Origin of the sequence: Streptomyces sp. NPDC006332 (assembly GCF_040612855.1) — a bacterium.
GTDB lineage: Bacteria > Actinomycetota > Actinomycetes > Streptomycetales > Streptomycetaceae > Streptomyces.
In genome coordinates this window covers 1-50,020 of the sequence record NZ_JBEXRA010000061.1, presented here as the reverse complement: position 1 = coordinate 50,020, position 50,020 = coordinate 1, and the positions used below count along the sequence as shown (strand labels likewise).

The 50,020-nt window shown below is 72.1% G+C and carries 47 protein-coding genes; 29 read left to right on the top strand and 18 right to left on the bottom strand.

Translation table 11 applies throughout. The features are described 5' to 3' along the window. Positions 1-197: 197 nt before the first annotated feature. The 8 genes from ABZ027_RS36610 to ABZ027_RS36575 all read left to right on the top strand — a co-directional run bounded on the left by ABZ027_RS36610 (position 198) and on the right by ABZ027_RS36575 (position 9,333). The gene (locus tag ABZ027_RS36610) at positions 198-608 is read left to right on the top strand and encodes an STAS domain-containing protein (RefSeq protein ID WP_356776145.1); all 411 of its coding nucleotides are present in this window, start codon (positions 198-200) and stop codon (positions 606-608) included. A gap of 187 nt (positions 609-795) precedes the next feature. Then, complete coding sequence (locus ABZ027_RS36605) at positions 796-1,695, top strand: STAS domain-containing protein (RefSeq protein ID WP_356776143.1); 900 nt, start codon at positions 796-798, stop codon at positions 1,693-1,695. Beyond that, positions 1,692-2,111, top strand: coding sequence for an STAS domain-containing protein (locus tag ABZ027_RS36600; RefSeq protein WP_356776141.1), 420 nt, complete (start codon positions 1,692-1,694; stop codon positions 2,109-2,111). Before ABZ027_RS36605 ends, ABZ027_RS36600 begins: the two co-directional genes overlap by 4 nt. Next, positions 2,111-2,548 (top strand): anti-sigma regulatory factor, encoded by a 438-nt coding sequence (locus tag ABZ027_RS36595; protein ID WP_356776155.1) that lies wholly within the window; start codon positions 2,111-2,113, stop codon positions 2,546-2,548. The genes ABZ027_RS36600 and ABZ027_RS36595 overlap by 1 nt, the downstream gene beginning before the upstream one ends. Then, positions 2,548-3,594 carry an ATP-binding SpoIIE family protein phosphatase gene (locus ABZ027_RS36590; RefSeq protein WP_356776139.1) on the top strand — a complete coding sequence of 349 codons (1,047 nt, stop codon included), beginning with the start codon at positions 2,548-2,550 and terminating at the stop codon, positions 3,592-3,594. Before ABZ027_RS36595 ends, ABZ027_RS36590 begins: the two co-directional genes overlap by 1 nt. Further along, positions 3,591-5,309 carry a SpoIIE family protein phosphatase gene (locus ABZ027_RS36585; protein WP_356776137.1) on the top strand — a complete coding sequence of 573 codons (1,719 nt, stop codon included), beginning with the start codon at positions 3,591-3,593 and terminating at the stop codon, positions 5,307-5,309. The genes ABZ027_RS36590 and ABZ027_RS36585 overlap by 4 nt, the downstream gene beginning before the upstream one ends. Positions 5,310-5,543: 234 nt before the next feature. After that, entirely contained in the window at positions 5,544-6,920 is a 1,377-nt protein-coding gene (locus ABZ027_RS36580; protein WP_356776135.1) for an NAD(P)/FAD-dependent oxidoreductase, read from the top strand. A gap of 166 nt (positions 6,921-7,086) precedes the next feature. Then, positions 7,087-9,333: an FUSC family protein gene (locus ABZ027_RS36575; protein WP_356776133.1), complete on the top strand. Its 2,247-nt coding sequence runs from the start codon at positions 7,087-7,089 to the stop codon at positions 9,331-9,333. A 48-nt stretch (positions 9,334-9,381) separates the two neighbouring features. Here ABZ027_RS36575 and ABZ027_RS36570 read toward each other — a convergent pair whose 3' ends face one another. From ABZ027_RS36570 to ABZ027_RS36550, 5 genes are all read right to left on the bottom strand, one after another. Further along, positions 9,382-9,813 carry a hypothetical protein gene (locus tag ABZ027_RS36570; protein WP_356776131.1) on the bottom strand — a complete coding sequence of 144 codons (432 nt, stop codon included), beginning with the start codon at positions 9,811-9,813 and terminating at the stop codon, positions 9,382-9,384. A 29-nt stretch (positions 9,814-9,842) separates the two neighbouring features. Continuing rightward, positions 9,843-10,676 carry a DUF1206 domain-containing protein gene (locus ABZ027_RS36565; RefSeq protein WP_356776129.1) on the bottom strand — a complete coding sequence of 278 codons (834 nt, stop codon included), beginning with the start codon at positions 10,674-10,676 and terminating at the stop codon, positions 9,843-9,845. Between the two features lie 267 nt (positions 10,677-10,943). Beyond that, positions 10,944-11,168, bottom strand: a complete 225-nt coding sequence (locus ABZ027_RS36560; RefSeq protein ID WP_356776127.1) for a DUF5133 domain-containing protein — start codon at positions 11,166-11,168, stop codon at positions 10,944-10,946. A 20-nt stretch (positions 11,169-11,188) separates the two neighbouring features. Further along, positions 11,189-12,046, bottom strand: coding sequence for a SigB/SigF/SigG family RNA polymerase sigma factor (locus ABZ027_RS36555; RefSeq protein ID WP_356776125.1), 858 nt, complete (start codon positions 12,044-12,046; stop codon positions 11,189-11,191). Between the two features lie 192 nt (positions 12,047-12,238). Continuing rightward, positions 12,239-12,682, bottom strand: a complete 444-nt coding sequence (locus ABZ027_RS36550; RefSeq protein ID WP_356776123.1) for an ATP-binding protein — start codon at positions 12,680-12,682, stop codon at positions 12,239-12,241. A gap of 239 nt (positions 12,683-12,921) precedes the next feature. Between ABZ027_RS36550 and ABZ027_RS36545 the strand changes: the two genes are divergently transcribed. The 3 genes from ABZ027_RS36545 to ABZ027_RS36535 all read left to right on the top strand — a co-directional run bounded on the left by ABZ027_RS36545 (position 12,922) and on the right by ABZ027_RS36535 (position 15,448). Continuing rightward, positions 12,922-13,143, top strand: coding sequence for a hypothetical protein (locus ABZ027_RS36545; RefSeq protein ID WP_356776121.1), 222 nt, complete (start codon positions 12,922-12,924; stop codon positions 13,141-13,143). A gap of 61 nt (positions 13,144-13,204) precedes the next feature. After that, entirely contained in the window at positions 13,205-14,683 is a 1,479-nt protein-coding gene (locus ABZ027_RS36540) for an ornithine decarboxylase (protein WP_356776119.1), read from the top strand. 309 nt (positions 14,684-14,992) lie between these two features. After that, on the top strand, positions 14,993-15,448 hold the full coding sequence (locus ABZ027_RS36535) for a cyclic nucleotide-binding domain-containing protein (RefSeq protein ID WP_356776117.1): 456 nt from the start codon (positions 14,993-14,995) through the stop codon (positions 15,446-15,448). A 53-nt stretch (positions 15,449-15,501) separates the two neighbouring features. Here the strand turns inward: ABZ027_RS36535 and ABZ027_RS36530 are convergent, their stop codons facing one another. Both ABZ027_RS36530 and ABZ027_RS36525 read right to left on the bottom strand, forming a co-directional pair. Beyond that, complete coding sequence (locus tag ABZ027_RS36530) at positions 15,502-16,803, bottom strand: MFS transporter (protein ID WP_356776115.1); 1,302 nt, start codon at positions 16,801-16,803, stop codon at positions 15,502-15,504. A gap of 127 nt (positions 16,804-16,930) precedes the next feature. After that, positions 16,931-17,545: a LysE/ArgO family amino acid transporter gene (locus tag ABZ027_RS36525; RefSeq protein WP_356776113.1), complete on the bottom strand. Its 615-nt coding sequence runs from the start codon at positions 17,543-17,545 to the stop codon at positions 16,931-16,933. A gap of 69 nt (positions 17,546-17,614) precedes the next feature. On the opposite strand from ABZ027_RS36525, the gene ABZ027_RS36520 reads away from it, so the two are divergent. Further along, on the top strand, positions 17,615-18,514 hold the full coding sequence (locus ABZ027_RS36520; RefSeq protein ID WP_356776153.1) for a LysR family transcriptional regulator ArgP: 900 nt from the start codon (positions 17,615-17,617) through the stop codon (positions 18,512-18,514). A 107-nt stretch (positions 18,515-18,621) separates the two neighbouring features. Here ABZ027_RS36520 and ABZ027_RS36515 read toward each other — a convergent pair whose 3' ends face one another. Next, positions 18,622-19,389, bottom strand: a complete 768-nt coding sequence (locus ABZ027_RS36515; protein ID WP_356776151.1) for a TetR/AcrR family transcriptional regulator — start codon at positions 19,387-19,389, stop codon at positions 18,622-18,624. Between the two features lie 151 nt (positions 19,390-19,540). Here ABZ027_RS36515 and ABZ027_RS36510 point away from each other — a divergent pair, with 151 nt between their 5' ends. Together ABZ027_RS36510 and ABZ027_RS36505 are read left to right on the top strand one after the other, a co-directional pair. Further along, complete coding sequence (locus ABZ027_RS36510; RefSeq protein WP_356776111.1) at positions 19,541-20,761, top strand: saccharopine dehydrogenase C-terminal domain-containing protein; 1,221 nt, start codon at positions 19,541-19,543, stop codon at positions 20,759-20,761. A gap of 126 nt (positions 20,762-20,887) precedes the next feature. Beyond that, positions 20,888-21,139 (top strand): WhiB family transcriptional regulator, encoded by a 252-nt coding sequence (locus tag ABZ027_RS36505; RefSeq protein ID WP_356776109.1) that lies wholly within the window; start codon positions 20,888-20,890, stop codon positions 21,137-21,139. Between the two features lie 59 nt (positions 21,140-21,198). Here the strand turns inward: ABZ027_RS36505 and ABZ027_RS36500 are convergent, their stop codons facing one another. The 5 genes from ABZ027_RS36500 to ABZ027_RS36480 all read right to left on the bottom strand — a co-directional run bounded on the left by ABZ027_RS36500 (position 21,199) and on the right by ABZ027_RS36480 (position 26,531). Beyond that, entirely contained in the window at positions 21,199-21,648 is a 450-nt protein-coding gene (locus ABZ027_RS36500; RefSeq protein WP_356776107.1) for a DUF6098 family protein, read from the bottom strand. A 72-nt stretch (positions 21,649-21,720) separates the two neighbouring features. Continuing rightward, the gene (locus tag ABZ027_RS36495; protein ID WP_356776105.1) at positions 21,721-23,541 is read right to left on the bottom strand and encodes a HAMP domain-containing sensor histidine kinase; all 1,821 of its coding nucleotides are present in this window, start codon (positions 23,539-23,541) and stop codon (positions 21,721-21,723) included. Next, positions 23,538-24,236: a response regulator transcription factor gene (locus tag ABZ027_RS36490; RefSeq protein WP_356776102.1), complete on the bottom strand. Its 699-nt coding sequence runs from the start codon at positions 24,234-24,236 to the stop codon at positions 23,538-23,540. The genes ABZ027_RS36495 and ABZ027_RS36490 overlap by 4 nt, the downstream gene beginning before the upstream one ends. Positions 24,237-24,299: 63 nt before the next feature. After that, on the bottom strand, positions 24,300-25,061 hold the full coding sequence (locus ABZ027_RS36485) for a L,D-transpeptidase family protein (RefSeq protein ID WP_356776100.1): 762 nt from the start codon (positions 25,059-25,061) through the stop codon (positions 24,300-24,302). A gap of 57 nt (positions 25,062-25,118) precedes the next feature. Then, the gene (locus ABZ027_RS36480) at positions 25,119-26,531 is read right to left on the bottom strand and encodes a M1 family metallopeptidase (RefSeq protein WP_356776098.1); all 1,413 of its coding nucleotides are present in this window, start codon (positions 26,529-26,531) and stop codon (positions 25,119-25,121) included. 158 nt (positions 26,532-26,689) lie between these two features. Here ABZ027_RS36480 and ABZ027_RS36475 point away from each other — a divergent pair, with 158 nt between their 5' ends. Next, the gene (locus ABZ027_RS36475) at positions 26,690-27,040 is read left to right on the top strand and encodes a DUF488 family protein (RefSeq protein ID WP_356776096.1); all 351 of its coding nucleotides are present in this window, start codon (positions 26,690-26,692) and stop codon (positions 27,038-27,040) included. A 19-nt stretch (positions 27,041-27,059) separates the two neighbouring features. On the opposite strand, the gene ABZ027_RS36470 is transcribed toward ABZ027_RS36475, so the two are convergent. Both ABZ027_RS36470 and ABZ027_RS36465 read right to left on the bottom strand, forming a co-directional pair. Continuing rightward, complete coding sequence (locus ABZ027_RS36470) at positions 27,060-28,733, bottom strand: FAD-binding dehydrogenase (RefSeq protein WP_356776149.1); 1,674 nt, start codon at positions 28,731-28,733, stop codon at positions 27,060-27,062. A gap of 82 nt (positions 28,734-28,815) precedes the next feature. After that, on the bottom strand, positions 28,816-29,442 hold the full coding sequence (locus ABZ027_RS36465; RefSeq protein WP_356776094.1) for a TetR/AcrR family transcriptional regulator: 627 nt from the start codon (positions 29,440-29,442) through the stop codon (positions 28,816-28,818). 142 nt (positions 29,443-29,584) lie between these two features. Here ABZ027_RS36465 and ABZ027_RS36460 point away from each other — a divergent pair, with 142 nt between their 5' ends. The 3 genes from ABZ027_RS36460 (at position 29,585) to ABZ027_RS36450 (ending at position 32,551) form a co-directional block, all read left to right on the top strand. After that, positions 29,585-30,211, top strand: coding sequence for an alpha-ketoglutarate-dependent dioxygenase AlkB (locus ABZ027_RS36460; RefSeq protein ID WP_356776092.1), 627 nt, complete (start codon positions 29,585-29,587; stop codon positions 30,209-30,211). A 148-nt stretch (positions 30,212-30,359) separates the two neighbouring features. Continuing rightward, on the top strand, positions 30,360-31,106 hold the full coding sequence (locus tag ABZ027_RS36455) for an MBL fold metallo-hydrolase (RefSeq protein WP_356776147.1): 747 nt from the start codon (positions 30,360-30,362) through the stop codon (positions 31,104-31,106). A gap of 206 nt (positions 31,107-31,312) precedes the next feature. Continuing rightward, complete coding sequence (locus tag ABZ027_RS36450) at positions 31,313-32,551, top strand: DUF4032 domain-containing protein (protein ID WP_356776090.1); 1,239 nt, start codon at positions 31,313-31,315, stop codon at positions 32,549-32,551. A gap of 1 nt (position 32,552) precedes the next feature. On the opposite strand, the gene ABZ027_RS36445 is transcribed toward ABZ027_RS36450, so the two are convergent. Then, a complete protein-coding gene (locus tag ABZ027_RS36445; protein WP_356776088.1) occupies positions 32,553-33,425 on the bottom strand; it encodes a universal stress protein in 873 nt (290 codons plus the stop codon). 64 nt (positions 33,426-33,489) lie between these two features. Between ABZ027_RS36445 and ABZ027_RS36440 the strand changes: the two genes are divergently transcribed. The 5 genes from ABZ027_RS36440 to ABZ027_RS36420 all read left to right on the top strand — a co-directional run bounded on the left by ABZ027_RS36440 (position 33,490) and on the right by ABZ027_RS36420 (position 40,573). Then, positions 33,490-33,843: a VOC family protein gene (locus ABZ027_RS36440; RefSeq protein ID WP_356776086.1), complete on the top strand. Its 354-nt coding sequence runs from the start codon at positions 33,490-33,492 to the stop codon at positions 33,841-33,843. A 165-nt stretch (positions 33,844-34,008) separates the two neighbouring features. After that, entirely contained in the window at positions 34,009-35,685 is a 1,677-nt protein-coding gene (locus ABZ027_RS36435; protein WP_356776084.1) for an FAD-dependent oxidoreductase, read from the top strand. After that, the gene (locus ABZ027_RS36430; protein WP_356776082.1) at positions 35,682-37,142 is read left to right on the top strand and encodes an ATP-binding protein; all 1,461 of its coding nucleotides are present in this window, start codon (positions 35,682-35,684) and stop codon (positions 37,140-37,142) included. The genes ABZ027_RS36435 and ABZ027_RS36430 overlap by 4 nt, the downstream gene beginning before the upstream one ends. Then, positions 37,139-37,501, top strand: coding sequence for a UBP-type zinc finger domain-containing protein (locus tag ABZ027_RS36425; RefSeq protein ID WP_356776080.1), 363 nt, complete (start codon positions 37,139-37,141; stop codon positions 37,499-37,501). The genes ABZ027_RS36430 and ABZ027_RS36425 overlap by 4 nt, the downstream gene beginning before the upstream one ends. A gap of 99 nt (positions 37,502-37,600) precedes the next feature. Further along, positions 37,601-40,573, top strand: coding sequence for an AAA family ATPase (locus ABZ027_RS36420; protein WP_356776078.1), 2,973 nt, complete (start codon positions 37,601-37,603; stop codon positions 40,571-40,573). Positions 40,574-40,603: 30 nt separating this feature from the next. Here ABZ027_RS36420 and ABZ027_RS36415 read toward each other — a convergent pair whose 3' ends face one another. Next, positions 40,604-41,842, bottom strand: a complete 1,239-nt coding sequence (locus ABZ027_RS36415) for an SGNH/GDSL hydrolase family protein (RefSeq protein WP_356776076.1) — start codon at positions 41,840-41,842, stop codon at positions 40,604-40,606. A gap of 275 nt (positions 41,843-42,117) precedes the next feature. Here ABZ027_RS36415 and ABZ027_RS36410 point away from each other — a divergent pair, with 275 nt between their 5' ends. From ABZ027_RS36410 to ABZ027_RS36400, 3 genes are all read left to right on the top strand, one after another. After that, entirely contained in the window at positions 42,118-43,224 is a 1,107-nt protein-coding gene (locus ABZ027_RS36410; protein ID WP_356776074.1) for a tetratricopeptide repeat protein, read from the top strand. Continuing rightward, the gene (locus ABZ027_RS36405; RefSeq protein ID WP_356776072.1) at positions 43,221-44,246 is read left to right on the top strand and encodes a polyprenyl synthetase family protein; all 1,026 of its coding nucleotides are present in this window, start codon (positions 43,221-43,223) and stop codon (positions 44,244-44,246) included. Before ABZ027_RS36410 ends, ABZ027_RS36405 begins: the two co-directional genes overlap by 4 nt. 186 nt (positions 44,247-44,432) lie before the next feature. Then, on the top strand, positions 44,433-46,076 hold the full coding sequence (locus ABZ027_RS36400) for a serine/threonine-protein kinase (protein ID WP_356776070.1): 1,644 nt from the start codon (positions 44,433-44,435) through the stop codon (positions 46,074-46,076). On the opposite strand, the gene ABZ027_RS36395 is transcribed toward ABZ027_RS36400, so the two are convergent. Next, positions 46,068-47,513 carry a serine hydrolase domain-containing protein gene (locus tag ABZ027_RS36395; protein WP_356776068.1) on the bottom strand — a complete coding sequence of 482 codons (1,446 nt, stop codon included), beginning with the start codon at positions 47,511-47,513 and terminating at the stop codon, positions 46,068-46,070. The genes ABZ027_RS36400 and ABZ027_RS36395 overlap by 9 nt on opposite strands. Before the next feature lie 120 nt (positions 47,514-47,633). Between ABZ027_RS36395 and ABZ027_RS36390 the strand changes: the two genes are divergently transcribed. The 3 genes from ABZ027_RS36390 to ABZ027_RS36380 form a co-directional block, all read left to right on the top strand. Beyond that, positions 47,634-48,605, top strand: coding sequence for an LLM class F420-dependent oxidoreductase (locus ABZ027_RS36390; protein ID WP_356776066.1), 972 nt, complete (start codon positions 47,634-47,636; stop codon positions 48,603-48,605). A 91-nt stretch (positions 48,606-48,696) separates the two neighbouring features. Continuing rightward, positions 48,697-49,728 carry a hypothetical protein gene (locus tag ABZ027_RS36385; protein WP_356776064.1) on the top strand — a complete coding sequence of 344 codons (1,032 nt, stop codon included), beginning with the start codon at positions 48,697-48,699 and terminating at the stop codon, positions 49,726-49,728. A gap of 62 nt (positions 49,729-49,790) precedes the next feature. After that, positions 49,791-50,020 (top strand): SsgA family sporulation/cell division regulator (locus tag ABZ027_RS36380; protein ID WP_356776062.1); only part of this gene is annotated, 230 nt, incomplete at its 3' end.

Sequence of the window (50,020 nt, the reverse complement as noted above, 5' to 3'; positions counted from 1 at the left end):
GGAAGACGACGACGGACTGCGAAGGGCAGAGGATGAGACGCGGCACTCGCGGAACGCGGTGCGGGCCTGTGGACGGGGCCTGGCGCCACCCGCCCGACCGTTGAGAGTTTGATCACGGGACACCGTCGGAATCGGTGTGCATCGAAGCCGCTCACCGGGGTAACCGCCCCTGGCCGTAAGCATTTGTGGAGGTACTCGTGTCCATTGCCCAGAACCCCCTGTCCGTCGAGGTCACCCTGCCCCGGGAGGACGTCGCCCTGATCACGGTCGAGGGCTACTTGGACGTAGACACCGCGACGGAGTTCCAGCATCACCTGGCCAACCAACTCCACCACGGCCGACGGCACTTCCTGCTCGACCTGTCGTCCGTCCCGTTCATGGACTCGTCCGGCATGAACATCATCCTGCGGGTCTACCAGGAGGCCCGCGACATACCGGGGAGTGTGCACATCATCTCCCCCACTCCGGCGGTGCGCCGGATCCTGGACCTGACCGGCGTGAGCATCACGGTTCCGGTGTCCGAGAGCCTCGACGAGGCGCTCGCCCGGGCCGACGCCTACCAGCCGGAGGGGGACGGGCATATCGAGCAGAACGAACGACAGGCCTGATCCGAAGGGCAGTCCAGGAGCCTTCGACACGCCGGACACCTCACCTGTCCGCTGACGCGGGGACGAGGTGTCGTACGAGGTGGGGGCATGGTTACAGTGGTCGACCGGCAGGGTCACCACGCCGTCTCGTACCTCCAGCGGGTTCGGTGCGACGACACGACGACGAGGACTCCGAGGAGCAATACAGGTGCCGGAGCACGAAACGGTAGGACAGTACGGATCGCCGTCGCGGGAGGTCGCGGACTTCCTGCGTCGCCGTACCGAGCAGATCGCCCAGCGGTGGGCCGACGAACCCCTTTTCCGGACGGTGTTCACCGTCTCGCGGGACGAGGCGGTGGAAGCGGGCAGGATCGTCCTCGAGGCGCTCGCCCAGGTCGCCGACACGGAACAGGTGCACGACCCCGACGCCGCGGGATTCACCGTGGTGCGCGAGCAGTTGTCACGGATGGGCGCGGCCCGCTCACGGGCCGGTTTCACCACCACGCAGGTGTCCAACGACGTGAACGCGCTGCGTCCGCCGGTCGAGACCCTGTTGCTCGCCGACCTCACCGAGAACCGGGCCGACCGGGTCCGGGAGTGCACCACCGCGCTGACCGTGCTGATGGGCACCCTGCGGCTGGTGGTGCTGGAGACCGCGCTCAGCGAGGGGCAGGCCCTGATCGAGCGGCAGCAACTGCAGCTGATGGAGGTGGCCACGCCGGTCATCAAGCTGTGGGACGGCATCGTGGCCGTGCCGCTGATCGGCACCCTCGACAGTGCCCGCAGCCAGGTGGTGATGGAGACGCTGCTGGAGGCCATCGTCGACCAGCACGCCCGGTTCGCGATCCTCGACATCACCGGTGTGCCCACCGTCGACTCGCTGGTGGCCCAGCACCTGATGAAGACGGTCGCGGCCGCCCGGCTGATGGGCGCGGAATGCGTGGTCTCCGGGATCCGTCCGGCGATCGCGCAGACCATGGTCCACCTGGGCCTGGACCTGGGCAACGTGATCACCCGGGCCAGCCTGGCCGACGCCCTGGCGTACACCCTGCACAAGCTCGGCTCCGACATCGTCAGCGCGACGCCCGGCGGTGCGGTTTCCCAGTGAGCCACGACTTCTCCCGCCCCGTCACGGGGCATGTGCCGGTCCTCCGGCTCGGTGACATCCTCCTGGTCACCCTCCAGGGGGATCTGTACGACAGCGCGGCGCAGCAGTTGCAGCAGGACATCGGCGAGACCATCGTCGGCACCGGGGTGACCGGGGTGGTCATCGACATCTCCGGGGTGGAGATCGTCGACTCCTTCCTCGGGCGGGTGCTGGCCGAGATCGCGGCGAACGCCCGGCTGCTGGCCGCGCGGACCGTGATCGCCGGTATGCGCCCGGCGGTGGCGATCACTCTGGTGGAGCTGGGACTGACCCTGCCCGGGCTGCGCACCGCGCTCACCACCGAGGCGGCGATGGAGCTCCTCGCTGGGCTTGACCCCCACACCCGCTCCGGCGGTCCGCGCCGGGAGCACCGGTGATGCACACGGCCGCGGGCGTCGAGGCCTGCCTGCCGATCCGTTCGGACATGGATCTGGTGTGGGTGCGGCAGCATGTGCGGCAGGCGGCCGGCCTGCTGGGCTTCAGTCTGGTGGAGCAGACCAAGGTGGTCACCGCGGCCAGTGAACTGGCCCGCAACACCCTGGTGCACGGCGGGGGCGGACAGCTGGAGACCGCCGCGGTCACCAGCGGGCGGGGCCGCGGACTGCGGCTGACCTTCGCCGACGAGGGACCGGGCATCCCGGACCTGGACCGGGCGCTGAGCGACGGCTACACCTCCGGCGGCGGTCTGGGGATGGGACTGGGCGGGGCACGGCGGCTGGTGCACGAGTTCGCCGTCGACAGCACTCCGGGGGTCGGCACCAAGGTGACGGTGATCTCCTGGGCGTCGGTGCCGCGGCCGCGCGAGGAGTACTGATGTCGCTGGTGTGGGACATCCCGGTGCACGACTCGACGCGGGTGCGTGACGTGCGGGTGGCCGCGGAACGTGCGGCCGTGCGGGCGGGGCTCGACGAGCCTCGTACGGCCGCCACCGCGCTGGTGGCGACCGAACTGGCGACCAACCTGCTCAAGCACGCCGGGGGCGGGCAGGTCCTCATCGACTTGGTGGACCCGCCGCTTCCCGAGGCCGGCGCCCCGATGATGGTGCAGATCGCCGCGATCGACCACGGACAGGGCATCGCCGATGTCCGCGACGCCCTGCGCGACGGTTATTCGACGGCGCGTTCCCTGGGCGCCGGGCTCGGCACGTGCCGCCGCATAGCGGACGACTTCGGCCTGTACAGCGTGCCGGGACGGGGCACGGTGGCGCTGGCCCGGGTCGGCGTCCGCGCGAACGGGGCAGCGCCGGCCGCACCGGTACGGGTCGGCGGCGTGAACGTCCCCTTCGGCGGGGCGGAGTGCTCGGGCGACGCCTGGGCGTGGGCCCGCTCGGGCGGCCTGCTGACCCTGATGATGGCCGACGGACTGGGACACGGTCCCGAGGCGGCCTGGGCGTCGACGGCCGCGACGCGGGCCCTGCACACCTCGGCCCACCTTCCGCCCGCCGAGGCGCTGGTCAACCTGGACTCGGCGCTGCGCGGCACCAGGGGGGCGGCCGTCGCGGTCGCCCAGATCGACACCGGCGCGGGGGTGCTGCGGTTCGCCGGCGTCGGCAACATCGGGGCGCGGCTGCGTGAGGGCGGCACCTGGCGTTCGCTGCTGTCCCGGCCCGGCATCGTGGGCGTCCACCGGCATGCCACGCTGCGTGAGGACCGTATTCCGTGGGCGCCCGACCGGCTGCTGATCCTGCACAGCGACGGTCTGCCCAGCCGCTGGACGCCCCCGTCCGACCCGGACCTGCTGGCGGCCGACCCCGCCGTCGTGGCCGCGGTGACCCTACGTGACGCGAGCAGTTCCGCCCGGCCGGTGCGGGACGACACCGCCGTGGCGGTGCTGGCTCCGACCCCGTCGGAGGAGCCATGACGTCCAGTCTGCAGATCACGACCGCCGTCGACGCGGCCCAGGCCCGGATCGCCACCGCCCGGCTGGCCGCCGCGCACGGAGTGTCCGCTCTCGAGCGCACCCGGCTGACCAGCGCGCTCAGCGCCCATCTGCGGCAGTGCCTCACCAAGGGCGGCACCTGGTGGCTGACCCTGGACGTCACCGCCGCGCCCGGCGAGGACGGGCTGCTGCACGCGCTGGTGACCTCGGCCGACGTCACGGGTGCCACCGCCGCGCAGCCTCCGTGGCGGACGACGGTCCGCTGCCCGGAGGCCACGGACGGGGCCGGGGCCGCCGCGGTCGCCGACGACCCCGCCGTCCTGGCGGAGGCCCTGCTCGGCGCCGACGAGGACACCGCGCTGGTGCTGGAGAAACTCACCGAGCAGGAGGACCTGGTCACCTTCCACCGGGAGGAACTGCACCAGACCAACCAGGGCGTGCTCGCTCTGCACGCCGAACTGGACGCCGCGGGGCGTGCCCAGCGGGAGGCCTTCGCCGCCGAACGCAAGGCACGCACCGAGGCGGAGAGCGCCCGGCGCCGGCTGACGTTCCTGGCGGACGCCAGCGCGGTGCTGACGGCGTCCCTCAACCATGACGAGATCGTGCGCCGGCTGCCCGACCTGCTGGTGCCCGAGTACGCCCGCAGCGTCGACGTCTGGCTGTTCGACAGCGACGGTGACCGGCACCGGCCCACCCCGCATCCGGCAGCAGCCGTGCGCGCCGCCCGCACCGGGCGCCCCCAGTACGCCGCCGCCCACCCGGGAGGCCTGCCGGGCGTCGACGACCAGCCTCCGTCGGCGCTGGACCCCACCCGGCCCCTGCTGTGCGTCCCGCTGCCGACGCGCCGCGCGCCGCTGGGCGTACTGATCCTTTCCCCGCCGGGCGAGAGCTGGGACCCGGACGACGCCGTGATGCTGATCGAGCTCACCAGACGGGCCAGCATCGCCATCGACAACGCCCGCCGTTTCGAGCACAACCGGGACATCGCCGAGACCCTGCAGCGCGCCCTGCTCACGGACCTGCCGACCACGTCGGGCCTCAGCCTGGCCGCCCGCTACCTTCCGGCCACGCACGGACTCAACATCGGCGGCGACTGGTACGACGCCTTCCGGCAACCCGACGGCAGCCTGATCACCGTCATCGGCGACGTCACCGGGCACGGTCTGCACGCGGCCGTGATGATGAGCCAGCTGCGTACCGCGCTGCGCGCCTACGCCGTGGACGGCGGCAGCCCCGGCCAGTTGCTGACCCGGCTGCACACGTTCCTGCACCATCTGCAGCCCGACCTGTACGCCACCGCGGTCATCGCCCGCTTCCGGCCCGGCGATCCCACCCTGACCTGGGCGGCGGCGGGCCATCCGCCGCCGGTGCTGCGTACCCCCGACGGGCAGGTGCACACGCTGGACGCCAAACCGGGCGCGATGCTCGGCATCCCGTTGCGGCAGGTGATCGCCGACCACACCGCGCCGCTGGTGCCCGGTTCCACGCTGGCGTTGTACACCGACGGCCTGGTGGAGCGGCGCGCGCAGGGCATAGACCCGGGTATCGAGCGGTTGGCGGAGGCGCTCGGGACGTTCCGCTCCGAGGAGCTGGACGCGGACCTGGAGGGCGCTGCGGACCGGATCCTCACCCCGCTGCTGAGCGACTCCGAGCGCGACGACGACGTGTGTCTGCTGCTCTGTCACCTGGCCGCCTGAGATTCCTGCGGTTCGGATCCTCAGCGTCTCGTCCGCGAAATTCTCTCCTCTTCTTTCCCTCCCGCCCCGATGCGCTTCGGCGGCCGGGCGGGCATGGTGGTGATCGACGCGTACGGCTGCCCGCCGCGGCCCGGCGGGACGGTCGGCATCCGGTTGGATCAATGAGGTGCGAAGCAGCGATCCACGGGCAGGCGAATGGCGTTCGAGGCAGACCGCCTGGAGCCGCAGAAAGGGATGAACACCGTGACACGACCCAGGATCCTGGTGGTTGGAGCAGGTTTCGCCGGTGTGGAGTGCGTTCGCCGTCTGGAACGCAAACTCTCCCCCGACGAGGCCGACGTCACGCTCGTGACGCCGTTCGCCTACCAGCTGTACCTTCCGCTGCTGCCCCAGGTCGCCTCCGGCGTGCTGACGCCGCAGTCGATCGCCGTCTCGCTGCGCCGCAGCAAGAAGTACCGCACCCGGATCATTCCGGGCGGCGCGATCGGTGTGGACCTCAAGTCGAAGGTCTGCGTCATACGGACCATCACCGACCGGATCATCGACGAGCCGTACGACTACATCGTGCTGGCCCCCGGCAGCATCACCCGCACCTTCGACATCCCCGGCCTCACCGATCACGCGTTCGGCATGAAGACCCTCGCCGAGGCCGCGTACGTCCGCGACCACGTCATCTCCCAGCTCGACCTGGCCGACGCCAGCCAGGACCCGGCGGAGCGGGCCTCCCGGCTGCAGTTCGTGGTGGTCGGCGGCGGCTACGCGGGCACCGAGACCGCGGCCTGCCTGCAGCGTCTGACGCACGCCGCCGTCAAGCGCTACCCCCGCCTGGACCCGGGGCTGATCAAGTGGCACCTGATCGACATCGCCCCGAAGCTGATGCCGGAACTGGGCGACAAGCTCGGCAGCAGCGCGCAGGAGATCCTGCGCAGGCGCGGCATCGAGGTCTCGCTGGGGACCTCCATCGCGAAGGCGGGCCCGGAGGAGGTCACCTTCACCGACGGGCGGGTGATCCCCACCCGCACCCTCATCTGGACCGCCGGTGTGGTCGCCAGTCCCCTCATCGCCACCCTCGGCGCGGAGACCGTGCGGGGACGGCTCGCGGTCACCGCCAGCATGAACCTGTCGGGGCACGACGGGGTGTTCGCGCTCGGCGACGCCGCCGCGGTGCCCGACGAGGCCAAAGTTGAGGACGGCGCGGTGTGCCCGCCGACCGCACAGCACGCGATGCGGCAGGGCAAGCACGTCGCCGACAACGTCATCGCGGCCCTGCGCGACCAGCCGCTCCGCCCGTACGTCCACAAGGACCTCGGTCTGGTCGTCGACCTCGGCGGCAAGGACGCCGTGTCCAAGCCGCTCGGCATCGAGCTGCGCGGCGTGCCCGCGCAGGCGGTGGCGCGCGGCTACCACTGGCAGGCGCTGCGGACCGGCGTCGCCAAGACGCGGGTGATGACCAACTGGGTGCTCAACGCGCTCGCCGGTGACGATTTCGTCCGCACCGGCTTCCAGGCCCGCAAGCCCGCCAAGCTGAAGGACTTCGAGTACACCGACTCGTATCTCAAGCCGGAACAGGTGCGGGCCCACGTCGACGGCTCGGCGCGGCAGGAGCTGTGACGCTCCGGCCCACCTGACACGGAACGGTCCCTGACCGCCGATCGCCGGTGCCGGTCGGCGGTCAGCCGTGGGTCGGGGAAGCGACCGGGCCGGAAGCGGGCGATCGACCCGGTCATGACATGCTGAACTGGAGATCATGACGTGACACGGGAATGAGTACGGCGGCGTGAAGGCAGTGGGACGGTCCCTGAGGGCACGACTTCGGGACGGCGTCGCGGCGTCCGATCCCGGACTGTTGCGACTGGCCGCCGGCCTCAGAACGGTGGGCGCCATCGCCCTCACCATCACCGTGCTCGGCCTGCTCGGCTCCGACGTCACGCATCTGGTGGCCGGGGCGATGGCGGCCATGGTCGCGACCTTCGCCATCCGGGAGAAGCAGCGCGGGAAACAGGCCGTGACCCTCGCGCTCGGGCTGCCCGTCGCCCTGGCGTCCGTGACGCTGGGTGCGCTCCTCAGCTCCCGAGTGGTGGGCGGGGACGCCTTCTTCGTCGTCCTCATCTTCTGCGCGGTCTACGGCCGCCGGTTCGGCGACCGCGGCACGGCGCTCGGCCTGATCGGCTTCCAGGTCTACTTCCTGTCGCTGTTCGTCGGCGCCGCCGTCTCCGGCCTGCCGGAGCTGTACGGCGCCCTCGGCATCGCCTTCGCGAGCAGCGCGCTGGTGCGTTTCGTGCTCGTGCCCGAGACTCCCGCGGGCATCCTTTATCGGCTGCGCGAGGCGTTCCGGGCCAGGCTGGCCCAGTTGGTGTCCGCGCAGGTCGAGCTGCTCGACGCCGGTCCCCAGGAGCTGGAGAAAGCCCTGGAGGACGTGCGCGGCGGCACCGCCCGGCTGCACGAGACGGCGATGATGATCCAGGGCCGGCTGGAGGAGGGCACCGCCGACAAGGCCACGGCCAGGCTGCTGCAACGCCGGATCGCGGACGCCGAGATCGCCGCGGAGCGGCTGGGCCTGCTGTTGCTGACCGCCCGCAGCGCCGAGCGGGCCGACACACTGACCATGCATCTGCCGGGCGCCCCCGCCCCGGCGGGCGCTCCCCTGCCGGCGCGCGACGAGGCGACCGCCACCCTGCGCCGGGACCTCGACGCGCTGCGGATGCTGGTGCTGCGGCCGGTGTCGGAGAACGGCACCGCGCTGTCCCATGTGCGCAACCGGCTCCTCGGCTACCGCGACGGGGACAACCTGCCGGCCGCCCCGACGGTCGTCCAGGACGTGTTCCGGGGCATCGGCGAGGCGGCCCGCGCGGTGCTGGGGCTGCGGATCGCGCTGGGCGGCGCGCGGGACGAGTCGGACGACACGCCGGCGACGGCCCGCTCGCGGGAGGAAATGGACGCCGAGGACGCGGCGATCGACGCGGGCGAGGACGAGGACCGCGAGGACGACGAGGCCACCGGGCTGCGGCGGCCCACCACCCGGGCGGCCGTCCAGGTCGCGGTGGGGTCCTCGCTGGCCATCGTCGGCGGTGAGTTCCTTTCCAGCCAGCGCTGGTACTGGGCGGTGCTGACCTGCTGGATCGTCTTCATCAACACCGCGTCCACGGGCGAGATCCTGGTCAAGGGCTACCGCCGGCTGGTAGGCACCGTGCTCGGCGTGGTGGCGGGCATCGTGCTGGCGGGCCTGGTCGGCCATCACACCTGGACGGCGTTCGCTCTGGTGCTGGTGTTCGTCTTCGCGATGTTCTACACGGCGCCCCTGTCGTACACGTTGATGTCCTTCTTCGTCACGGCGGCGCTGGGGCTGCTCTACACCCTTCTGCACACCTACACCTTCTCGGTGCTGGTGCTGCGGGTGGAGGAGACGGCGCTCGGGGCGGCCTGCGGGATCGTGGCGGCGGCGTTCGTGCTGCCGGTGCACACCGACCGCCGTACGAACGATCTGCTGGTCACCGTTCTGGACCGGCTCAAGGACGTCACGGAGACGGCGGTCGACCAGCTCAGCGGTGGACCTCCGGTCGATCTGCTCGACCAGGCGCGCGATCTGGACCAGGCGCTGGCCGATCTACGGGCGGCCACCCAGCCGCTCACCCACCCGGTCACGCCGCTGCGGGCCCGCCGCGACACCGCCCGGTACGTGGTCGCGCTCCTGGAGACCTGCGCGTATCACGCGCGTTCGCTGGCCGCGACGGCCGAGCTGCTGCCCACGCATCCGTCGATCGCGGCAGATCCGAGGCTGCGCCGGGCCGGGCGGCGCATCGCGCACAACATCGCGGCGATCGCCGCGCGGCTCGCCGACGAGCAGGCGACGGTCGAGGTCGAGACCGGGCGGAGCATCGCCTCACTGCTGGAGCCGGACGTGCCGGGCACACCGAGGTACGGCAGGGTCACCGACCGGGTGCTGCGGCATCTGCAGCGTCTGGACGAGACCGTGGCCGGTCTGGCGCGGCCGCTGGACGTTCCGGTGGCCGAGCCGCGGCGGTGACGACGGGCGTGTGCCTCGGGTGACGGCCCGGATTTGGGGCCCGGGCCGTCAGATGTCCGTGGGCAGGTCGCTGGCCTCGGCGATGCCACGCAGCTCGTCGTTCATCTGCTGCCGTTCGCGGATGTAGTCGGCGATCTCGCCCAGGCGCACCGGGTCGGACGCGGTGGCCGCGTCCGTGACGACCCGGACCGGCCCGGTCTCGTCGATGTCCAGCTCGACCACCTCGTTGTCCAGCCGGCCCGTCACCGCGGTGGCGATGACCAGGGCTGCCTCGTCGCGGACCTCCTGGGGCAGCCCGCCGGGCCGGTCCTCGTCGAGCGCGAAGTCGAGCGCGGGCAGGCGTTCTTCCTCGATGGCCTTGAGAACCGGCTCGACCACGCTGAGCAGCAGGTTGTAGTCCTCGGTGTCCATGCGGATACGCAGCAGGCCCAGGTAGACGTCCACGGGCCGGCCGTCGGGCGGAAGCTCGGGTTCGTTCATCCTGTGCGGGTTCCCCGGACAGGGCCGGTTCAGACCCTGCGCCAGCGTGCCATCGCGAACGAGAACAGTCCGAAGAGCACGAGCCCGGCGGCCACGCAGACCAGCAGCCACGGTCCGAGCGGGGTCTCGGCGAACGAGCGGAGGGTGTCGTCGAGCCCCTTGGCCTTGTCGGGTTCGTATTCGATGGCGGCACGTACGGCGAATCCGCCGGCGGCGGCGAACACCACGCCACGGGCCGCGCCGCCGCCCACGCCCGTCACGTCCACCAGCCGACGGGTGCGCGGGGACATCTCGCCCAGCTTCAGCTTGTCGTGGTACTTGCGCAGGACGGCCCGGCCGGCGATCCACACACCGGCGACGACGATGCCGACGCCGGCCGCGCCCACCAGCCACTGTCCGGCGGGGGCCTCGAGGACCCGGGCGGTGACGTCCTTGGACTGCTTGTCGCTGGAGCTGCTGCCGCCCGAGCCCGCGGCGAAGGACAGCACCGAGTAGGCGACGAACGAGTAGAAGACGCAGCGCACGGCTGCCATCAGACGTTTCCTGGCCTTGCGGCCGTCCGGTCCGACCGACCCGAAGACGACTTCGGACAGTCGCCACAGGGCCATGCCCACCAGCCCGATGCCCAGGGCCCACAGCAGTACGGCCCCCAAGGGTTTCTCGGCGATCTCGGCGAGGGCGCCGCCGCGGTCCGCCTGGTGCTCGCTGTCGCCGAAGGCTATCTGCAGCGCCAGGACACCGACGAGCAGGTAGATGACGCCCCGCGCGGTCAGTCCCGCCCGTGCGGCGCTCTCCGCGGCCGAGCCCCTCGCCATTCTGCGGGCGCCCATCCGACCGGTGCGCACCGTGGCACTCGTGTTCATGTCGTCCTCCTGGAGGCCGGATGCCCTGGTCGTGAGCGGGCACGCCCGGCGCATGGGTGGTGTTCGAGGTGAGTTCCGAGGTCCGGGCCCGCGCGGGCTCACGACCCCGGCGGGGTCGCGGGTATCGGCGCCGGGGGCGTACCGCGACCCTGGGTGTTGAGCGGGGGTGAGCGGGCGGACACGGGCCGAGGTGCGCACCTCACGCACCTCGGCCCGTAGCCGCTCCGGCTCATCCCGTACCGCGGCCTGGTCGTCCGCGGTCTGCTGTCATTCGACCAACTGGGCCCGATCGGGCTCGGGCCGGGCACCGAGCAGACGGTGCGCGGTCTCCAGGGCTACTCGCACGTCCCGCGTGCCGGTGGACACGCAGAGCGTGTAGGCGAGGTCGCGCGCCCTCGGGCTCGGTTCGCTCGCCCGGGCGGCCTCCGCGGCCGACAGCGCCTCGTACTCGTCGACGACCTGACGCAGGAATCCGGGATGGGGCATCAGCATCCGTTTCGCTCCTCGTCCACTCAGACGGCTCGTGCGCCGGGCCCGCGACCGCCTGCCCGCTGCCCCAGCGCCTCGTCCCGCACCCGGGCGCAGCTGCGGCTGATCAGGCGGGAGACGTGCATCTGGGAGATGCCGAGCTGGTCGGCGATGCGGCTTTGCGTCATGTCCTCGAAGAAGCGCATGTAGAGGATGGCGCGCTCCCGCTCCGGCAGCCTGCGCAGGCCCTCCTTGGCGGACTCGCGGTCGACGACGGTGTCGTAGGAGTTGTCCGAGGCACCCAGGGTGTCGGCGAGGCTGTAGCCGTCCTCGCCGGCCGAGAGCTCGGCGTCCAGCGACAGGGTGCTGAAACTTTCGAGGGCCTCCATCCCGGTGGCGACCTCGTCCTCGGTCAGCCCGGTATGGGCGGCGAGGTCCGCCGTCGAGGGCTCGGGCGAGCCCGGGTTCTGGGTCAGTTCGCGGCGCGCCACTCGTACCTTGTTACGCAGTTCCTGCACCCGACGGGGCACGCGCAGCGCCCACATCCGGTCCCGGAAGTGACGCTTGACCTCACCGGTGATGGTGGGGACGGCGTAGCTTTCGAAGGCGCCGCGTTCGGGTTCGAAGCGGTCGATCGCCTTCACCAGTCCGAGGGCGGCGACCTGGCGCAGGTCCTCGACCGACTCGCCGCGGTCGCGGAAGCGACCGGCGATCCGGTGGGCCATGGGCAGCCAGGCGGTGACGAGCTCGTCGCGGACGGCGTCCCGTTCGGGACCGTCCTCCAGTGCGGCCAACCGGGTGAACAGGAGGGCCGTGTCGGGGGCGTCGTCGTGACGGCGCCGGTTGGCGGAGGTCGGCTGAGCGGGCGTGCCGGGACGGCTGGTCGTCGTATCGATGAGCATGCGGAATCGCTCCTGAAGCGGTCGGTTCAGGGAATTACCGCGGGAGGGTCGCCGCGCCCGGATGACCAGGAAGGCCCCGGAGCAGCCATACCGCTCCCGCTGGCGCGCCTCCGGTCCGAAGCACGAAATTGCGTCTGCCCTGCACCCCTGGGACCAAACTCCGATCCCTGGAAAGTGTTCAGGACGGTGGTTTCAGTTCAGTGGGACCACGGCGGTGATGCACTTCCCGCCGGAGGGCAGGTCGGTCACCCGGACGTCGCGTGCCAGTCGGCAGACGATGGGCCAGCCGTGGCCACCGACCCGTCGGCGCCCCTGCCGGTCGGTCGGCGGGGCGACCACGGGCAGCTGGTCGCTGCGGTCGCTCACCGACACCCGTACGCCGGGTCCCACGACGTCGACGTGGAAGTCCGTGATCCCGCCGCCGTGCAGGATCGCGTTGGTGGTGAGTTCCGAGGCGACGAGCAGCGCGTCGGAGAGGGCGTCCGCGTCGCACGGACAGTCGGTGGCGCGGCAGCGTTCGGTGACGGCCCGCTCGACCGCTTTGCGCGCCTCGGCCGGTTTGCACGGTCCAGCACGGCCGCGCCGCTCGGCGGCGTACGGTTCGAGGACGAACTCGGTCCTGTGCTGCTCGCACATCCCTTTCACTCCCTGCTTGCTGAAGGTAGGTGGATCGGGTCACCGGTGGCGGCCTCGTCGGGGCGCGGCGCCCGTGGACCGCGGCGCTTCCCGCGGCCTGGGTCTCGGCGGTTGCGTCCCTGGCCGGGCGGGCTCCCGCAGGTCTCCCTACTTCGGCTCACCTCTCCCCGGCGTACCAAACCTCCCTTTCCGGGCAGACCTCGGGTCATTCAGGCGACGCGAGCGGGTACGCGGTTGCCATGACTGATGTGGTGGATTCAGACGAGCTGTTGCGGCGCATCCAGCGCGCCCGGGCCTGCGCCGAGGAGGAGGAGCGGGCGTGGCGGACCCGCCGGGAGGACCTGCGGATGACGGATCCGGACGGAGCTCGTGACGCGGAGGTGCGCAGCGTGGTCTACGAGAGTGTGCTGAGGGTGCTGGACGAGATCCTGACGCCGGGCAGGTCGGCCGGAGGGGCGTGACCTCCGGCCCGGGCTCCCCTTCGCGGGCGTCGATCGACCCCGTGTGGGGAACCCGGGCCGCATGGCGATCGATCACACCCGCGCACCCGTTCTGGAAGCTCTGGCCGACTATCACCGCAAGGGGCGGCTGACGTTCGCGCCTCCGGGTCACAAGCAGGCCCGGGGCGCGGATCCCGCGGTGCGGGAGGTGCTGGGCGACGCGGTCTTCCTGGGGGACGTGCTGGCGTCGGGCGCCCTCGACGACCGGCTCACCCGGGGCAGGGTGCTGGAGCGGGCCGAGGAGCTGATGGCCGACGCCGTGCACGCGGAGCACACGTTCTTCACCACCTGCGGGAGTTCCCTGTCCGTCAAGGCCGCGATGCTGGCGGTCGCCGGGCCGCACGAGAAGCTGTTGATCGGACGGGACGCGCACAAGTCCGTCGTGTCGGGGCTGATCCTGTCCGGTATCGAGCCGGTCTGGGTCGTGCCGCGGTGGGACCCGGAGCGGCGGCTGGCGCATCCGCCGTCCGCGGCGGAGTTCGAGGCGGCGTTCGATGCCCATCCCGACGCCAAGGGCGCGCTGATCACCAGTCCGACGCCGTACGGTGCCTGTGCGGATCTGCGGGAGGTGGCCGGGGTCTGCCACTGTCGGTCGGTTCCGCTGATCGTGGACGAGGCCTGGGGCGCCCATCTGCCCTTCCACCCCGATCTGCCGTCCTGGGCCATGGACGCCGGCGCCGACATCTGCGTGACCAGCATCCACAAGATGGGCAGCGGCCTCGAGCAGGGTTCCGTCTTCCATCTGCGGGGCGATCTGGTTCCGGCGGAGCTGCTGCGGATGCGGGCGGATCTGCTGGGCACGACCAGTCCGTCGGTGCTGCTGTACGCGGGCCTCGACGGGTGGCGTCGCCAGATGGCCCTCCACGGCGAGGAGCTCATGGGCGGCGCGCTGGACCTCGCGGCCGATGTCCGGGCGCGGATCGAGAAGATCGACGGGATGCACGTCAACGACCGGGCCGACTTCTGCGGTGCGGGCCTGGCCGAGGACTTCGACCCGTTGCCCGGCGTCATCGACATCGAGGCGCTCGGGATCACCGGGTACCAGGCGGCGGACTGGCTGCGCGAACACCGGGACGTGAACGTGCATCTGTCCGACCACCGTCGGATCGGCGCGCAGATCACCCACGGCGACGACCAGGAGACGGCCGGGCAACTGCTCGCCGCGCTCGAGGACTTGGCGCGGGCGGCGCCGGACCTGCGCCCCGCGCCGCGGGTGGAGGTGCCGTCGGCCGGCGAGCTGCGGATGGTGCAGGCCCGCCTGCCGCGGGACGCGTTCTTCGGACCGGCCGAGCACGTCCCGCTGTCCGAGGCCGTGGGGCGGATCGCCGCCGAGATGATCACGCCGTATCCGCCCGGTATCCCCGCCGTGCTGCCCGGCGAGCGGCTGACCGATCCGGTGCTGCGCTATCTGCGTACCGGACTGAACGCGGGCATGAACCTTCCCGACGCCACCGACCCCGAGCTGGAGACGATCAGGGTTTTGGGCCGGGACGCGGAGTGAGCGCCGAGTGAAACGGGTCACCTGCCCCGCATTCGGCTTCGCGCAGGCGCCCTGAATGGTTTACGGTTCACTTATACGTGGCCACGGAGTCGACCGTACCGTCCTCCGAAGTCACCGCTCAACGGCCCTGGCTGGTCTCCCCCGTCCAGCCAGGGCTTTTTCATGCCCGGGCACCGGTCCCCGCAAGAACGTGCTCGATTCTCCTGTCCGCCGAGGTGCCCAGGGGACCGGGAGCCGCTGGAATGGGCTTAGTGAGTGGACCCCCCTCAGGGAAGAACCGGAAGTGCCGCCGGCGAGGAGCCCCGTGCCATGACCAAAGCGATCAAACTGCTGACCGCCCTCGGGCTGCCCCAACGCGAGCGCCTGATGACCCTGGCCCGGGAGGTCTCCTTCCCCGAGGACGCCCGGATCTTCGAGGCGGGTGGTACGGCCGACCGTTTCTGGGTCATCCGCTCGGGCGCGGTCTCACTGACCCAGCAGGTGACGTCCCAGCAGCGGGTCACGGTCGCCTCTCTCGGCGCGGGCGACCTGCTCGGCTGGTCCTGGCTGTTCAAGCCCTACCAGTGGGACTTCGGCGCGGAGGCCTTCAGCCCGGTGCGGGCCTACGAGTTCGACGCGGCGGCCGTGCTGCGGCTCTGTGAGGAGGACCGCCGGCTCGGGATGATCCTGGTGCGGACCGTCGCCGAGATCCTGGCGCACCGCCTGGAGACGACCCGGGGCAAGCTGATGGAGCAGTACGCCTTCAAGCGGCGCGGGGGCCTGTAGGACGCCGAGTCGGGCGGCGGTAGCGGCGCAGCGCCTGTAGGGGCCGCCGGAGTTCAGATGCGGTAGCGGCGCAGCGCCGGGACCGCGAGCGCCAGGCTCAGCATGACGGCGACCACCAGGAGCCCGCCGCCCGCGACCGCCGTGCGCGCGCCGAACGCCGAACCCGCCGTGCCGTGCAGCACGTCGGCCAGGCGCGGGCCGCCCGCGACGACGACGGTGAAGACGCCCTGCATCCGGCCGCGCATCTCGTCGGTCGCGGCGGACAGCAGGATCGCCCCGCGGAAGACCATGGAGACCATGTCGGCGACACCGGCCACCGCGAGGAACACCACGGCGAGCCACAGGCTGTCGCTCAGTCCGAAGCCGGTGATGGCCGCGCCCCAGGCCACGACCGCGCCGATGACCATCCAGCCGTGCCGGCGGGCCCGGGAGAACGTGCCGGAGAAGAGCCCGCCGACCACCGCGCCGATGGGTATCGCCGCGAACAGGAGGCCGAGTGCGAGTCCTTCGCCGTAGGGGGCGTACGTCTGGGAGGCGAGCTGGGGGAACAGGGCGCGGGGCATGCCGAAGACCATCGCGATGATGTCGGCCAGGAAGGACAGCAGCAGCACCTTGTGTGCGGAGATGTAACGGAACCCCGCCACGATCTCCCGCACCCCCGCCCGGCGCGCGGAGGCCGACGCCAGGGGCGGCAGGGAGGGCAGTCGGTAGACCGCCCACACCGTGACGCACAACGCCAGGGCGTCGATGAGATACAGCTCCGGCAGGCCGACGACGGGGATCAGGACACCGGCGAGCAGCGGTCCGACGACCTGTCCGGTCTGCATGACGGTGGAGCCGAGGGCGTTGGCGGCGGGCAGCTGTTCCTCGGGCACCAGGCGGGCGATGGAGGCGTTGCGGGCCGGGGCGTTCAGTCCCCAGAACGCCTGCTGCACCGCCAGCAGCACCATGAGGACGGCCACCGAGTCGAACCCTGTGACCGCCTGGAGCCAGAACAGGACCGAGGTGACGGCGATACCGCTGTTGGTGATCAGCAGCAGCTTGCGCCGGTCCATGGTGTCGGCGACCGCCCCGCCCCACAGGGCGAACACGATCAGCGGCAGCAGTCCGGCGAGGCTCGCGGCGCCCACCCAGGCCGAGGACCCGGTGATGTCGTAGATCTGCTTCGGTACGGCGACAGCGGTGAGCTGGCTGCCGACGGCTGTGACGATCGTCGAGGACCACAGCCTGCGGTAGGCGGGCACGCGCAGCGGGCGGGTGTCCATGGCCCAGCGGCGCCAGCCGCCCCGGGGCTGCTTCGTGTCGTCCGCGGAGGAAGAGTGCGGTTCGGTGCTGCTGCTCTCGCTGGTGTCCACGGGCTTCCTGGTTGCTTGTTACACCTATCGGGTCCGGGGTTCACTATCGCAGGACCTTCCGAGAGCCGGGATGCGATATCTCAGGTTGTGGACATCAGCCCTGCCAGTGGTGACCTTCGGGTTCGCACTAGGCCCCCGCCACGAGCGTGACGCCGAGGGCGATCATCGTCGTCGCGATCAGGCCGTCGAGGACGCGCCAGGCGGTCGGCCGGGCCAGGAAACGGCCGAGCAGCCGGGCTCCGAATCCGAGCGCGGCGAACCAGCACAGGCTCGCCAGCGCGGCTCCGAGCCCGAACGTCCAGCGCAGCGGGCCCCGGTCGGCGGCGACCGAACCGAGCAGGAAGACGGTGTCGAGGTAGACATGGGGGTTCAGCCAGGTCATCGCCAGACAGGTGAGTACCGCCCGCCGCACCGACCCCTCCGACTCCCCCTCGGTGCGCAGGGCACCGCCGGGCCGCAGCACCCGACGTGCGGCCAGGGCGCCGTAGCCGAGCAGGAACGCGCCGCCGATCCAGCCGATCGCGGTCAGCGCACCCGGCCAGGCCACCACCACCGCGCCCACCCCGCCGACGCCGAGGGCGATCAGGAAGGCGTCGGACAGGGCGCAGATGCCGACGACGGCCAGGACCGCGTGGCGCCGGACGCCCTGGCGCAGCACGAAGGCGTTCTGGGCGCCGATGGCGACGATCAGTGAGAGGCCGGTGCCGAAGCCGGCGGCCGCGGCGGTGAGGGAAGCGGTCATGACGTCGACGCTAGGGAAACGATCACCGCGTGTACAGCTAAGGATTCTTACGTACCATTAGCTGTCGTGATGATGACCGAGCTTCCTGCCGACCAGGTGCGGACCCTTCTCGCGGTGGTGGACGAGGGCACGTTCGACGCGGCGGCCGCCGCTCTGCATGTGACACCGTCGGCGGTGAGCCAGCGGGTGAAGGCTCTGGAGCAGCGCACGGGGCGGGTGTTGCTGGTCCGCACGAAGCCGGTGCGGCCGACCGAGTCCGGCGAGGTGGTCGTGCGGTTCGCCCGGCAGTTGGCCCGGCTGGAGCGGGACGCGCGCGCCGAGCTCGGCATGAGCGGTGCCTCGGAGCCCACCCGGGTCTCGGTCGCGGTGAACGCGGACTCCCTGTCGACGTGGTTCCTGGGGGCGCTCACGCGGGTCGACCGGGAACCTCGTCTCTGTTTCGAGCTGCGCCGCGAGGACGAGAGCCGCACGGCGGCACTGCTGCGGGAGGGCCTGGTGATGGCCGCCGTCACGTCGTCACCCGATCCCGTGGCGGGCTGTTCGGTGCGGTCGCTGGGCCGGATGCGTTATGTGGGCGCGGCACACCCGGACTTCGCCGCCCGACATCTCGGCGGACCGCTGCCGGACGCGCTCGCGGCGGCGCCGGTGCTGGTCTTCGACCGCGACGACGACCTCCAGGACGCGTTCGTGCGCGGGCTGCGCGGAGACCGGCAGGGGGCGAGTCAGGTACGGCACCACGTCCCCACCTCCGAGGGCTTCGTCGAGGCCGTGGTGGCCGGTCTCGGCTGGGGCCTGGTGCCCGAGGTTCAGGCGCGGCCCCTGCTGGACGCGGGCCGCCTCGTCCCCCTGGCGCCGGAACGCACGGTGGACGTGCCGCTGTACTGGCAGCAGTGGAAGCTCGACTCACCGGCACTGGCCGCGGTCGCCGACGCGGTGGCGAGAACCGCCGCGGAGACACTGCGCGCCTGACCGGCCGACGGCCCCGGCTTTCGGCCTGACGGCCTGCCGCACCCCCCGACGGCGCCCCCGCCGCCCCGCGGCCGTGAACGCCGTCGACGCGGCGTGCCGTCGGCGATTCACGGTCCCGGGCCGGGATGCTGGGCGGGCGGAGCTTGATCGTGTCCACCCGTTCGCGGCCGGGCCCTGAGCGACGTCAGTCGGGCCTCAGCGCTGTCCAGGAGCATCTCCAGTGCCGTCGGGTACGCGCTGGTCACCATGCGGGTGGCCAGGAGAGGGGCCGCCTCGGCGATGCGGGGGTGGGTGGCGCGTGGGAGGCGGGCGTACGTCGAGCGCCACACCTCCTCGTCGGCGTGCTGGGAAGCACTCGGCAGGGTCAGCGAGGCCGCGTCGAGGGCGGCGAAGGCGAGGGTCTGGTCGATGAAGGCGTGGTACACGCGCACGGTGTCCGGCAGTGGGAAGCCCGCGGTTCTGAGGATGTCCAGGACCGCCTCGTCGGCGGCGAGTTCGTTCGCCCGGCCGGTGACCCGGTTCGTGGTCAGCAGGGCGGCCTGCGGGTGCGCCAGGTACGCGGTGTGGATGCGCAACCCGACGGTCCGCAGGTCCGACCGCCACTGCCCCGTCGCCTCCCAGCCGTCCAGGGCCTGACCGATGAGCGCGTCACCGATGGCCAGCGTCAGGTCGTCCATGCCGCGGAAGTACCGGTAGAGCGTGGACGGGTCGGCGTCCAGGGCGAGGCCGAGGCGGCGGGCGGTGAGTCCGTCGCTGCCGTGTTCGCGCAGCATGCGCAGCGCGGTCTCCACGATCAGCCGCTCCGACAGCACCGTGCCGCTCCTGGTGGGCCGTCGCCGGCGCCGCTTCTCCTCGGGGACCACGGGTTTCGGCACCACGGCCGGCCTCCCTCTCTCGGTGAAAGCCCCTTATGCCAACGGCATTGACCTTGTGTGAGCGTACGGCGTTGTATCGGCGTCGAGGGCCCCACATCAGCGATGCATCACGACACATCAGCGACGTTCGAACCGGCAGGGAGTTCTTGTCATGCGTGTACTGCTCGTGGGCGCCGGCGGAGTGGGCACCGCCATCACCCGGATCGCTGCCCGACGGCCGTTCTACGAGGCGATGGTGGTCGCCGACCACGACCCCACGCGGGCCGAGACGGCCGTCGCGGCGCTCGGAGACGGAGGAAGCCGTTTCCTGGCCGAGCGCGTGGACGCCGGCGACGAGGCCGCCGTGGCGGCACTGCTGGCGCGCCACCGCTGCGACGTCCTCCTGAACGCGACCGACCCCCGGTTCGTGATGCCGCTGTTCCGGGCGGCGCGGACCGCCGAGGCGACCTATGTCGACATGGCGATGTCGCTGTCCCGGCCGCACGCCGAGCGCCCGTACGAGGAGTGCGGGGTCAAGCTCGGTGACGAGCAGTTCACGCGGGCGCCGGAGTGGGAGATCGCCGGCGCGCTGGCCTTGGTCGGGATGGGCGTGGAGCCCGGGCTGTCGGACGTCTTCGCCCGGTACGCGGCCGACGAACTCTTCGACGAGATCGAGGAGATCGGTGTCCGCGACGGCGCGAACCTCACCGTCGACGGCTACGACTTCGCCCCGTCCTTCAGCATCTGGACCACGATCGAGGAGTGCCTGAACCCTCCGGTCGTCTACGAGGCCGACCGGGGCTGGTTCACCACCGAGCCGTTCAGTGAGCCGGAGGTGTTCGACTTCCCCGAGGGCATCGGGCCGGTCGAGTGCGTGAACGTGGAGCACGAGGAGGTGCTGCTGGTGCCGCGTTGGGTGGACGCCCGCCGGGTCACCTTCAAGTACGGGCTGGGCGAGGAGTTCATCCGGACGCTGCGGACGCTGCACCTGCTGGGCCTGGACCGGACCGCCCCGGTGACGGTGCCGGGCGTCGCCGGGCCGGTCGCGGTCTCGCCCCGCGACGTCGTCGCCGCCTGTCTGCCGGACCCGGCGACGCTGGGCGAGCGGATGCACGGCAAGACCTGTGCGGGCACCTGGGTGCGCGGCGTCAAGGACGGGGCGCCGCGCGAGGTGTACCTGTACCACGTGGTCGACAACCAGTGGTCCATGGCGGAGTACGGCTGTCAGGCGGTGGTGTGGCAGACAGCCGTCAACCCGGTCGTCGCCCTCGAACTGCTCGCCACGGGCGCCTGGAGAGGCACGGGTGTCCTGGGCCCCGAGGCCTTCCCGGCCGGTCCCTTCCTCGACCTGCTGACCGCGTACGGCTCCCCCTGGGGCATCCGCGAGCAGTGAACCCCCGCCATATCTTCACGAGGTCCCACAGGACTCGGCTGTTTCGCCCAGGCATCGACCGGAGACCCGGAAACGAGTAAGACATCCCCGAGGGCACGTCCGACTTCGATCGCAGGTGAGTTTTTCATGGAGAACTGGCGCGAACACGCCGCGTGCAGCCACGAGGACCCCGATCTGTTCTTCCCGATCGGCACCACCGGGCCGGCGCTGGTGCAGGAGGAACAGGCGAAGGCCGTGTGCCGTCCCTGCCCGGTCCAGGATCAGTGCCTGCAGTGGGCGCTGGACACCGGGCAGAGCATCGGCGTCTGGGGCGGAACGAGCGAGAACGAACGGCGTGCGATCAAGCGTCGCGCGGCGGCCCGTCGACGAGCCGGCTGACGGGATGATCTGAGGCGGCTGATGTGGGGGCCCGGTGAGTACGACACCGGGTCCCCACATCAGCCGCCGCTTCGGCGCAGCGGTCCCCAGTCGCTCGGCTGCCGGTCCACCGCGGCCCGTGCCTCGTCGATCACCCGGTGGTCGATCCAGCACATCGGCCCCACATCCACGACCAGCGGCTCGTTGTCGGGCCCACGGCCCGTCTCCCGGCCCGTGAGGACCCAGGGACGCACGCCGGGGCCCTTCTCGTGCACCAGATGGGAGTAGTCGTACAGCCGGCGGGCCACCCACAACTCGACCGGGCGGTCCTCCCACCACTCCTCGACGTCGAGCGGGTTGGCGGACAGTCCCGGCATGGACACACCCGTGAGATCGTCGGTGCTGGACAGCCCGGCGAGGTCGGTCTCCGGTCCGCGCGACCAGCGGACGTACGTGCGGTGGTGGCGCTCGACCAGGTCGGTCAGCTCGGCGAGCGTCCGTACGACCGGCATCTCGCACGCTGCGGACATGGTTCTGACCTCCCTCTTCGCCGTGTGCTCGGACGGGGTACCCGATCGACGGCGGCGGAACCGGACGGGCCGCTACCGCGGCGGGCCGCCCGGCAGCCGCAGGGTGAAGACGCTCCCGTTACCGGGCTCGCTCGCCGCCTCCACGCTGCCCCCGTGCGCGGCGACCAGGTGGCGGACGATGGGCAGGCCCAGACCGCTGCCGCCGGTGCGGCGGCTGCGGGACTTCTCCGCGCGCCAGAACCGGTCGAAGACGTACGGCAGGTCGTCGGCCTCGATTCCGGTACCGGTGTCGGTGACCTGCAGCAGCACGTCGCCGTCGGCGCTGCGCGCGGCCAGGGTGACGGTGCCGTCGGCGGGCGTGTGGCGCAACGCGTTGGACACCAGGTTGCCCAGCGCCTGCCGCATCCGCACCGCGTCGGCGTGCAGCCACGGGGTGCCGTCCACGGTGGTGCGGAGGCGGACGCCGGCCGCGTCGGCGGCGACCCGGTGGGCGGCGGCCACCTGGTCGAGGAGTTCGTCGCAGCGCACCGGCTCCGGGTGCAGGCGCAGCGCGTCGGCGTCGGCGTCGGCGAGGTCGCGCAGGTCGTCGATGACCCGTTGCAGGACGAGGGCCTCGTCGTGCAGGGCGGCGAGCAGGGCCGGGTCCGGGTCGACGACGCCGTCTCGGGTGACCTCGAGCCAGCCGCGGATGTTGGTGAGCGGGGTGCGCAGTTCATGGGCGATGTCGCTGACCATCGCCTTGCGTTGGGCCTCCAGGCGTTCGCGGCGCTCCGTCAGCTCGTTGAAGGCGGCGGCCAGGATGCCGGTCTCGTCCCGGGTGGTGACGGGAACCCGCACGTGCCGTTCCGGCGGCTGTTGCGCGGCCTCGGTCAGCGCCCGCAGCGGCCGGACGAGCCGGGTGGCGATCACCGCCGTCACGGCCACCGTGACGGCGAGGACGAGCCCGGCGGCACCGACGACCTTGGCCTTGTTGCCCGGGGACATGTCGAACCGTACGGCGGGAGTGTCCTTGTCGCCGCCCAGGAACAACTGCGCGGCGGGCGCGGCGTAGGGGTCGAGCTGGGCGCGGCGGGCATTGTCGAGGCAGGCCTGGGCCGCGCGCGCGACCCTGGGCCCCACCTTGGCGAGCACCGGTGCGAACGACGGGACCCGCGGAGCCGAGGGGGTGACGTCCACTCCGAGGTACAGCGGCATCCCGGGCTCCAGGCCCGCCCGGGTCAGACAGCTCCGGGCGCGTTTCTCGAGGGCGGTCAGTGCCTTCTGCTCGGTCGCCAGCGGCGTGTTGAACCGGCCGTCGGCGCACGCGTCGGGCACATAGGCGGGGTCGGCGCTGCCGTCCGCCTCGGTGAGGACCGGTCGGCCGCTCGGCGCGCGGCTGAGGCTCAGGTCGATGCCGTACCGGGCGAAGCAGCCCTGTCGTTCGTGGGCCAGGGCGTCGAGCTCGCGGCGTTCGCCCTCGGTCAGCCGGTAGGGGCCCACCACCCGCGGATCCGTGCCGCTGATCTGGGCGCCGCGCTCCGTGTAGGTGTCGGTGCGCAGGGGGTCGACGGTGGCGGCGGCGGTCAACGGCAGCGCGGTCCCGCGGGGCGCGGAGTCGGCGAGGGGGGTGCGGTCGGCCGTGGTCAGGGCGATGCGCCGGCCCGTCTTCTTGGACAACTCCCGCACCGTCGGCCCGACTCCGCTCCAGTCGGGGTGGGTCGCGGCGTATCCGCTGAGCCGGGCGAGGACGTCCATGTCGTCGGCGAGGACCTGCCCCTGTTCCTCCCGCAGGGCGCGGGTGGTGGTCTCCACCGCCAGCCAGGCGGTCGCCGCCACGGAGCACACGGCGACGAGACCGGAGGCGATCAGCAGCCGCACCAGCAGGCGTTTGCGCAACGGTATCCAGCCGCTCATCCGCGGCCGCCGCTGAGCTTGTAGCCGACCCCGAAGACGGTCAGCAGCCGGGCGGGGCGGCGCGGGTCCGCCTCTATCTTGCGGCGCAGGTTCATGACGTGGACGTCCACGGCCCGTTCGGTGGAGGCCCGGTCGGTGCCCCGGGTGACCTCCAGCAACTGCCGCCGGGAGAACACCCGTTCTGGTTCGCCGGCCATCGCCAGCAGGATCTCGAACTCGGCCGGTGTGCACTCCACGAGGGCGCCCTCGCAGCGCACCTCGTGCCGTACCCGGTCGACGGTGACTCCCCCGGCCCGTACGACGGACTCGTCCCGGCGCTCGGCCGGAGCGCGGGAACTGCGCCGCAGGACCGTGCGGATGCGGGCCATCAGCTCGCGCGGGCTGTACGGCTTGGTCATGTAGTCGTCCGCGCCGAGTTCCAGACCCAGCAGGACGTCGTCCTCGGCGGTGCGGGCGGTGAGCATCAGGACGGGGATGTCGTCGTCCCGGCGCAGCACCCGGCACACCCCGAAGCCGTCGATCACCGGCAGCATCAGGTCCAGGACGACGAGGTCCGGCCGGAGCCGGTGGGCCGCATCGAGGGCGGCCCGGCCGTCGTGGACCACGGTGGCGGTGTGTCCCTCCGCCAGCAGGGACCGGCGGATGAGTTCGGCCTGCATCTCGTCGTCCTCGGCGACCAGCACATGTGCGCACACGCGGCGGATCCTAAGCGGTGGGGGAGACCTTGGCGGACTCAGCGGGCAAAGGAGTCCGCGGACTCAGCGGGCCAGGGAGTCCGCGTCGCCCATGACGACGACGGGGTGACGGCCGGGGTCCAGCGTCCGCAGCAGGTCGACCATGTGCTGTTCGGCGATGCTGACGCAGCCGTGGGTGGGGCCGCCGTGGTCGACGTGGAACCAGATACCGCCGCCGCGGGCCGCGCCGAGGGGCCGGGTCCAGTCCAGCGGTGTGGTGCCGGACCGCCGGTTGTAGTTGATGGCGATCACGTAGTCGAAGGACCCCGCCAGCGGCTCGCCCTCGAAGCCCGTGCCGGTCGCGGTGAAGCCGCTCCCCCGGTCGTACGGCAGCCGGGTGCCGGGGTCGCGGAGCCGGCCGCCGGCGTCGGTGAGGGTGAAGACGCCGATGGGTGAGCGCAGGTCACCGGCCCGGTGGTGGTCGGTCCAGCCGTTGCGCGCGTTGTGCGCCGGCCAACTCTCGCCGGCCTGCCAGCCGGCCGCGGTGCGCTCGTACAGGACGACCGTGGACAGCGGGGAGTCGCTGCCCCTTCCGGTCACGACGACGGCCTGCCGTGCGTCGGAGGGGACCTCGGACAGGGTCTTCGGCCCCAGCCCGGGCAACGTCCGTGGTGCGGTGTTCTCCGGCGAGGCCGCGGGCGGCGAGGGCCGGCCGAGCGCCTGCGGCGTGCTCGCCGCCGGGGCGGCGCCGGGCCGGTGGTCCTGGACCGCCGCCGCGCCGCCGCCGCATCCCGTGAGCAACAGGGACGCGGCCAGCAACGCGGCCGGAGGACTGTGTCTGATCATGATTCGACCTTGACCGACACTTGTGAGGAACTCGTCAGGATCACAATTCCGTTCGGGTTACGGCCTGTTCGGCTTGCCGGACGTGTACAGCCAGGTGTGGAACAGCGCGTCCAGGTCCTTGCCGGACTGCCGTTCCGCGAGCCGCTCGAACTGGGTGGTCGTGCCGTGTCCGTAGCGGTGTTCGGCGGCCCAGGCCCGCAGGATCCGGTAGAACGTCCGGTCGCCGACGGCCTTGCGCAGGACGTGCAGGGTCATGGCACCGCGTGCGTAGACGGGCGTGCCGAAGATGTTGGCGCCGCTGCCCGGGTCGCCTGGCGGGAAGGCCCACAGGCCGTCGCTCGCCGGACGTTTGTAGAGCCCGTCGAAGGTCTTCTGCGCGCTCGGGCCGCCGTGCTGTTCGCTGTACAGCCACTCCGCGTACGTCGCGAAGCCCTCGTTGAGCCAGATCTCCTTCCAGGAGGTGAGGGAGACGGAGTCGCCGAACCACTGGTGGGCGTTCTCATGGACGAGGGTGCTCAGGTCGGGGGCGCTGTCGTACACCGGCCGGGTCTGGGTCTCCAGGGCGTAGCCGACGTTCGGGGCGCGATCGACGATGGAGCCGGCGGCGCGGTAGGGGTAGGGCCCGAACAGCTTGCTCTCCCACTCCAGCACCGAGGGCAGCTTCTTCAGTACGGGCTTCGCGGCGGCGGCCTCCCGCGGGTCCACGGCGTCGTAGACCTTGATGCCGTCGCGGGTCGTGTACTGCTTGACCTGGAACGTCCCCACGGTCGCGGTGGCGAGGTAGGCGGCCATGGGTTCCCGCTGGCGCCAGCGGAAGGTGGTGGTGCCGTTCCTGGTGCTCTGCCCGAGCAGGACGCCGTTGGCGACGGCGGTGCGGCCCTTGGGGACGGTGATCGTGAAGTCGTAGGACGACTTGTCGAGGGGGTGGTTGTTGGCCGGGAACCAGGTCATGGCGCCCTGTGGTTCACCGGCGACGAAGGCGCCGTCGTCGGTGGGGATCCAGCCGTCGAGCGAGCCGTCCGGGTCGGTGACCGGCGCGGGCTTGCCGGCGTAGGTGAGCGTCACCTGGAACCGGTCGCCCTTGCGCAGGGCGTGGCGCGGGGTGACGACGAGTTCCTGGCCGTCGCGGCGGTACTCCGCCTTGACGTGGTCGACCGTGAGGCCGGTGACCTTCAGCCCTTCGAAGTCGAGGTCGAAGCGGCTGAGCCGCTGGGTGGCGCGGGCGGTGAGCACTGCCTTGCCGGTGAGGTGACGGCCGCCCGGGTCGTAACGGAGCGTCAGGTCGTAGTGGCCGACGTGATAGCCGCCGTTGCCGGCCAGCGGGAAGTAGGGGTCTCCGACACCGGACGCGCCGAGGGGCCCCGCGGCAGCGGGTCCGGCGGCTGCGAGCAGGGCCGCGAGGGCGACGGGGACGGTGACGCTCACGGCCTCTCGGCGGAGGACGGTGGTGCGTCTGACGGACGGTCTCACACGGACTCCTACGGTGGGGGTGCCAACGACCTCACACTAGGGGCCCGCCTCCCCCCGATCGACCTCTACCGGGTCAAGTCCCGCCGCGCCCACCCGTTCTGACCGGTGCTCGGCGCTACGCTGCCGAGACCGCCCCGCCGCCCGAGAAAGGCCCGCCCGTGAGCGTCCGTGTCCGTCGCGTCTACGAACCGCCCGAGCCCGACGACGGCGTACGTGTCCTGGTCGACCGGCTGTGGCCGCGCGGCCTGTCGAAGGACGCGGCGCACGTCGACGAGTGGCCCAAGGCCCTCACCCCGTCGACCGAGCTGCGCCGCTGGCACCACTCCGGCGAGGGGTCGTACGAGGAGTTCAGCGAGCGGTACGAGGCAGAGCTGACCGCTCCCGAGGCGGCCGAACTCCTCGACGGGTTGCGTGAGTTGACCGGCCGAGGAGCTGTCACGCTGCTGACCGCCGCCAAGTCCCCCGAGCAGAGCCACGCCTCCGTGCTGGCCCGTCTCCTCACGGCGTGAGCAGACGGGCCGTTCACCATCAGGCGGTCTGCCGAGCGGCCGCCCGTCCCGCCGCCCGCCCCGAGAAGAGGCAGCCGCCGAGGAACGTGCCCTCCAGCGCGTTGTAGCCGTGGACGCCACCGCCGCCGAAGCCGGCGACCTCGCCCGCCGCGTACAGCCCCTCCAGGGGCTTGCCGTCGGCGCCGAGGGCGCGGGAGTCCAGGTCGGTCTGGATGCCGCCGAGGGTCTTGCGGGTGAGGGTGTGCAGCTTGACACCGATCAGGGGGCCGGCCGCCGGGTCGAGGATGCGGTGCGGGGTGGCGACCCGGCCGAGCCGGTCGCCGATGTAGCGGCGGGCGTTGCGGATGCCCTGCACCTGGGCGTCCTTGCTGTAGGGGTTGGCGATCTGCAGGTCGCGGGCCTCGATCTGGCGCCGGATCCCGGTCGCGTCCAGGAGTGACTTGCCGGTCAGGTCGTTCATCTTCCCGACGAGTTGTTCCAGATTCGAAGCGGTCACGAAGTCCGCGCCCTTGCGCAGGAAGGCGTCAACCGGCCCTGGAGCCCCCTTGCCGAGCACCCGCTCCTTCAGGAAACCGGCGCGGTCCTTGGCGGTGATGTCGGGGTTCTGCTCGGAGCCCGACAGGGCGAACTCCTTCTCGATGATCTTCTGGGTGAGGATGAACCAGAAGTGGTCGTATCCGGCGATGTCCTCGGTGGTGCGCAGGTACTCGAGGGTGCTGAGGGTGTCGTAGCCGGGAAGGCACGGCTCGGGCAGTCGGCGGCCGAGGGCGTCGAACCACATCGAGGACGGGCCCGGCAGGATGCGGATGCCGTGGCCGGGCCAGATCGGGTCCCAGTTGCGCAGCCCCTCGGTGTAGTGCCACATGCGGTCCCGGTTGACCAGACGTACCCCGGCGTCGGCGCTGATGTCGAGCATCCGGCCGTCGACGTAGGCGGGCACGCCGGTGACCATCTCGGCGGGCGGGGTGCCGAGGCGCTCGGGCCAGTGGCGGCGGACCATCTCGTGGTTGGCGCCGATGCCGCCGGTGGTGACGACGACGGCCTGGGCGGTGAGTTCGAAGTCACCGACACGTTCGCGACTGGAGGCGACGCCCCGGGCCGCGTGGTCCTCGGCCAGCACGGTGCCGCGTACCCCGCACGCCGCGCCCTTCTCGACGACCAGTTCGTCGACCTGGTGGCGGTGGTAGAAGGTGAGCAGCCCGTCGCGTGCGGCCTGCTTGGCGTGATCGACGAAGGGCTCCACGACGCCCGTTCCGGTGCCCCAGGCGATGTGGAAGCGGGGTACGGAGTTGCCGTGTCCGTGGGCGGTCAGGTCGCCGCGCTCGGCCCAGCCGACGGTGGGCAGGAACGAGATGCCGTGCCCCTGGAGCCAGGAACGTTTCTCCCCTGCCGCGAACTCGACGTAGGCGCGCGCCCAGCGCACCGCCCAGGAGTCCTCGTCGTCGACGCGGTCGAACCGCGCGCTGCCCTGCCAGTCGTTCCAGGCGAGGTCGAAGGAGTCCTTGATGCCCAGGCGCCGCTGTTCCGGGGAGTCGACGAGGAACAGCCCGCCGAAGGACCAGAAGGCCTGCCCGCCGAGGTTGGCCGCGTTCTCCTGGTCGACCAGCGCGACCCGGCGGCCCCGGCTGGTCAGCTCGTGCGCCGCGACCAGGCCCGCGAGTCCGGCTCCGACGACGATGACGTCCGCATCCATGGCGACCGTTGCCTTTCTCATGGGGTGTCTTGGGGCTTCGGGTGTGTGTTGAGGGGTGTCATTCGGGTGTGGCTCGGGGGTGTCATTCGGGGGTGCCGCCGCCGTCGGTCAACAGGGCGGTGAGCAGCTGTCCCAGCCAGACGCGGGCGCGCTCGACGTCCTTGTCCAGCAGCAGTTGGGTGGTGACTCCGTCGTACGCGGCGACGACCGCGCGGGCCGCGCCGTCGACGTCGCCGAGCGCGGCGGGCAGGGCCGCTGGTCCGGTGGCCCGGGCGAGCCGTTCCTCGATCGCCCGCCGCAGCCGTTCCCGGTGTTCCAGCAGGGTCTGGGCGACGGCCGGATCGCGGGCGGCGTGGACGAGGAAGTCGGTCTTCACCAGCAGCCAGTCCACGTCGAGCAGGAGCACCTCCAGGACCCGCTCCACCGAGGCGGCCACGTCCAGCTCGGGACCGTCCAGGGCCAGCGCCTGCGCCACCTGCTCGGCGATCAGGTCGGCCCGCTGCCGGTAGAGGGCGAAGAACAGCTCGTCCAGGCTGCCGAAGTTGGAGTAGAAGGCGCCCCGGCTGTACCCGGCCGCCTCACAGACCTCCTCGATGGAGACCCGCCCGAACCCCTTGGCGGCGAACACCGCGAACGCCGCGTCCAGGAGGTTGGCCCGGGTGCGGACACGGCGTCTGGTCACGCGTCCGGTCGTCTCCCGCACCGCCATGTCCTGCCCCCGTCCCGTTCGATACGGGAATGTATCCGATACGTCGATGTATCGAAAGCCCCCATATCCCCGCCGGGGCACTCACCCGAGGACCGGGAAGACCTTTTGAACAAAGTTTCGAATATCGAGTTACGCTGATTCCATGACCAGGCACTTCCAGGCTTCCCTCTTCGACCAGAGCGAGCGGCTGAGCCTCGGCCCCCTGGACGGGACCCGCCGGACCGCGCTCGGCGCGGGCGCCTGGATCGACGTGCTGCCCGGATGGCTGAGCGGCTCCGACGCCCTGTTCGAGCAACTGGCCTCCGACGTACCCTGGCGCGCGGAGCGGCGGAAGATGTACGACCACGTCGTCGACGTACCGCGCCTGCTGGCGTTCTACGGCGCGGACGACCCGCTGCCGCACCCCCTGCTGACCGAGGCGCGCGAGGCCCTGTCCGCGCACTACGCCGAGGAACTGGGCGAGCCCTTCAGCACGGCCGGGCTGTGCTACTACCGCGACGGGCGCGACAGCGTCGCCTGGCACGGTGACCGGATCGGACGCGGCGCGCACCAGGACACCATGGTCGCGATCCTCTCCCTGGGCACGCCCCGCGACCTGCTGCTGCGGCCGATGGGAGGCGGGGACACGGTCCGCCGGCCGCTGGGGCACGGCGACCTGATCGTGATGGGCGGCTCCTGCCAGCGGACCTGGGAGCACTGCGTACCGAAGACGACGCGCGCCACCGGGCCGCGCATCAGTGTCCAGTTCCGGCCGCACGACGTGCACTGACTCGTAGGTCGACGCGCCCTCCTCGCGTGCGCGCACTCCTCGCCTGCGCGCCCTTCGCGGTCGGCGTACGGCGGACCCGGCGGCTTCGGCTGCCCCCTGGTCTGCTTTGCTGTCTGCGTCGAGCAGGGACCTCACACGCGGGACGATGATGCGCGCAGATGTGCAGCAAGTAGCCGACGGCGCCTATCTGGTGCACGGCAGCAACACCAACTGGGTGATCCTCACCGAGGGCGACGCCGTGACGCTGGTCGACACCGGCTATCCCGGAGACCGGGAGCAACTCCTCGCCTCCCTCGCGGAGTTGGGCAGTTCTCCGGAGGCCGTCGAGGCCGTGCTGATCACCCACGCCCACAACGACCACCTGGGCTCCGCCGAGTACCTGCGCGGCGGCTACGGCATTCCCGTGTATCTGCACGAGGCCGAAGTACCGCACGCGCGGCGGGAGTTCCTGCACCAGGTCAGCGTCGGGACGGTGGTGAGGAACGGCTGGCGGCCCGGTGTCCTGCCGTGGGCCGTGCACGCGATCCGCTCGGGCGGCACCGCCCATGTCCCGGTCGCCTCCCCCCAGGCGTTTCCCGCGCCGGGCGCGCTCGACCTGCCCGGCCGGCCCGTCCCCGTGCACACGCCCGGCCACACGGACGGACACTGCGCCTTCCACCTCCCGGACCGGGGTGTACTGGTCTCCGGCGACGCCCTGGTGAGCGGCCACCCGACCTCCCGGGCCAAGGGCCCGCAACTGCTGCCCGACATGTTCCACCACGAGCGGCCCCGGGCCGTCGCCTCGCTGGACGTGCTCGCCACGCTGGAGGCGGACCTGCTGCTGCCCGGGCACGGCCCCGTGCACCGCGGTCCGGTCCGTGAAGCGGTACTGCAGGCCAGGGAGCGCGCGCTCTAAGGGGTCCTTTCACTATGAGCGCCCGGTGAGGTCGCGTGGTCTGGTGCCGTGCATCGCAAGGCGCCGGAGCGCCCTCGTGGCGGAGCCACGTGGGTGGTTCGGCAACGCGGCGAGGTGCGGTGCCAGGCCGCGCGACCCGGGCGGGCATAGTGAAAGGACCCCTAAGGTGAGGTGACGATCACCGGCTAAGCGAGGACAGTCCACCCATGGCCCTGCAGATCAGCGCGACCAACCCGGAGCATCCCGCGCTCCTGCTCGAACTGCCCTGGCACCTCCCCCTGGAGGAGTGGCCCGAGGAGTACCTGGTGCCGCTGCCGCGCGGTATCTCCCGCCACGTCGTGCGCTACTCCCGCGCCGGTGACGAGGTGATAGCGGTCAAGGAGCTCGCCGAACGCCCGGCGCTGCGCGAGTACGAGCTGCTGCGGGACCTGGACCGGCTCGGCATCCCCGCCGTGGACCCGCTGGCCGTGGTCACCGGACGCACCACCCCGGACGACGCCCCGCTGGAGTCCGTGCTGATCACCCGGCATCTGGGCGGCTCCATGCCGTACCGGTCGATGTTCGAGACCACCATGCGGCCCGCGACCATGCACCGCCTGATGGACGCCCTGGCCGTGCTTCTGGTGCGGCTGCACCTCGCCGGGTTCGCCTGGGGCGACTGCTCGCTGTCCAACACCCTGTTCCGGCGGGACGCGGGCGCGTACGCCGCCTACCTGGTCGACGCGGAGACCGGCGACCTGCACCCGCAGCTCAGCGCCGGTCAGCGCGACTACGACCTGGACCTGGCCCGGGTGAACATCAGCGGCGAACTGCTCGACCTGGAGGCGTCCGGGGCCCTGCACCCATCGGTGGACCCGATCGAGTTCGGCACGGAGATCTGCGCCCGCTACGGCACCCTGTGGGAGGAGCTGACCCGCAGATCCGTCTACCCGGCGGGCAAGTACCACTTCATCGAGCGCCGGATCCGCCGTCTGAACGACCTCGGGTTCGACGTGGCCGAGATGCAGATCGAGCACTCCTCGAACGGTGACTCGGTCACGTTCGTGCCCAAGGTCGTGGACGCGGGCCACCACCAGCGCCAGTTGCTGCGGCTGACCGGCCTGGACACCGAGGAGAACCAGGCCCGCCGGCTCCTGAACGACCTGGAGAGCTGGATGGCCACCCAGGACGACTACGCCCCGGGCGACCCGCTCGCGGCCCGCCCGGAGGTACTCGCCCACCGCTGGGTCCGGGACGTCTTCCGCCCCACCGTGCGCGCCGTGCCCGTCGAGCTGCGCGGCTCGATGGACGCGGCCGAGATCTACCACGAGCTGCTGGAACACCGCTGGTACCTGTCCGAGCGCGCGCAGCACGACCTGGGGCTGGACTCGGCCGTGGAGGACTACATCAAGAACATCCTTCCCAAGGCCCGGGAGACCCTCCAGCCCAGCCCCGGTACCGACTGACTCAGGCGTGCGGCGCCACGGCCACCGGGCAGCCCGCGTGGTGCAGCACGCCATGGGCCACCGATCCGATACGGGCGCCCACGGCCGTACGGTGGGCACGGCGCCCGACGACCATCAGCTGGGCCCCGGTGGCCACCGACAGCAGCACCTGCCCGGCGCTGCCCATCTCCACGTGCTCGACGACCGGCACGTCCGGGAAGCGGTCCCGCCACGGCCGCAGCGCCGCCGCCAGGGCCTTCCTCTCGTACGGCTCCAGGCCACCGGTCTCGTCGAGGAGTTTGAGCGAACCGGGGCTGTAGGCGAAGACCGGCGGCAGGGTCCAGGCCCGTACCGCGCGCACCGTGGCACCGCGCGCCGCGGCCGTCTCGAACGCGAACCGCAGCGCCTCGGCGCTGTCCTCGGGCTCGCCCTGCTGGCCCACGACGATCTCACGGCCCGCCGCCTCGGCCGCGGGCTCGTCACCGGCGCGCACCAGGACGACCGGCCGGGTGGCCTCGACGATCACCTGCTGGCCCACCGATCCCAGCAGGAAGCCCATGACCCGGCCGTGGCCGCGCGAGCCGAGGACCAGCATCTCGGCCTGTGCCGCGGCGTCGACCAGCGTCTCGGCGTCGGCGCCCTCGATCACGTCGGTGGACACCTCCAGCTCCGGATGGCGTTCGGTGACGGTCCGGGCGGCCTCGCCCACCGCCTCCTTGGCCCAGCCGATCTGGACCTCCGGGTCGATGGCCTCGATCGCGTCGTGCGCCTGGTACCGCCAGGCGTGCACGACCCGCAGCGCCAGCTTGCGGCGGACCGCTTCCCGGGCCGCCCAGGCCAGCGCGGCCAGGCTCTCCTCGGTTCCGTCGACCCCTGCCGTGATCGGGCGCGTCATGCTGTCGGCCTCCCTTTGTCGTAACCCATGCGACCGGTTACCCAGTCTTCACTACGCTGACGACATGGCTTTGGAATGGGAGCAGGTCGTCGTGGACGCCGCCGATCCGACGGCGTTGGGCCGCTGGTGGGCCGAGGCGCTCGGGTGGGTCATCGTGGGCGAGTACCCCGACGAGTACGAGATCCGACCGGAGAAGGACCGCATGCCGGGGCTGCTGTTCGTGCCGGTGCCGGAGGGCAAGACCGTCAAGAACCGTCTCCACCTCGACTTCCGGCCCCAGGACCAGGCGGCCGAGGTGGCTCGCCTGATCGCTCTCGGGGCGCGGCACGCGGACGTCGGCCAGGGCGAGCAGTCGTGGGTGACGCTCGCGGATCCCGAGGGCAACGAGTTCTGCGTGCTCGGCCCGCGGCGCGGCTGACGTCCCGCCCTTCTTGACTCCCCGCGTCCGGCCCTGTGCCGTGAGCGAACCGCTCCAGGTACCCGGAGCGAACCGGGACGATCGAACATACGATGGCCTGGAGTCGGCGCGGTGACCGCAACGTGGGCCACCGTGCCGTCGGTCCGACCTCGGGGTGGGAGACGTATGGCACAGGCCGCGGACGCAGCGCGGACCGTCATCTTGACCGTGGACGACGATCCCGGGGTGTCCCGGGCCGTCGCCCGCGACCTGCGGCGACGCTACGGCGAGTCGTACCGGATCGTGCGCGCGGAGTCCGGCGAGTCCGCGTTGGAGGCACTGCGCGAGCTGAAGCTGCGCGGTGATCTGGTGGCCGTGATCCTGGCCGACTACCGGATGCCGCAGATGAACGGCATCGAGTTCCTGGAGCAGGCCCTGGACGTGTATCCGGGGGCTCGGCGGGTGCTGCTGACCGCGTACGCGGACACGAACGCGGCGATCGACGCGATCAACGTCGTCGACCTCGACCACTACCTGCTCAAGCCCTGGGACCCGCCCGAGGAGAAGCTGTACCCGGTCCTTGACGACCTCCTGGAGTCGTGGCGGTGCAGCGACTTCCGGCCGGTGCCCGCCACCAAGGTGGTCGGACACCGCTGGTCGGCGCATTCGTCGGACGTACGGGAGTTCCTGGCGCGCAACCAGGTGCCGTACCGCTGGTACTCGGCGGACGAGCCGGAGGGGCGGCGGCTGCTGGCGGCGGCCGGACAGGACGGGCAGCGGCTGCCGCTGGTGATCACCCCTGACGGCACCCCGCTGGTCGAGCCGGAGGCACCCGAGCTGGCCGCGCGGGTCGGTCTGGCGACGACCCCCGAGGCGGACTTCTACGACCTGGTCGTCATCGGCGGCGGCCCGGCCGGGCTCGGCGCCGCCGTGTACGGGGCCTCCGAAGGGCTGCGGACGGTGCTCGTGGAGCGGTCGGCGACCGGCGGGCAGGCCGGACAGAGCTCCCGGATCGAGAACTACCTCGGCTTCCCGGACGGCGTGTCGGGAGCGCAGCTCACCGACCGGGCGCGGCGGCAGGCGGCGAAGTTCGGTGCCGAGATCCTCACCGCGCGGCAGGTGACGGGACTGGAGATCAACGGCCCCGCGCGGGTCGTGCGTTTCTCGGACGGCTCGGCCATCGCCGCGCACAGTGTGATCCTGGCGACCGGTGTGTCGTACCGGCAGCTGGCGGCACCGGGCACCTCGGACCTGACCGGCTGCGGGGTGTTCTACGGTTCGGCACTGACCGAGGCGGCCTCCTGCCAGGGCCATGACGTGTACATCGTGGGCGGCGCCAACTCCGCCGGGCAGGCCGCGATGTACCTGGCGCGGGGCGCGAAGTCGGTGACGCTGCTGGTGCGCGGGGCGTCGCTGTCGGCGTCGATGTCGTACTACCTGATCCAGCAGATCGAGGAGTCGCCGAACATCTCGGTGCGCTGCGGGACGGTCGTGGAGGCCGCGCACGGCTCCGAGCACCTGGAGCAGCTCACGCTGCGCGACGTGGAGAGCGGGCGGACCGAACTCGTCGACGCGCAGTGGATGTTCGTGTTCATCGGAGCGGCCCCGCTGACCGACTGGCTGGACGGCGCGGTGCTGCGCGACGAGCACGGGTTCATCCTGGCCGGTCCCGATCTGACTCCCGACGGGCGGCCACCGGCCGACTGGGAGCTGGACCGGCCGCCGTACCACCTGGAGACCAACATCCCGGGCGTGTTCGTCGCGGGCGACGCCCGGGCCGAGTCCGCGAAGCGGGTCGCGTCCGCCGTCGGAGAGGGAGCCATGGCCGTGATGCTCGTACACCGGTATCTGGAGCAGTCGTGAGCGGACAGCCGATGCCGTGCAACCCGCGGGAGGTCGGGTCACTGTTCCTGTTCGAGAAGCTGTCCTCCGAGCAGCTCGGACAGCTGTGCGCCGAGGGGCGGGTGGAGAAGTTCGAGCCCGGTCCGGTCTTCACCGAGGGCGAGCCCGCCACCTGCTTCTACGTGATGATCGAGGGTACGGTCGTGCTCTCCCGGCGGGTCGGCGGCGACGACGTGGAGGTCACCCGGACCTCCCAGCGCGGGGTCTACTCGGGGGCCATGCAGGCGTACCTGGGTGACCGGGTGCCCCAGGTGTACGTCAACTCGATGCGGGTCACCGAGCCGACGCGGTTCTTCGTGGTGCCCGCGGAGACGTTCGCGGACTTCATGCAGGAGTGGTTCCCGATGGCGGTGCACCTGCTGGAGGGACTGTTCTTCGGATCGAAGAGCACCCAGCGGGCCATCGGACAGCGTGAACGGCTGTTGGCGCTGGGCTCGTTGTCGGCGGGACTCACGCACGAACTCAACAACCCGGCCGCGGCGGCCGTGCGGGCGACCGCGACCCTGCGGGAACGCGTGGGCAAGATGCGGCACAAGCTCGCCGTCATCACCCAGGGCTCCTACTCCCCCGAGGTCCTGGCGAACCTCATCGACATCCAGGAACGCACCGCCGAACGGGTCGCCAAGGCCCCCACGTTGAGCCCACTGGAGGCCTCCGACCGGGAGGACGCCCTCACGGACTGGCTCGACGACCACGGCATCGCGGACGGCTGGCGGATCGCGCCCACCTTCGTGCAGGCCGGTCTCGACGCCGACTGGCTGGACCAGGTGGCGGCCGCCGTCGACGAGGAGGTTCTGCCGAACGCGATCGGGTGGCTCAACTACACCGTCGAGACCGAGCTGTTGATGGACGAGATCAACGACTCCACCAACCGCATCTCCCATCTCGTCGACGCCGCGAAGCAGTACTCGCAGCTGGACCGGGCCCCCTACCAGGTCGCCGACGTGCACGAACTCCTCGACAGCACCCTGCTGATGCTGTCCGGCAAGATCGGCCCGCGGATCAAGGTGGTCAAGGAGTACGACCGTACGGTCCCGAAGGTGCCCGCCTACCCGGCGGAGCTCAACCAGGTGTGGACCAACCTGATCGACAACGCGGTCCATGCCGTCAACGGCGCGGGCGGAGAGGGGACGTTGACCGTACGGACGGCCCTCGACAACGACCGGCTGCTGGTGGAGTTCCGGGACACCGGGCCCGGTGTGCCCGCGGAGATCCGCGACCGCATCTTCGACCCCTTCTTCACCACCAAGCCGGTGGGCGAGGGCACCGGACTCGGCCTGGACATCTCCTGGCGGATCGTCGTCAACAAACACCACGGTTCCCTCCAGGTCGAGTCCGAGCCGGGCGACACCCGCTTCCAGGTCCTGCTGCCGCTCACCGCCGCGGGCCCCGACACACCCTCCGAGGAGACCGTATGACCAGCGACAACCCGATCGACGGCCTCGACCCCGCCGCCCCGCCGAGCGGCGCCGGATGCGTGGAGTGCGACGCGGCCGGCGGCTGGTGGTTCCATCTGCGGCGCTGCGCGCAGTGCGGGCACGTCGGCTGCTGTGACTCCTCCCCCGCCCAGCACGCGACCGGCCACTACAAGACCACCGGGCATCCCTTGGTGCAGAGCTTCGAGCCCGGCGAGGGCTGGTACTGGAACTACGCGACGAGCGAGCTGTACGAGTCGGGGCCGGATCTCGCGCCGCCGGCGAGTCATCCGGCGGACCAGCCCACGCCGGGCCCCGCGGGGCGGGTGCCGGCCGACTGGACTCGGTCGCTGCGGCAGTGAGCGCCCGGCCCGGCGTCCTCGCCGTCCGGCGCGGGCGCCCTCGGCCACCGTAGCTCTGTCACTGCCGGCTCTGGCAGTGCCGCGTGCCAGGATGGATCCGTGCCGACGATCTCAGACACCGCCCCGCTCATCGGCCGGGATGACGAACTCGCCCGTCTCACCGGTGTGCTGGAGCGTGCCCGGGGTGGTGAGCCCCGGGCGGTGCTGGTCGCCGGGGACGCGGGCGTGGGCAAGACCCGGGTGCTGGCGGAGATCGCCCAACGCGCCGACCGCGCCGGGATGACGGTGCTCACCGGGCACTGCGTCGACCTCGGCGACGTGGGTCTGCCGTATCTGCCGTTCACCGAGGTCCTGGGGCTGCTCGCGGCCGACGAGCGGTTCGCGGACGTTCTCGCCGCGTATCCGGTGGTGGACCGGCTGCTGGGCGGCGGCACGGACACGGCTCGGGACACCGGGGGCCGGCTGCGGCTGTTCGAGGGCATCGCGGGGCTGCTGGCCGCCGTCTCGGACATCGCCCCGCTGCTGCTCGTCCTGGAGGACCTGCACTGGGCCGACCAGTCCTCCCGTGACCTGCTGCGGTTCCTGCTCAGCCGGGGCATCCTCCACCGGTCGGCGGGCGGTGCGCCCACCCATCGGCTGGCGGTGTTCGCCTCCTACCGGGCGGACGACCTGCACCGCCGTCACCCGTTGCGTCCGCTGCTGGCGGAGCTGGTGCGGCTGCCCGCCGTGGAGCGGCTGGAGCTGCGGCCCATGACCGATCCCGAAGTCGCCCGTCTGGTCCGCGCGTTGTGGTCCAGTCCGCTGCCGGACGCCACGGTCCGGCGGATCGTCGAGCGCGCCGAGGGCAACGCATTCTACGCGGAGGAACTGCTCGCGGCCACCGACACGGAGGCCGGGGGCGTTCCCAGCGGCCTCGCGGACGTCCTGCTGATCCGCTTCGAGCAGCTCTCCGACACCGCCCAGCAGGTGCTGCGCACGGCCGCGGTGGCGGGTCGCCGGGTCGAGCACGACCTGCTGCGGGACGCGGTCGGTCTTCCCGAGGACGCGCTGGAGTCGGCCCTGCGGGAGGCGATCGGGCGGCAACTGCTGGTGCCCGGCCACGGCGACACGTACGCCTTCCGGCACGCCCTGGCCCGCGAGGCGGTCTACGCCGATCTGCTCCCCGGGGAACGGGCCCGGCTGCACGGCGCGTTCGCCCGGCTGCTCAGCGGGCGGGGCCGTCCCGCCGAGAGCGCGGCGGAGCGGGCCCACCACTACCGCGAGAGCCATGACCTGGCCCAGGCGCTGGCGGCCTCGTTGGAGGCGGCCGGGCACGCGCAGTCGCTCGGCGCGCCCGCCGAGGAACTGCGGCACCTCGAAGCCGCCCTGGACCTGTGGTCGGCGGTGGAGCCGTCCGCTCGGCCCGCGGACGAGGGCGCCGACCGGGTGACGCTCACCCTGCGCGCCTCGGCGGCGGCCGCGCACGCCGGCCAGGCGCACCGGGCGGTCTCCCTCACCCGCGCCGCGCTCGCGGGCGTCGGACAGGACGCGGACTCCGAACTGGCCGCCCGGGTCCGGTACACGCTCGCCGGGAACCTGATCGGTGTCGACAGCCTGACGGCGGCGTTCGAGTACAGCAGCGAGGCGCTCGCCATGATCCCGGCCGAACCCCCGTCGCGCACCTGGGTGTGGGCGGCGGCCACCCATGTGCTGGCGGCACGCCAGGTCGGGGAGTACGACACGGCGCGACGGATCGCCCTGCAGGCGCTGAACGTCGCGGAACGGCTGGACGTGACCGACGCACGGGCCGACCTGCTGATCTCGCTGGCAGGCCTGGAAGGCGGAGGCCGCCGGACGCCGGAGGGCCGGGAGCGGCTGCGGGAGGCCCGGGATCTCGCGCGCGGCTCGGGCAACGCGCCGGTGGAACTGCGTGCCCTGTTCAATCTGGCCGTGGGCTGTTTCGAGTCCGCCGACCTCGACGAGTGCCTGCCCTGGCTCACCGAGGGGCTGGACCGGGCCCGCCGTGCGGGCCTGCTCTCCTCGCCGTACCCGTTGGAGATGCGCTATCTCCGGCTGCTGGTGCTGTACACACTGGGTCGCTGGGAGGAGTGCGTGGACGCGGCGGCCGCGGACGCCGAGGTGCTTCCGGCGGCCGGCGCGTACACGGCCGGGCCCGCGCTGTACGTGGCACTGGCACGCGGTGACCGCACGGCCGCCGACCGTGCCGAGGCCCTGTTGGAGGGGCCGTTCGACTGGATGAGCACGCTGGTCGCGGGCATCGTGCTGACCGACGCGGCGGCACAACGGGGTGCGCCGGAGGCCGCCGTCGAGCGGATGCGCTCCATCGTGGCGGCCTTCACCGACGTCGCGGGCACACCGCCGTACGTCACGGTGCGGCTGGCCGCCCTCGCCCTGTCCGCGGTCGCCGACCGGGCCGCCACGCTGCGTGTGAGTGGCGACGAGGTCGAGACGCGCCGCTGGACGGACACCGCGACCGAACTGCGCGATCTCGCCCGGCTGTCCGCCGCGCACGGTGAGAACGGCACCCCGCAGGGGCCGGAGGGGCAGGCGTGGCTGGCCCGGGCCGAGGCGGAGTGGGCGCGGGCGGTGGCCGGGCCGGACGCGGCCGCCTGGGAAAGGGCGGTCGCCGCGTTCGAGTTCGGTGACGTGTACGAGCGGGCGCGGTGCCAAGTGCGGTTCGCCGAGGCCCTGTTGACGGACGAGCGGCGCGAGGAGGCGGGCGTCGCGGCCCTGGAGGTGCGGGCGACGGCCGTCCGGCTGGGCGCCACACCTCTGCTGGAGCAGGTGGACGCCCTGATCCGCCGTGGACGTCTGGCGCAGGCTCCGGCCGCCGACGCCCGCACCACGATCCTCACCTCCCGCGAGCAGGACGTACTGGGGCTTCTCGCTCTCGGCCGCAGCAACCGGCAGATCGGCGAGGACCTGTTCATCAGCGCCAAGACGGCCAGCGTCCATGTCTCCAACATCCTCGCCAAGCTGGGCGCGGCGAGCCGCACGGAGGCGGTGGCGGTCGCCTACCGGCAGGGGCTGATCAGTCCGGAGCGGAGCGGATCCGGGCCCGGATCGTCCTGAGTCACGGCTCGTGACCGCTCTGGGGCCGGGTCATGGCTTCGGGGCAGGGTCCGTATTTGGGTCCGGGTCGGCGCAGTCGAGGCTCTTCAGGTCGACGGCGTCGGCCATCGCCCGCATTCCCCTGTCGTTGGGGTGGATATGGTCGCCGCCGTCGAAAGCGGGCAGGATCCGTGCGGGGTCACGGGGGCTCCGCAGGACGCGGTCGAAGTCGGTGACGGCGTCGAACTCGCCGCTGGTCCTGATGAAGGTGTTGACCTCCTGGCGTACGGCTTCGGCGTCCTGGTCCCATTCGGACCAGCCCTTGAAGGGGCCGACGGTGGCTGCGACGACGCACTTGCCGGCCGCGTGCGCACGCTGGACGAGTTCCTCGTAGCCGTCGGTCAGGTCCTCGGCGGTGACGTCGGTGTGGGCCTTGAGGTCGTTGACGCCCTCGAAGAGGAACACGGTCCGGACGCCGGGCTGGGACAGCACGTCCCGGTCGAGTCGGTCGAGTGCGCTCGGTCCGGACCCGTCCGCGAGGACCTTGTTGCCCGCGATGCCCTCGTTGGCGACGCCCTTGATGCCGGTGTCCGCGCGTTGCAGGCGGCGGGCGAGGTAGTCCGGCCAGCGGCGGTTGCGGTCGGGGGTCGAATGCCAGCCGTCCGTGATGGAGTCGCCGAGGGCCACGACGGCTCGGGTTCCGCGGCTCGCCCGCAGGGAGACCGCGTCGAGGTAGAACCAGGAACCGGTGCCCTTCGTCCAGGAGGCGGCGCTCTCCTCGGCGGTGTGGTCGCCCGAGGTGACGTAGGACGTCTGCATGCCCAACCAGTGGCCGGTCACCGGACCGGCCGCGTCGGGTGTGTGGATGCTGACCGCCAGGTCGCTCGCGGCGGGCAGGTGACCGGGCAGCGGATCGCTGAGCACGGCCTGTCCGGCGGGGACGGTGACGGAGCGCGCCCCGCCGAAGGTCAGCCGCCGGTTGCTGCCGCGGACCAGTTCGGCGCCCGTCCTGCGGAGGCCGGCGTAGACACTGTCGAAGGTCACGGGCCGGTCCCCGAAGGCGTTGGAGAGCCGGATCCGGGCGTCGTGGCCCGCGACGCTGGTGTGCACCACGAGCCGGTAGCCGCGGTCGGCCACGGCCTCACCGACCCGGTAGGCGCTCGCCCCCCAGGTGATCACGCCGGCCGGGGGGTGGATCGCCCCGGTCCGCAGGGACGTGGACTGGCAGGCACTGGCGAACAGCAGCGCCGCGGCCACCGAGCCCAGCTTCGCGGTGAACCGGGCGGTCATCGTGCGAGGTCCTCCAACGTGACGGGCTCTTCGGGCTGCGGGCGCACGGAGTGGACCCTACCCGCGTACGCCGCCGAGCCCCAAGGCAGAGCCATTACACCCAGCCGCAGTGATGTGATCTATGCCGCACAGGCAACCCCGAAGTTCGCCCCGCCGTCTTGATCGGCAACAGACGAGGCCGCGGCCCGGTGGGCCGGGGCAGGACCCCCACGCGCTATACACCTCATGTATACATCATGTGTAGACATGGCGGGCATGGCGACCGAGAGGCAGGCATGTACGGCAAGGCATTCGCCCCGGAGTACCAGGGCGCCCTCACCACCCTGTCAGTGAACTCCTCGCTGACCGAGGTACTGGCCGCCGGCACCGAACAGTTGCGGGCCGCGGAACGGGCGGGGCAGCACGGGGAGGCCGCGCGCTGTGGGCTCGCGGTCGCCGAGGCGCACCGACGGCTCGGCCGGATCGGGGAGGCCGACCGGGCCTGGAAGGCGAGCTACCGCGCGGCCCGTCAGGCCGGGGACACCGCGGCGATGGCCTGGGCGCTGTGGAGCGGCGGCACCCTGGCCCGCCAGCGCGGCGCGTTCGTCCTGGCCCGGCGTCTGCTGGAACTGGCGGCGGAACTCGGCGAACGCGGCGGTGACATCGTCGTCCGCGGCTACTCGCTGGCGGGACTCGCCGAGACCGGACGCATCCAGGGCGACTACGAGGCGGTGGGCCGGCTGCACGAGCAGTTGCTGGCCGAGGCCCGGCGGCGGGGCGAGGCCCGGCACACCGTGTGGGCGCTGGAGGGCATAGCGCAGATCCACCGCAACACCGGCTCCCTCGACACGGCGTACGACCTGTTCGAGGAGGCGGCCGAGATAGCCGCACGCGCCGACGACCGGCGCGGACACGCCTGGGCGCTGCGCGGGCTCGCCGACGTGGTCTCCGTGCGCGACGGGGACACGGAGCGCGCGCTCGGCCTGCTGTCCGAGGCGGAGGAGACCTGCCGCGCGATGAAGCTGTCCAGCGCGCTGGCGTACAACCACAAGATGCGCGGCAACGTCCTGTACCGCGCCGGGCGTCACGCCGAGGCCCGGGACTGCTACGAGCTGGCGCTCGCGGAGTTCCGTGACATGAGCGAGCCGCGCGGCACGGCGCTGGCGCGGCTCGGTCTGGCCAAGTCCCGGGCCCGCCTGGGCCGCGACCGCGCCGAGACCGCCGCCGAACTGTCCGACCTGGCCGGCACCCTGGAGCGGCTCGGGCTGCGGCATGCCAGGGAGATGGTGGCGCGGGCACAGCAGGAGTTCGGCGTCCAAGCCGACCCACCGGAGCACTCGGCGGTGGTGTCACACGGACAGCCGCTCGAAGCGTTCGGCGCACCGGCCCAGGCCGTACGGTGACGGCGCTGACGGCGGCGGTCGCCGCCCCCGAGGTCCTGGACCGTTGTCGGGGCCTGGTGCGGCCCGCGCTCCAGGAGGCGGTCGGGCGACTGCACCCGTGGGTGGGCGAGATGGCCGGGTACGCGTTCGGCTGGTGCGAGGTCGGAGGTGAGCCCACCCGGGCCACCGGCGGCAAGGGGGTGCGCCAGGCGCTGGCCGTGCTCGGGGCCGAGGCCGTCGGCGCGCCCGGACGGGCCGGGGTCCCCGCGGCGGTCGCGGTGGAACTGGTGCACACCTTCTCCCTGTTGCACGACGACATCATGGACGGCGACGCGGCCCGGCGACGCCGGCCGACCGTGTGGAAGGCGTACGGCACGGGCCCGGCGGTCCTCGCGGGCGACGCGCTCTTCGCGCTGGCCGTCGAGACCCTGGCCGGCACGTCGGCGGGCCCGGAGGCGCTGTGCCTGCTGTCCGTGGCGCTGGGCGACCTGGTGCGCGGCCAGGCCGACGATCTGCTGCTCGCCGCGCGTCCCTGGGCGGGGCCGCATCGCGTGCGGACGGTCGAGTACCGCACGACGGCTGAGCACAAGACCGGTGCCCTGCTGGGCTGCGCGGCCGCGCTGGGGGCCCTGCTCGGCGGCGGGCCGCCCGCCGTGGTCACCGCGCTCGACCGGGCCGGACGGCATCTGGGGGTCGCGTTCCAGATCGTCGACGACGTGCTGGGCATCTGGGGCGACCCCGCCGTCACCGGCAAGCCCGTGCACGGGGACCTCCGGGAGCGGAAGAAGACGTTCCCTGTTCTGTCCGCGCTCGACTCCCCTTCCCCCGTGGCCGGTCGGCTGGCCGCCCTGCTGGAATCCGACGCGGAGCCCGCGCGGGTCGCCGCGCTGATCGAGGAGGCGGGTGGCAGGTCGGCCGCGCTGGCCGAGGCCCGGCGGCACATCGCCGCCGTGGAGGTGCTGTTGGCCGAGACGCCCCTGGAACCGGCGGCCGGCGGCGATCTGCGGTCCCTGCTGGACTTCCTGGTGCGACGCGATCTCTGAGAGCGGGCCGCCGCCGACCCGGCCGTGTCAACCTCGTTCAGTGACCGTGCAGTTCTCCTGACCTGTCATACAGCAGTTGAACAAAAGGGAAGCAATGCACTTCAGTCGCGAATTCATTGAACGCACCCCGTCGTACCCCTCGTACCTCTGTGAAAGGTGAGAGCCAGGGGTTCAGCGAGGGATGACATGGTCAAGGCGCACGTGTCCACACACGAGTTGGTCGCCGGAAGGTACCGGCTCCTGGAGGTCGTCCACCGCGAAACCAACCGCGTCTGCTGGTACGGCGAGGACCTCGGGGCCGGGCGGCCCCGTCTCCTCACCCAGATCGGACTGCCGGCCGACCTGGACGGGGAGGGTGCGCGCCGGGCCACCGCCCGTGTCATCCGGATGGCGGAGACCATGGGCCGGGTGTGTCCGGGCCAGGTCGCGGAGGTGATCGACGCCGTCGTGGAGTACGGCAACCTGTGGGTCGTCACCGAGTGGATCGACGGCGTGCCGCTGACGGAACTCATCACCCAGCAGGGCGCGTTCACCTACGCCCGGGCGGCACGCATCGCCTTGGAGGTGCTCGACGTGCTGGAGGCCGCGCACGGTGAGGGCATCACGCACGGCGAGCTCAGTCCCGGCCAGGTGTTCGTGAGAGACCAGGGTGCCGTCGTCCTCACCGGCTTCGGGCTGACCGGCGCGACCCTGGCGCCCCGGATCACCGCACCGTCGTACGCCTCGCCCGAGCAGGCCCGCGACGAACGCATCGGGCCGGCCGCCGACCTGTGGGCGCTCGGGGCGATGCTGTACACGATGCTCGAGGGCCGGCCGCCGTTCCGCGACCGGGACCGGCCGGAGGCCACGTTGCGCGGGGTGGACCGGCTTCCGCTGCGCAGCCCCGTGCACGCCGGACCGCTCGCCCAGACCGTGCAGGGGCTGCTGCGGAAGAACTCCCGGGAACGGCTGACCCGCCAGGTGGTCCGCGAGGCTCTCACCCGGGTCCTGAACGAGGATCCGCAGGCCGCCCTGCGGGCGCTGCCCAAGCCCCGTCTGCGCGGCCTGTACCAGACCGGCCCGGTGTGGAGTCGCCGGACCATGGTCGCCGGGACCGCCCTGGCCGTCGTGACGGTGTCCGTCGCGGTCCTCGCCGTGACCCGCCAACTGCCGGGCACCGACTCCGACTCCGGCAGTGCGGCGTCCCGGCCGCCCGCCTCGACCCCGGCCACCGAGGGACAGAGCTCCCCGCCGCCCAGTACACCGGCACCCACGAAGGACACGTCCGCCGCTCCGACCCCCACCAAACCGACGCCCACCGCCACACCGACGCGCACGCCGCCCCCGTCCCCTTCCCCCTCCCCTTCCGGGAACGCGCTCCCCGCCGGATTCAGCGTGTACCGGTCACCGGAGGGCTTCTCCGTGGCGCTTCCGGCGGGCTGGAAGGCGCTGAACACCTCGCGCACGGGCGACCTGTCGTACCGCGTGACCTTCGGAAAGGACGACGACCCGCGCACGCTCGCCGTCACCTACAGCGAACGGGTGGGCCCTGACCCCGTCGCGGTCTGGCGCGACGACGTCCAACCGGGTCTGCAGCAGGCGGACATCGGCTTCAGGCGAATCGGCGAGATCCGCGCCACGACCTACCAGGGGCGTAAGGCCGCCGACATGGAATGGCTCGCCGACGACCCTCACGGCACCCAGTCGCGCACGTTCGGCCGCGGTTTCCTCATCGGTGAGAGCCGCAGCTTCTCCCTGCGCTGGACCACACCGGCCGCCGACTGGAACGACTCCGCGAACCGGCAGGCCCTCGACACCTTCCTGAGAACGTTCCGGCCGACCTCAGACTGAGCCGCGCGGCGCCCGCGTCGAGCGCAGCGGCGCCGGTTGCAGCGGCCGGGTGCGCCAACGCGCCGTGAAGGTCCGGTCCTTCAGTGAGCAGCTCACCGCCAGGCGATGGGGCGTCTCCAGGAAGGCCACCTCGACGACGAGCGTCTCCACGTCGGTCCAACCCCCGCCGACCGCGACGGGCACCGGCTCGTCGACCACGGCCCAGTCCCCCTCCCCAAGCGGCAGTTCCAGCCGGTGGCCGTCCTCGACGAGCGTCACCCGCCAGTCGCTCCCGGTCGCCGAGACCCGCACCCGTGCCTCGCCCCACAAGTTCGCGCGGGCCTCCTCGTCCGGCGCGAACTCGGCGCCGGACCAGGCCTGCGCCCGCTCCGGCGGGACCGGGGCGCCCGGGACGGGCGGCAGCGCGAGCGCTGCCAGGCGCCCGGCCAGCGCCGCGTCTTCCTCTCGCCGCCCGTGCGGCGGTTCGGCTCCGAAAGCCGGGAGCAGATGTTCCCAGACCAGGTCCGTGACCTTGTGCATGTCCGTGCTCTGCGAGGTCATCGCGACCACGGCGTCGTACTCGGGCAGCACCAGACAGAACTGTCCGTAGGCCCCGTCCCCGCGGTATCCGTGCCGGGACCTCCAGAACTGCAGGCCGTAGCCCTGCTGCCAGTCCGACAGCGCGCCCTCGGGTGTGCCGTCGGCGGTCGTGATGTGCGCGCGGGTGGCCTCGGCCACCCAGCCCTCGGGCAGCACGCGCTCTCCCTCCCACACCCCGTCCCGCAGATACAGCTGCCCGAGCCGGGCGATCGCGTCGGTGGTGGCGTGCAGCCCGCTGAAGCCCAGCTCGCGCCCCGACCGGTCGCGTGTCCACGCCACCTCGCCGATGTCGAGCGGATCCAGCAGCCGCGGCCGCAGATACTCGGTCAGCGACTGCCCGGTGACGCGCTGGATGATGGCGCCGAGCGTGTAGGTGGTGGGCTGGCTGTAGGCGAAGACGGTCCCCGGATCGCGGTCCGGAGGCAGCAGCAGGAAGCCGCGGACCAGGTCCTCCGGATCGAGCGCGCGGGCCCCGTCCAAGGCCTCGGCGACATGTCCGGCCGCCATCGACGCCACGTGCCGGACCAGCATCGCGCGGCTGCGCGGGTCGGTGATGTCGGCGTCGAGCTCCGGGAAGTACGAGATCACCGGGTCGTCCAGCCGTATCAGCCCCTCGGCGACGGCGAAGGCGGCGGCGGTCGCCGTGAAGCTCTTGCTGAGCGAGTAGAGGTGGTGGACGCGCCCGGGGCCGTACGGCGCCCACCAGCCGGCCGCGACCACATGGTCGTGTCGCAGGATCATCAGGCTGTGCGGCTCGATGCCCGGGGCGGCTTCCAGGGCGTCGAGGAAGCCGTGGATGCCGGAGGCTGCGACCCCCTGGGCGGCGGGGGCGCTGGTGGGCAGGGCGCGAGTGGTCATGGGGGCATCCTCTCCCGGTGGGGCGCCGTGATCGAGGGGGCATCCTCCCCGTCGGGCACCGTGATCGAGGGGGCGGCGATCGGTCCGTTTTCCCTGCCGCTGACCGGGGACCCGGCCGTTATGGTGCAAATCGGCTACACGATGATGACCGAACAAGCCGGCCCCCGTGACCTGGTCGACCACCTGGTCCGGGCCGAGGAGGCGGGTTTCGACTTCTCGGTGACGTCGGACCACTACTTCCCGTGGCTGCGCGCGCAGGGTCACTCGCCGTACGCGTGGAGTGTGCTGGGAGCCGCCGCCCAGGCGACGTCCCGCATTCCGCTGATGACGTACGTGACGTGTCCGAGCTTCCGCTACCACCCCGCGGTGGTGGCGCAGAAGGCGGCCACGATGCAGCTGCTGTCCGAGGGCCGGTTCCGGCTGGGGCTCGGCTCCGGGGAGAACCTCAACGAGCACGTGGTGGGCGGCGGTTGGCCGTCGGTCGACGTACGGCACGAGATGCTCGAAGAGGCGGTGGAGATCATCCGCGAGCTCTTCGAGGGCGGCCATGTGAACCGGCGCGGTACGCACTTCGACGTCGAGTCGGCCCGTCTGTGGGACCTGCCGGACCAGCCGCCGCCGATCGGCATCGCCGTCTCCGGTGAGCGGTCCTGCTCCCTCGCGGGCCGGCTGGCGGACCTGGTGATCGCGACCGAGCCCAAGGCGGGCCTCCTGGACGCCTTCGACCGGCACGGCGGCCAGGGCAAGCCGCGGGTGGGCCAGCTGCCGGTGTGCTACGACCCGGACCGGGACACGGCGGTCAAGCGTGCCCACTCCCAGTTCCGCTGGTTCGGCAACGGCTGGAAGGTCAACTCCGAGCTGCCGCACCCGGATTCCTTCGAGTCGGCCACCCAGTTCGTCACGCCCGACGACGTCGCCGCCTCGATCCCGTGCGGCGACGACCCGGAGGACTTCGTCGAGGCGGTACGGCCGTACGCCGAGGCCGGGTTCACCGAGATCGCCCTGGTGCAGATCGGCGGCGAGTCCCAGCCCGCGTACCTGGACTGGTCGGCGAAGACGCTGCTGCCCGCGCTGCACGACGCACTGGGCTGACGGCACGGGAGCTGCCTGGGCGCCGGCGGGAGTGCAATAGGCTTCCGCCCGCACCAGCGCAGTTCTACCAGCCTGCCCAGGAGAGTCACCCGTGACACTGTCGATCGTCCCGTCCGAGACGTCCCCCGTGCCCCTGTCCGACCTCGTGGCGCGGGACGCGCGCGAGTTCGGCGTCTACGCGCGCACCGGAGGCTGGGCCTTCGGCCTGATGGTGGCGCGCAGCGTGCGGCCCGGCGGCCAGGGCGCGGACGAGACGGCGAAGGTGTCGGCGAAGGAGTTCGCCGAACTGGCCGGCTGCTCGCCCGAACGTGTCATGCGCTACTACAAGGCGTGGGACCGGGCCGCGGACGACGGCCTGGTCCCGCAGTTCGAGGCGCTGACGCCCGGCCAGGAGGTGGAACTGCCGGACGCCGACGTGTGGCTCGGCTACTACGTCTCCCGCAACAGCGCCACCTCCGAGCGGGGCACCGCCATCACGGAGGCGGCCGAGGCCGAGGGCATCCGGCCGACCAAGGCGCTGGAGGTCGCCGAGAACCCGACCGCGCTGCGCGCCGCGATCCTCGCCGACCCCTCCACCGCCCGGGCGGCCCGCCAGGCCCTGCTTGACCGGGTCCGTGAAGACCCCGAGCTGCAGGCCGAGTGGGCCCGGGACGTGGTGCGCACCGACGACCTGAAGAAGGCCGTCGCCAGTGAGAGCAGGTCCGCCGACCGGATCGGATACGTCCGCCAGATCGCCGAGTCGGGCCAGGTCAAGACCCCCGCGGGCCAGACCATCGACGCGCCCGTCGACGTCCGTCAGGAGGCGGAACGGCACCTGTCCCTGCTCGACGAGCTGGAGGAGGACGAGGACGCCGGCGAGTGGGCCTCGGAGGCCTACGACACGATGAAGTCGCTCGTGGTCGAGGCGGTGGAGTCCGATCCCGAACTGCGCGTCCAGGAACGGCGGACGAAGTTCTACAGCAGCCTCCAGCGGGCGACCAAGGTCTTCGAGGAGCTGACCTTCGACGACGCCCAGGAGTTCTACGAGGACGACATGGTCCAACAGCTGGAGGAACTGCAGCGAGCCATCGCCTCCTGCATCACCTCGCTGCGCGGAGCGCGAGGGAATCACCCGGAGAGCTGAGCATCTTGCGCCTGACGGGGGTACTAGAGGTCTCTATGACAGTTCTCCCCGGAGGCCTTCTCGTGAACTCGTTCGTCCACAAGACGCTCGTCGTGCAGCTCCAGGCGGGCGCCGCCGAACGCTGCCCGGTGCTCGCCCATCTCAGCTACGACGCGGCGGACCCGTTCGCCGTCACCGCGGTCTTCAGCCACGACGGCCGGGTCCTCGCGCGGTGGCGGCTGGACCGGGAGATGCTCACCGAGGGCCTGCGCAGGCGGGTCGGGGTGGGGGACGTGCGGATGCGGCCGGCCTC

Excerpts from the sequence above, each read along its gene's own strand:
- ABZ027_RS36565 (WP_356776129.1), bottom strand. The coding sequence starts at position 10,676 with ATGAACACGAGTGCCACGGTGCGCACCGGTCGGATGGGCGCCCGCAGA.
- ABZ027_RS36460 (WP_356776092.1), top strand. The coding sequence starts at position 29,585 with ATGACCAGGCACTTCCAGGCTTCCCTCTTCGACCAGAGCGAGCGGCTG.
- ABZ027_RS36505 (WP_356776109.1), top strand. The coding sequence starts at position 20,888 with ATGGAGAACTGGCGCGAACACGCCGCGTGCAGCCACGAGGACCCCGAT.
- ABZ027_RS36435 (WP_356776084.1), top strand. The coding sequence starts at position 34,009 with ATGGCACAGGCCGCGGACGCAGCGCGGACCGTCATCTTGACCGTGGAC.
- ABZ027_RS36395 (WP_356776068.1), bottom strand. The coding sequence starts at position 47,513 with ATGACCACTCGCGCCCTGCCCACCAGCGCCCCCGCCGCCCAGGGGGTC.
- ABZ027_RS36540 (WP_356776119.1), top strand. The coding sequence starts at position 13,205 with ATGGCGATCGATCACACCCGCGCACCCGTTCTGGAAGCTCTGGCCGAC.
- ABZ027_RS36585 (WP_356776137.1), top strand. The coding sequence starts at position 3,591 with ATGACGTCCAGTCTGCAGATCACGACCGCCGTCGACGCGGCCCAGGCC.
- ABZ027_RS36410 (WP_356776074.1), top strand. The coding sequence starts at position 42,118 with ATGTACGGCAAGGCATTCGCCCCGGAGTACCAGGGCGCCCTCACCACC.
- ABZ027_RS36560 (WP_356776127.1), bottom strand. The coding sequence starts at position 11,168 with ATGCTGATGCCCCATCCCGGATTCCTGCGTCAGGTCGTCGACGAGTAC.
- ABZ027_RS36455 (WP_356776147.1), top strand. The coding sequence starts at position 30,360 with ATGCGCGCAGATGTGCAGCAAGTAGCCGACGGCGCCTATCTGGTGCAC.
- ABZ027_RS36570 (WP_356776131.1), bottom strand. The coding sequence starts at position 9,813 with ATGAACGAACCCGAGCTTCCGCCCGACGGCCGGCCCGTGGACGTCTAC.
- ABZ027_RS36545 (WP_356776121.1), top strand. The coding sequence starts at position 12,922 with ATGACTGATGTGGTGGATTCAGACGAGCTGTTGCGGCGCATCCAGCGC.
- ABZ027_RS36390 (WP_356776066.1), top strand. The coding sequence starts at position 47,634 with ATGGTGCAAATCGGCTACACGATGATGACCGAACAAGCCGGCCCCCGT.
- ABZ027_RS36465 (WP_356776094.1), bottom strand. The coding sequence starts at position 29,442 with ATGGCGGTGCGGGAGACGACCGGACGCGTGACCAGACGCCGTGTCCGC.
- ABZ027_RS36400 (WP_356776070.1), top strand. The coding sequence starts at position 44,433 with ATGGTCAAGGCGCACGTGTCCACACACGAGTTGGTCGCCGGAAGGTAC.
- ABZ027_RS36580 (WP_356776135.1), top strand. The coding sequence starts at position 5,544 with ATGAACACCGTGACACGACCCAGGATCCTGGTGGTTGGAGCAGGTTTC.
- ABZ027_RS36450 (WP_356776090.1), top strand. The coding sequence starts at position 31,313 with ATGGCCCTGCAGATCAGCGCGACCAACCCGGAGCATCCCGCGCTCCTG.
- ABZ027_RS36590 (WP_356776139.1), top strand. The coding sequence starts at position 2,548 with ATGTCGCTGGTGTGGGACATCCCGGTGCACGACTCGACGCGGGTGCGT.
- ABZ027_RS36495 (WP_356776105.1), bottom strand. The coding sequence starts at position 23,541 with ATGAGCGGCTGGATACCGTTGCGCAAACGCCTGCTGGTGCGGCTGCTG.
- ABZ027_RS36485 (WP_356776100.1), bottom strand. The coding sequence starts at position 25,061 with ATGATCAGACACAGTCCTCCGGCCGCGTTGCTGGCCGCGTCCCTGTTG.
- ABZ027_RS36520 (WP_356776153.1), top strand. The coding sequence starts at position 17,615 with ATGATGACCGAGCTTCCTGCCGACCAGGTGCGGACCCTTCTCGCGGTG.
- ABZ027_RS36555 (WP_356776125.1), bottom strand. The coding sequence starts at position 12,046 with ATGCTCATCGATACGACGACCAGCCGTCCCGGCACGCCCGCTCAGCCG.
- ABZ027_RS36440 (WP_356776086.1), top strand. The coding sequence starts at position 33,490 with ATGGCTTTGGAATGGGAGCAGGTCGTCGTGGACGCCGCCGATCCGACG.
- ABZ027_RS36445 (WP_356776088.1), bottom strand. The coding sequence starts at position 33,425 with ATGACGCGCCCGATCACGGCAGGGGTCGACGGAACCGAGGAGAGCCTG.
- ABZ027_RS36500 (WP_356776107.1), bottom strand. The coding sequence starts at position 21,648 with ATGTCCGCAGCGTGCGAGATGCCGGTCGTACGGACGCTCGCCGAGCTG.
- ABZ027_RS36595 (WP_356776155.1), top strand. The coding sequence starts at position 2,111 with ATGCACACGGCCGCGGGCGTCGAGGCCTGCCTGCCGATCCGTTCGGAC.
- ABZ027_RS36510 (WP_356776111.1), top strand. The coding sequence starts at position 19,541 with ATGCGTGTACTGCTCGTGGGCGCCGGCGGAGTGGGCACCGCCATCACC.
- ABZ027_RS36415 (WP_356776076.1), bottom strand. The coding sequence starts at position 41,842 with ATGACCGCCCGGTTCACCGCGAAGCTGGGCTCGGTGGCCGCGGCGCTG.
- ABZ027_RS36525 (WP_356776113.1), bottom strand. The coding sequence starts at position 17,545 with ATGACCGCTTCCCTCACCGCCGCGGCCGCCGGCTTCGGCACCGGCCTC.
- ABZ027_RS36425 (WP_356776080.1), top strand. The coding sequence starts at position 37,139 with ATGACCAGCGACAACCCGATCGACGGCCTCGACCCCGCCGCCCCGCCG.
- ABZ027_RS36470 (WP_356776149.1), bottom strand. The coding sequence starts at position 28,733 with ATGGATGCGGACGTCATCGTCGTCGGAGCCGGACTCGCGGGCCTGGTC.
- ABZ027_RS36550 (WP_356776123.1), bottom strand. The coding sequence starts at position 12,682 with ATGTGCGAGCAGCACAGGACCGAGTTCGTCCTCGAACCGTACGCCGCC.
- ABZ027_RS36535 (WP_356776117.1), top strand. The coding sequence starts at position 14,993 with ATGACCAAAGCGATCAAACTGCTGACCGCCCTCGGGCTGCCCCAACGC.